At 72.6% G+C, this 57671-nt stretch carries 46 protein-coding genes and 1 pseudogene (2 of these 47 only partly in view); 15 read left to right on the top strand and 32 right to left on the bottom strand.

What is annotated here, in order from left to right:
- Positions 1–45: the beginning of a (2Fe-2S)-binding protein gene (locus tag ACFYZB_RS21955; RefSeq protein ID WP_388761087.1), read on the bottom strand. Its footprint begins 540 nt before the window's first position; the window shows 45 of its 585 coding nt (coding positions 1–45); the start codon lies at positions 43–45; its stop codon lies beyond the left edge, outside the window.
- Positions 45–938 (bottom strand): xanthine dehydrogenase family protein subunit M, encoded by an 894-nt coding sequence (locus tag ACFYZB_RS21960; protein WP_351204151.1) that lies wholly within the window; start codon positions 936–938, stop codon positions 45–47. The genes ACFYZB_RS21955 and ACFYZB_RS21960 overlap by 1 nt, the downstream gene beginning before the upstream one ends.
- Positions 939–1282: 344 nt before the next feature.
- On the opposite strand from ACFYZB_RS21960, the gene ACFYZB_RS21965 reads away from it, so the two are divergent.
- Positions 1283–2956 carry a PucR family transcriptional regulator gene (locus ACFYZB_RS21965; protein ID WP_388761090.1) on the top strand — a complete coding sequence of 558 codons (1674 nt, stop codon included), beginning with the start codon at positions 1283–1285 and terminating at the stop codon, positions 2954–2956.
- A gap of 166 nt (positions 2957–3122) precedes the next feature.
- Positions 3123–3890, top strand: a complete 768-nt coding sequence (locus tag ACFYZB_RS21970; RefSeq protein WP_388761092.1) for a hypothetical protein — start codon at positions 3123–3125, stop codon at positions 3888–3890.
- A gap of 178 nt (positions 3891–4068) precedes the next feature.
- On the opposite strand, the gene ACFYZB_RS21975 is transcribed toward ACFYZB_RS21970, so the two are convergent.
- Complete coding sequence (locus ACFYZB_RS21975; RefSeq protein WP_388761095.1) at positions 4069–4836, bottom strand: GntR family transcriptional regulator; 768 nt, start codon at positions 4834–4836, stop codon at positions 4069–4071.
- A gap of 418 nt (positions 4837–5254) precedes the next feature.
- On the opposite strand from ACFYZB_RS21975, the gene ACFYZB_RS21980 reads away from it, so the two are divergent.
- Positions 5255–6304: a DUF2637 domain-containing protein gene (locus ACFYZB_RS21980; protein ID WP_351204145.1), complete on the top strand. Its 1050-nt coding sequence runs from the start codon at positions 5255–5257 to the stop codon at positions 6302–6304.
- Positions 6305–6429: 125 nt separating this feature from the next.
- Here the strand turns inward: ACFYZB_RS21980 and ACFYZB_RS21985 are convergent, their stop codons facing one another.
- The 3 genes from ACFYZB_RS21985 to ACFYZB_RS21995 form a co-directional block, all read right to left on the bottom strand.
- On the bottom strand, positions 6430–6903 hold the full coding sequence (locus tag ACFYZB_RS21985; protein ID WP_351204143.1) for an ATP-binding protein: 474 nt from the start codon (positions 6901–6903) through the stop codon (positions 6430–6432).
- Between the two features lie 302 nt (positions 6904–7205).
- Positions 7206–8948 (bottom strand): pyruvate dehydrogenase, encoded by a 1743-nt coding sequence (locus ACFYZB_RS21990; protein WP_388761098.1) that lies wholly within the window; start codon positions 8946–8948, stop codon positions 7206–7208.
- A 27-nt stretch (positions 8949–8975) separates the two neighbouring features.
- Positions 8976–10832, bottom strand: a complete 1857-nt coding sequence (locus ACFYZB_RS21995) for a protein phosphatase 2C domain-containing protein (RefSeq protein ID WP_388761101.1) — start codon at positions 10830–10832, stop codon at positions 8976–8978.
- Positions 10833–10995: 163 nt separating this feature from the next.
- Here ACFYZB_RS21995 and ACFYZB_RS22000 point away from each other — a divergent pair, with 163 nt between their 5' ends.
- Positions 10996–11139, top strand: a complete 144-nt coding sequence (locus ACFYZB_RS22000) for a hypothetical protein (RefSeq protein ID WP_388761104.1) — start codon at positions 10996–10998, stop codon at positions 11137–11139.
- A 136-nt stretch (positions 11140–11275) separates the two neighbouring features.
- A pseudogene (locus ACFYZB_RS22005) lies at positions 11276–11515 on the top strand (DUF456 family protein); the annotation flags it as partial.
- A gap of 78 nt (positions 11516–11593) precedes the next feature.
- Here the strand turns inward: ACFYZB_RS22005 and ACFYZB_RS22010 are convergent.
- Entirely contained in the window at positions 11594–12781 is a 1188-nt protein-coding gene (locus ACFYZB_RS22010; RefSeq protein ID WP_388761107.1) for an SGNH/GDSL hydrolase family protein, read from the bottom strand.
- Positions 12782–13052: 271 nt separating this feature from the next.
- Here ACFYZB_RS22010 and ACFYZB_RS22015 point away from each other — a divergent pair, with 271 nt between their 5' ends.
- Positions 13053–13445, top strand: a complete 393-nt coding sequence (locus tag ACFYZB_RS22015; protein WP_388761110.1) for a PPOX class F420-dependent oxidoreductase — start codon at positions 13053–13055, stop codon at positions 13443–13445.
- A 104-nt stretch (positions 13446–13549) separates the two neighbouring features.
- Here the strand turns inward: ACFYZB_RS22015 and ACFYZB_RS22020 are convergent, their stop codons facing one another.
- The 20 genes from ACFYZB_RS22020 to ACFYZB_RS22115 all read right to left on the bottom strand — a co-directional run bounded on the left by ACFYZB_RS22020 (position 13550) and on the right by ACFYZB_RS22115 (position 41297).
- Positions 13550–14071 carry a methylated-DNA--[protein]-cysteine S-methyltransferase gene (locus ACFYZB_RS22020; protein ID WP_388761113.1) on the bottom strand — a complete coding sequence of 174 codons (522 nt, stop codon included), beginning with the start codon at positions 14069–14071 and terminating at the stop codon, positions 13550–13552.
- The gene (locus tag ACFYZB_RS22025; protein ID WP_388761456.1) at positions 14059–15471 is read right to left on the bottom strand and encodes a DNA-3-methyladenine glycosylase 2 family protein; all 1413 of its coding nucleotides are present in this window, start codon (positions 15469–15471) and stop codon (positions 14059–14061) included. Before ACFYZB_RS22025 ends, ACFYZB_RS22020 begins: the two co-directional genes overlap by 13 nt.
- A gap of 81 nt (positions 15472–15552) precedes the next feature.
- Positions 15553–16662 (bottom strand): ribosome small subunit-dependent GTPase A, encoded by a 1110-nt coding sequence (gene rsgA / locus ACFYZB_RS22030; RefSeq protein ID WP_388761116.1) that lies wholly within the window; start codon positions 16660–16662, stop codon positions 15553–15555.
- Positions 16663–17101: 439 nt separating this feature from the next.
- The gene (locus ACFYZB_RS22035) at positions 17102–18427 is read right to left on the bottom strand and encodes an alpha/beta hydrolase family protein (protein ID WP_388761121.1); all 1326 of its coding nucleotides are present in this window, start codon (positions 18425–18427) and stop codon (positions 17102–17104) included.
- 321 nt (positions 18428–18748) lie between these two features.
- Positions 18749–19600, bottom strand: coding sequence for a TauD/TfdA family dioxygenase (locus ACFYZB_RS22040; protein ID WP_351204127.1), 852 nt, complete (start codon positions 19598–19600; stop codon positions 18749–18751).
- Between the two features lie 30 nt (positions 19601–19630).
- The gene (locus ACFYZB_RS22045; protein ID WP_388761124.1) at positions 19631–24967 is read right to left on the bottom strand and encodes an amino acid adenylation domain-containing protein; all 5337 of its coding nucleotides are present in this window, start codon (positions 24965–24967) and stop codon (positions 19631–19633) included.
- Between the two features lie 56 nt (positions 24968–25023).
- Complete coding sequence (hisS, locus tag ACFYZB_RS22050; protein ID WP_388761127.1) at positions 25024–26343, bottom strand: histidine--tRNA ligase; 1320 nt, start codon at positions 26341–26343, stop codon at positions 25024–25026.
- A 103-nt stretch (positions 26344–26446) separates the two neighbouring features.
- The gene (locus ACFYZB_RS22055) at positions 26447–27670 is read right to left on the bottom strand and encodes an MFS transporter (RefSeq protein WP_388761130.1); all 1224 of its coding nucleotides are present in this window, start codon (positions 27668–27670) and stop codon (positions 26447–26449) included.
- Positions 27671–29008: a hypothetical protein gene (locus ACFYZB_RS22060; protein ID WP_388761132.1), complete on the bottom strand. Its 1338-nt coding sequence runs from the start codon at positions 29006–29008 to the stop codon at positions 27671–27673.
- 43 nt (positions 29009–29051) lie between these two features.
- Complete coding sequence (locus ACFYZB_RS22065; protein WP_388761135.1) at positions 29052–29636, bottom strand: thiamine pyrophosphate-dependent enzyme; 585 nt, start codon at positions 29634–29636, stop codon at positions 29052–29054.
- The gene (locus ACFYZB_RS22070) at positions 29633–30199 is read right to left on the bottom strand and encodes a thiamine pyrophosphate-binding protein (RefSeq protein WP_388761138.1); all 567 of its coding nucleotides are present in this window, start codon (positions 30197–30199) and stop codon (positions 29633–29635) included. Before ACFYZB_RS22070 ends, ACFYZB_RS22065 begins: the two co-directional genes overlap by 4 nt.
- Positions 30199–31095 (bottom strand): TauD/TfdA family dioxygenase, encoded by an 897-nt coding sequence (locus tag ACFYZB_RS22075; RefSeq protein ID WP_388761141.1) that lies wholly within the window; start codon positions 31093–31095, stop codon positions 30199–30201. The genes ACFYZB_RS22070 and ACFYZB_RS22075 overlap by 1 nt, the downstream gene beginning before the upstream one ends.
- Positions 31095–31835 (bottom strand): aspartate/glutamate racemase family protein, encoded by a 741-nt coding sequence (locus ACFYZB_RS22080; RefSeq protein WP_388761144.1) that lies wholly within the window; start codon positions 31833–31835, stop codon positions 31095–31097. Before ACFYZB_RS22080 ends, ACFYZB_RS22075 begins: the two co-directional genes overlap by 1 nt.
- Positions 31828–33753, bottom strand: coding sequence for a methylaspartate mutase subunit E (locus ACFYZB_RS22085; protein WP_388761147.1), 1926 nt, complete (start codon positions 33751–33753; stop codon positions 31828–31830). The genes ACFYZB_RS22080 and ACFYZB_RS22085 overlap by 8 nt, the downstream gene beginning before the upstream one ends.
- 51 nt (positions 33754–33804) lie before the next feature.
- A complete protein-coding gene (locus ACFYZB_RS22090) occupies positions 33805–34716 on the bottom strand; it encodes a kinase (protein WP_388761150.1) in 912 nt (303 codons plus the stop codon).
- Between the two features lie 35 nt (positions 34717–34751).
- Positions 34752–35939, bottom strand: a complete 1188-nt coding sequence (locus tag ACFYZB_RS22095; RefSeq protein ID WP_388761153.1) for a hypothetical protein — start codon at positions 35937–35939, stop codon at positions 34752–34754.
- A 145-nt stretch (positions 35940–36084) separates the two neighbouring features.
- Complete coding sequence (locus ACFYZB_RS22100; protein ID WP_351204104.1) at positions 36085–37440, bottom strand: DUF6002 family protein; 1356 nt, start codon at positions 37438–37440, stop codon at positions 36085–36087.
- A gap of 73 nt (positions 37441–37513) precedes the next feature.
- Entirely contained in the window at positions 37514–38983 is a 1470-nt protein-coding gene (locus ACFYZB_RS22105; RefSeq protein WP_388761156.1) for a cellulose binding domain-containing protein, read from the bottom strand.
- Between the two features lie 237 nt (positions 38984–39220).
- Complete coding sequence (locus tag ACFYZB_RS22110) at positions 39221–40564, bottom strand: radical SAM protein (RefSeq protein WP_351204100.1); 1344 nt, start codon at positions 40562–40564, stop codon at positions 39221–39223.
- A 58-nt stretch (positions 40565–40622) separates the two neighbouring features.
- The gene (locus ACFYZB_RS22115; RefSeq protein ID WP_388761159.1) at positions 40623–41297 is read right to left on the bottom strand and encodes a pyridoxamine 5'-phosphate oxidase family protein; all 675 of its coding nucleotides are present in this window, start codon (positions 41295–41297) and stop codon (positions 40623–40625) included.
- Positions 41298–41455: 158 nt separating this feature from the next.
- Here ACFYZB_RS22115 and ACFYZB_RS22120 point away from each other — a divergent pair, with 158 nt between their 5' ends.
- The 7 genes from ACFYZB_RS22120 to ACFYZB_RS22150 all read left to right on the top strand — a co-directional run bounded on the left by ACFYZB_RS22120 (position 41456) and on the right by ACFYZB_RS22150 (position 50832).
- The gene (locus tag ACFYZB_RS22120) at positions 41456–42727 is read left to right on the top strand and encodes a D-arabinono-1,4-lactone oxidase (RefSeq protein WP_388761162.1); all 1272 of its coding nucleotides are present in this window, start codon (positions 41456–41458) and stop codon (positions 42725–42727) included.
- Between the two features lie 118 nt (positions 42728–42845).
- Positions 42846–44102 (top strand): ROK family transcriptional regulator, encoded by a 1257-nt coding sequence (locus ACFYZB_RS22125; protein ID WP_388761165.1) that lies wholly within the window; start codon positions 42846–42848, stop codon positions 44100–44102.
- Positions 44103–44400: 298 nt separating this feature from the next.
- On the top strand, positions 44401–44646 hold the full coding sequence (locus ACFYZB_RS22130) for an RICIN domain-containing protein (RefSeq protein ID WP_388761167.1): 246 nt from the start codon (positions 44401–44403) through the stop codon (positions 44644–44646).
- 209 nt (positions 44647–44855) lie between these two features.
- A complete protein-coding gene (locus ACFYZB_RS22135) occupies positions 44856–46118 on the top strand; it encodes an ABC transporter substrate-binding protein (protein ID WP_388761169.1) in 1263 nt (420 codons plus the stop codon).
- Between the two features lie 20 nt (positions 46119–46138).
- Entirely contained in the window at positions 46139–47104 is a 966-nt protein-coding gene (locus ACFYZB_RS22140) for a carbohydrate ABC transporter permease (protein WP_388761172.1), read from the top strand.
- A 23-nt stretch (positions 47105–47127) separates the two neighbouring features.
- A complete protein-coding gene (locus ACFYZB_RS22145; protein WP_388761459.1) occupies positions 47128–47943 on the top strand; it encodes a carbohydrate ABC transporter permease in 816 nt (271 codons plus the stop codon).
- 18 nt (positions 47944–47961) lie between these two features.
- Positions 47962–50832, top strand: coding sequence for a glycoside hydrolase family 2 TIM barrel-domain containing protein (locus tag ACFYZB_RS22150; RefSeq protein WP_388761175.1), 2871 nt, complete (start codon positions 47962–47964; stop codon positions 50830–50832).
- A gap of 178 nt (positions 50833–51010) precedes the next feature.
- Here the strand turns inward: ACFYZB_RS22150 and ACFYZB_RS22155 are convergent, their stop codons facing one another.
- On the bottom strand, positions 51011–52270 hold the full coding sequence (locus ACFYZB_RS22155; protein ID WP_388761177.1) for an MFS transporter: 1260 nt from the start codon (positions 52268–52270) through the stop codon (positions 51011–51013).
- A gap of 430 nt (positions 52271–52700) precedes the next feature.
- Between ACFYZB_RS22155 and ACFYZB_RS22160 the strand changes: the two genes are divergently transcribed.
- A complete protein-coding gene (locus ACFYZB_RS22160; protein ID WP_388761180.1) occupies positions 52701–53297 on the top strand; it encodes a TetR/AcrR family transcriptional regulator in 597 nt (198 codons plus the stop codon).
- 2 nt (positions 53298–53299) lie between these two features.
- On the opposite strand, the gene ACFYZB_RS22165 is transcribed toward ACFYZB_RS22160, so the two are convergent.
- A complete protein-coding gene (locus tag ACFYZB_RS22165) occupies positions 53300–54388 on the bottom strand; it encodes a cellulase family glycosylhydrolase (protein ID WP_388761183.1) in 1089 nt (362 codons plus the stop codon).
- A gap of 286 nt (positions 54389–54674) precedes the next feature.
- Entirely contained in the window at positions 54675–55469 is a 795-nt protein-coding gene (locus tag ACFYZB_RS22170; RefSeq protein WP_388761185.1) for an isocitrate lyase/phosphoenolpyruvate mutase family protein, read from the bottom strand.
- Between the two features lie 138 nt (positions 55470–55607).
- On the opposite strand from ACFYZB_RS22170, the gene ACFYZB_RS22175 reads away from it, so the two are divergent.
- Entirely contained in the window at positions 55608–55775 is a 168-nt protein-coding gene (locus ACFYZB_RS22175) for a hypothetical protein (RefSeq protein WP_388761187.1), read from the top strand.
- Here the strand turns inward: ACFYZB_RS22175 and ACFYZB_RS22180 are convergent.
- Positions 55720–57435 carry a DUF2264 domain-containing protein gene (locus ACFYZB_RS22180; RefSeq protein WP_388761462.1) on the bottom strand — a complete coding sequence of 572 codons (1716 nt, stop codon included), beginning with the start codon at positions 57433–57435 and terminating at the stop codon, positions 55720–55722. The genes ACFYZB_RS22175 and ACFYZB_RS22180 overlap by 56 nt on opposite strands.
- A gap of 88 nt (positions 57436–57523) precedes the next feature.
- Positions 57524–57671: the end of a rhamnogalacturonan acetylesterase gene (locus ACFYZB_RS22185; RefSeq protein WP_388761190.1), read on the bottom strand. The gene runs 893 nt beyond the window's last position; the window shows 148 of its 1041 coding nt (coding positions 894–1041); its start codon lies beyond the right edge, outside the window; the stop codon is at positions 57524–57526.

The following is a 57671-nucleotide window of genomic DNA, read 5'->3' on the forward strand; positions in this document are numbered from 1 at the left end:
GTCGGCTTCCTGCGGGCGTCCGTTGACGGTGAAGTTGACGCGCATTACGCAGCTCCCTCGGTGGTGCGGTGGTTGCCGCGGTACGACTCCCAGGTCCAGGTGAGCGTCCGGCGGGCCATCACGCCGACCGCGTGGCGGCGGTAGCTCGCGGTGCCCCGGACGTCGTCGATCGGGTTGCAGGCGGCCGAGCACAGGTCGGCGAACTGCTTGGCGACCGACGGGGTGATGATCTTTCCGTTGTCCCAGAAGCCGCCCTCCTCCAGGGCCGCGTTCAGGAACTCCTCGGCGGCCTTGGCCCGCACGGGCGTGGGCGCGGCGGAGCCGATGCCGGTCCGGACCGTACGGGTCCCGGGGTGCAGGGCGAGGCCGAAGGCGCACACCGCGATGACCATGGCGTTGCGGGTGCCGACCTTCGAGTACTGCTGCGGGCCGTCCGCCTTCCTGATGTGCACGGCGCGGATCAGCTCGTCGGGCTGGAGCGCGTTGCGCTTGACGCCGGTGTAGAACTCGTCGATCGGGATCAGCCGGGTGCCGCGGGCCGCCGACTCCGCCTCGACCTCGGCGCCGGCCGCGAGCAGGGCGGGGTGCGCGTCACCGGCGGGCGAGGCCGTGCCGAGGTTGCCGCCGACGCCACCGCGGTTGCGGATCTGCGGGGAGGCGACCGTGTGCGAGGCGAGCGCGAGGCCCGGCAGCTCGGCACGGAGGTTCTCCATGATCCTGGTGTACGGCACGGAGGCACCGAGCCGTACGCTCTCCTCGCCGACTTCCCACTCGTAGAGGTCACCGATGCGGTTGAGATCGAGCAGGTACTCGGGCCGGCGGTGGTCGAAGTTGATCTCGACCATCACATCGGTGCCACCCGCGATCGGCACAGCGGTGGGGTGCTCGGCCTTCGCGGCGAGCGCCTCCTCCCAGCTGGCGGGGCGAAGGAAGTCCATGACCGGCTCTCTTCTTCGTCTCAATGGGTCATACAGATTGAGCCAATCCGTGTGCGGCGGGCGCGGCTCGTTCATGTGCTGTTAACGCGCTGTGGACTCAGTACACCGCCCCGTACTCCAGGGGTGTCAGTCACGGAAACCATGAAGGAGTTCGCTGGCCAGGGTGAGCATCTTGTAGATTCGTATGAACGGAGGTCATCGGTAACCTCTCCGTTTTCCCGGAGAAACGCAGGACACAGCGCCGAGGCCCCGGCGAACGCCCCCGGGCGTCCGATTCCGGGTGACTGCCCCGTCACCCGCCAAGATCCATCGTAGGTTTCGAGACAAAGAACGGCGGCGACGAGATGCGGCTGCGCGCACTTCTGGACACCGATGCGCTGGGCCTGCGGCTGCTCGGCGGCGAGGACGAACTGGACCGTTCGGTGCGCGGGGTCATGACCACCGACCTGCGCGACCCGAGCCGCTATCTCTCCGGGGGCGAGCTGGTGCTGACCGGCCTGGCCTGGCGCCGGGACGCCGCCGACTCCGAGCCGTTCGTACGCATCCTGGTGCAGGCCGGGGTGGCGGCCCTGGCGGCCGGTGAGGCCGAGCTGGGCGACATCCCGGACGACCTGGTGCTGGCCTGCGCCAAGCACCGGCTGCCGCTGTTCGCGGTGCACGAGTCGGTGGCCTTCGCGACCATCACCGAGTACGTCGTCCGGCAGGTCTCCGGCGAGCGCGCCGGGGACCTCGCGGCCGTCGTGGACCGGCACCGGCGGATGATGACCTCGGGCCCGGCGGGCGGCGGCCCGGACGTGGTCCTGGACCTGCTCGGCACCGACCTGGACCTGCGCGCCTGGGTGCTCGCCCCGACCGGCCGGCTGATCGCCGGGTCCAAGGTCGCGGGCCCCGCGCTGCCCGCCGAGACCTGCGCCAAGCTCGCCGCCGAGCACCTGGCGGCCACCCGCGGCGGCCGCCGCGGCCCGCACCGCGTGCTGCTCGGCGGCAGCACCTACTCGCTCTTCCCGATCCGCTCCTCCGGCCGCTCCCCGCAGGCCGCCCGCGATGTGCGCGAGTCGGTGCTGTCGGACTGGCTGCTGGCCGTCGAGGCGGACGCCGGCGACTGGCCCGAGGAGCGGCTGGACCTGCTCCAGGGCGTCACCCAGCTGATCGCGGTCGAGCGGGACCGCCGGGACGCGGCGCGCACGGTGCGGCGTCGGCTCGCCCAGGAGGTGCTGGAGCTGGTCCAGACGGGCGCCGCGCCGGCCGAGATCGCGGCCCGCCTGAGGGTGGCCGCCCCGGTGCTGCTGCCCGGGCTCGGCACGGCCCCGCACTGGCAGGTCGTGGTGGCCCGCGTGGAGTGGGAGGGCGGTGCGGTCGAGGGCGGCCCGGTCGCCCAGTCGCTCCTGGAGGAAGTGCTGGTCGACCCGCAGGCGACCGGCCCGGAGCCGTCCGACCGGATCGCCGTCGCGCACACCGGCGACGAGGCGATCGCCCTGGTGCCGCTCCCGGCGGTCGCCGCCGAGCACGACGGCTCGGAGACCGGGCTGCTGGCCGACTCCCTGCTGCAGTCGGTGCGGGAGACGCTCTCGGCGGGACTGAACGACGACGGGCGGCTCACCCTCGGCGTCAGCGCGGCCGTGCACTCCGCGGAGGGGCTGCGCGGCGCCCTGGAGGAGGCCCGGCACGCCCGCCGGGTCGCCGCGGCCCGCCCCGGGCGGGTCTGCGCGGCCGGACACCAGGAGCTGGCGTCGCACGTCCTGCTGCTCCCCTTCGTCCCGGACGACGTCCGCCGCGCGTTCACCGCGCGCCTGCTGGACCCGCTGACCGACTACGACCGCCGCCACCGGGCCGAGCTGATCCCGACCCTGGAGGCGTTCCTGGACTGCGACGGCTCCTGGACCCGCTGTGCGACCCGGCTCCACCTGCACGTCAACACGCTGCGCTACCGGGTCGGCCGGATCGAGCAGTTGACGGGACGGGACCTGTCGCGCCTGGAGGACAAGCTCGACTTCTTCCTCGCCCTGCGCATGAGCTGAGGCCGGCGGGGCGCGCGGCGGCCGAACCCGGTCACGCCCACGCCCCACGACTTTGTGAAATCTTTCACCCACCCTCTTGGCCCGGCCCGGCAATCGGTGCTGGAATGCCGCCACCACTCAACAGCTCGATGGCGTGCTCGGGGAGGGCAACGTGGCGCATACCGCCATGTCTGGTAACGGAACGACCGCCGGTGACGATCCGCTCCAGACCGCGGTATGGCGGTTGCGCTCGCGGGCCTGCTGGGCGGACGCCGCGGCCCTGCTGCCGCGGGACACCGCCACCGCGGCCCTGCAGCGGGCCGCGCTGCTGGTCGAACGGTGCCTGTACACCGAGCGGGGCTGGGCGGACGCGGAGGACGCCCTGCGGACGGCGGAGGCGCTCGCGCACACCGACGAGGAGCGGGGGGCCGCCGCCTGCGAACGCGGCCAACTCGCCTACACGGCAACGCTGCACGGCGTCCGCGACCGCGCGGACGAGGCGCGGGCCGCGCTGGGACGCGCGGCGGCACTGATCCCTCCGGGAGCGCCGGGCCGGGCCCTGCTCGACTTCCGCCGGGGCCTGATCGCCGAGAACCTGACCCGTTCCCCGCAGGCGGCGCGCGCCGCGTACCGCCGGGCGCACGCGGGCGCCACCGCGCACGCGGACCTGCTGCTGCTGTCCTTCACCTGGCGCCATCTCGCCGGACTCGCCCTGCGCGACGGCGAGTTGACCGAGGCGCGGCACGGGTTCGCGGAATCCCTGCGGATCCGTGAGGAGTTGGGCTACCTGGTGGGTACGGCCCCCGCGCTGGCCTCGCTGGCCGACGCGGAGTCCGAGCCGGAGGCGTCGCGGCTGCGTGAGGAGGCACGGAGGCTGTTCCGGCTGCTCGGAGGTGTGCCGACGTGGCTCGCGCGGCAGCTGACTCCGCCTGCGCCGGGGGTGGCCACGGCGTAGCGCCGGGCGTGGTGGGGGGTGGCTACGGCGTAGGGGCGGGTGGGTGCCGTCCCGTCGCCGGGTGCGGGCCGGTGGGGGCTCCTCGCGCAGTTCCCCGCGCCCCTACGGGGCGCTTGCGCAGCGGCACCTCTCGGCGAGCAGCGCCCGAACCGCCCGGCCACAGCACCGGGCACCCTCCTCAGTCGGCACCCGCGAAGTGTTCCTCCACCAACCCCCGGACCACTTCCAGGTCACGGGCGGTCAACGCGTCCAGCAACGCCATGTGCTCGGCCGCATCCGCCACCAGATACGCCCGCCCGCGCCGGACCGGCGGCCACTGGGACCGCCGATGGAGATCCGCCGCGATGCCGACCAGCTGCTCGTTGCCCGACAGGGCGAGCAGGGCGCGGTGGAAGGCGCGGTCGGACTCCGCGTACGTCGCCGGGCAGCCGGAGGCCGCCGCGCGTACCGTCTCCTCCGCGAGCGGACGCAGTTCCGCCCACCGCTCACCCGGCACGGTCCGGGCGAGCCGCAGCATCACCGGCACCTCGATGAGCGCCCGCACCTCCGCCAGCTCCGCCAGCTCCCGCGCCCCCCGCTCGACCACCCGGAACCCGCGGTTGGGCACGACCTCGACGGCGCCTTCGAGGGCGAGCTGCTGCATGGCCTCCCGCACGGGCGTGGCCGAGACACCGAACCGCTCGCCGAGCACCGGCGCCGAGTACACCTCGCCCGGTTTCAGCTCCCCGGTGACCAGCGCCGTACGCAGCGCGTCCAGGATCTGCCCGCGCACCGAGGAACGCTGCACGGCCGGGCGCGGATCCGGAATCGGCCGCTCACTGTGCGTGTGCTCCCCCCGCGCGGCGGGCGCGGAGGTGTCACGCCCCCGGAAGGCGTCGGGGGCGTCCGCCGCGCGCGGCTGCACGGGCACCCGGGCGCCGACGGAGCCCTGCGTGCGCTGCTCCACGGGTCCCTCCTGGCGGCTTGTCGGCACTTGGGTCATTAACGGCGGGTTGTCACCCGTCCGTCAAGCACCTTAGGCGCCGAAGGTGACAGTTCAAATTCGCCCCCCAGATCGATAAGGTTAGCCTTACCTATCTAAGCCGGTCCGCGTGGAGGTGACGCCGGCCCCGGTCCGCTGAGATCATCGGACAGGCAGTTCACAACTCCCTCACGCGTCACGGGAACTTTCCGAGGAACCGCTCGTCCAGGTAGTCTTATTCGAACTCAACTCTCGCCCCTCAAGCGGCAGTTCGAGCGGAACGCCGTCCTGGGCATCCCCTTGCACTTTCTTGGCGGCCTCTTGCCCCGAAACCCCCTGAGGGCCCTCGGGAGTGGGCCACTATGGCGGGCGTTACGCCCTATCCCAATGCAAGGGACCCCTGATGAGACTGACCGACATATCGCTGAACTGGCTGCTTCCGGGCGCCGTACTGCTCCTGGGAATGCTGGCGGCGGTGGCGGTGCTGGCGCGCGGCAAGCGCTCCTCCGGGGAGAACGCGAGTGCGGACGACTCCTGGGAGCGCAGCGAGGAGCGCCGCAGACGCAAGGAGGCCATCTACGGCACCGCCTCCTACGTGCTCCTGTTCTGCTGTGCGGCGGTCGCCGCCGCCCTGTCCTTCCACGGCCTCGTCGGCTTCGGCGAACAGAACCTCGGGCTGACCGACGGCTGGCAGTACCTCGTGCCGTTCGGCCTGGACGGCGCGGCGATGTTCTGCTCCGTCCTCGCGGTGCGCGAGGCCAGCCACGGCGACGCGGCCCTCGGCTCCCGGATCCTCGTGTGGCTGTTCGCCGCGGCGGCGGCCTGGTTCAACTGGGTGCACGCACCCCGGGGGGTCGGCCACGCGGGCGCGCCGCAGTTCTTCTCCGGTATGTCGCTGTCGGCGGCCGTCCTGTTCGACCGGGCACTGAAGCAGACCCGCCGGGCCGCGCTGCGCGAGCAGGGCCTGGTGCCGCGTCCGCTGCCGCAGATCCGCATCGTGCGCTGGCTTCGCGCCCCCCGCGAGACCTACCGGGCCTGGTCGCTGATGCTCCTGGAGGGCGTGCGCAGCCTGGACGAGGCGGTCGAGGAGGTCCGGGACGACCGGCGCCAGAAGGAGGAGCAGCGCCAGCGCCGGCGCGAGCAGCAGCGCATCGAGCGCGCCCAGCTGAAGGCCATCAGCCGGGGCCACCGCGGCTTCGTCAGCCGGGGCGGACGGCAGGTCGAGGTCGAGGTGCAGGCCGTGGAGCGCGGCCCCGCCACGGCGACCGCGGAGCCTGCCATATCCACCGCGGAACAGCTGCCCGTACGCACCCGTCCCTCCCTGCAGCCGGTCCGCAGCGGATCCGCTGAGCAGGTGACCGTCGACCTCACCGCCGAGGACGACACCATGGCCCTGCCGCGCCTGGACTCCCTGGAGCGCAAGCTGAAGGACCTGGAGCAGCAGTTCGGCTAGAACGCCCGCACAGGGCGGTCCGGCCGGAACCACCGCTCATGACGGGCCGGGGGCGTGACCGCACGGGTCACGCCCCCGGCCCGTTGCGCACGCTGTCCACAGCAAGCCGGCGTTCCCGCGGAGCGTCACGCCGCCTCGGCGCCCAGCTCGAACCACACCGACTTGCCCACCCCGTGCGGCCGTACGCCCCAGGCGTCCGCGAGGGACTGCACCAGCAGCAGGCCCCGCCCATGGGTGTCGTCGTCCGAGTCCGGGCCTCTCAGCTCGGGTCTGCGGGCCACGAAGTCCCGTACCTCCACGCGCAGTCCGCCCGGCTCCACGACCGCCGTGAGGACCGCGTCGTCGTCGGTGTGGACGAGCGCGTTGGTGACCAGTTCGCTGGTGAGCAGTTCGGCGATCTCCGAGCGACCCGGTTTGCCCCAGTGCCGCAGCAGTTCGCGCAACGCCCGGCGGGCCTCGGGCACCGCCCTGAGATCCGCCCGCCCCAGCCTGCGCCGGAGCCGGTGCGCGTGTTCCGTGATGGTGCCGGTCTCTTCCCCCGTCGTCGCCGAGGAGCCCCCGACGACCGCGGGACCGCCCCCTCGTGCCTGACTCTTCATGACCCCCGCCCGCACGCCGCTGGACCCTGCCCCTCCTGGTCGAACACGTTCACGGAGGATGCTTGCCCAGCACGCACACAGGCAGTCATCACGCATGAGCGATGACCGGCGGTTCGGCCACGGCCGTACGGCGTCCGGGCCGCCCGCCGGGCCCCGCCGCACCCGCCTCGCCGGCTTCCCGTACGGCGCTGGGCGCCACGGACGCCCCGCAACGGCAAGGCAGATGCGCCCGGCACCGGCCGTCGGCACACCGTCACACGCCGTGAAAGTGGCCGAAATCCGCTCCCCGGCCCCGGGTCTCCTCAGGGGCGCGGCACGTTGCGCAGGTTCGAGCGGGCCATCTGGACCATACGGCCGACACCGCCGTCGAGCACGATCTTGGAGGCGGACAGCGCGAACCCGGTGACCATCTCGGCGCTGATCCTCGGCGGGATCGACAGGGCGTTGGGGTCGGTGACGACGTCCACGAGGGCCGGTCCCTTGTGCTTGAAGGCGTCTTTGAGCGCGCCGGCGAGCTGCTTCGGTTTCTCCACCCGGATCCCGTGGGCACCGCAGGCGCGGGCGACGGCGGCGAAGTCGGGGTTGGTGTTGGTGGTGCCGTAGGAGGGCAGCCCGGAGACCAGCATCTCCAGTTCGACCATGCCGAGGGAGGAGTTGTTGAACAGCACGACCTTGACGGGCAGGTCGTACTGCACGAGCGTCAGGAAGTCGCCCATCAGCATGGCGAACCCGCCGTCCCCGGACAGGGAGACGACCTGCCGGCGCCGGTCGGTGAACTGGGCGCCGATCGCCATGGGCAGGGCGTTGGCCATCGAGCCGTGCGAGAAGGAACCGATGATCCTGCGGCGGCCGTTGGGCGAGAGGTACCGGGCGGCCCACACGTTGCACATCCCGGTGTCGACGGTGAACACCGCGTCGTCGGCGGCGACTTCGTCGAGTACGGCGGCCACGTACTCGGGGTGGATCGGGACGTGCTTGTCGACGTTGCGGGTGTACGCCTTGACCACGCCCTCCAACGCGTCGGCGTGTTTCTTCAGCATCCGGTCGAGGAAGCGCCGGTTGGTCTTCTCCTCCACCCGCGGGATGAGACAGCGCAGGGTCTCGCGTACGTCGCCCCACACGGCGAGGTCGAGCCGGGAGCGGCGGCCCAGCACCTCGGGCCGCACGTCGATCTGGGCGATCCGCACGTCGTCGGGGAGGAAGGCGTTGTACGGGAAGTCGGTGCCGAGCAGGATCAGCAGGTCGCACTCGTGGGTGGCCTCGTAGGCGGCACCGTAGCCGAGGAGCCCGCTCATGCCCACGTCGAACTTGTTGTCGTACTGGATGAACTCCTTGCCCCGCAGCGCGTGCCCCACCGGTGACTTGATCTTCTCCGCGAACTCCATGACCTCGGCGTGCGCACCGGCCGTGCCGCTGCCGCAGAACAGGGTGACCTTGCCGGCGTTGTCGATCATCTCCACGAGCGCGTCGATCTCGGCGTCGCCGGGCCGGACGGTCGGCCGGGAGGTGACGAGGGCGCTCTGCGCCGCCTTCTCCGGGGCCGGCTGGGCGGCGATGTCACCGGGCAGCGCGACCACGCTCACGCCGCTCCGCCCGACCGCGTGCTGGATGGCGGTCTGCAGCAGCCGGGGCATCTGCTTCGGGCTGGAGATGAGCTCGCTGTAGTGGCTGCACTCCTGGAAGAGCCGGTCGGGGTGGGTCTCCTGGAAGTAGCCGAGGCCGATCTCGCTCGACGGGATGTGGGAGGCCAGCGCGAGCACCGGGGCCATGGAGCGGTGCGCGTCGTACAGGCCGTTGATCAGGTGCAGGTTGCCCGGACCGCAGGAGCCGGCGCAGGCGGTGAGCTTCCCCGTGACCTGCGCCTCGGCGCCGGCCGCGAAGGCGGCGGTCTCCTCATGGCGTACGTGGATCCAGTCGATGGCGGCGTTGCGGCGGACGGCGTCCACCACCGGGTTGAGGCTGTCCCCGACCACGCCGTAGAGGCGGCGCACACCGGCGCGGACGAGGATGTCGACGAACTGCTCGGCTACGTTCTGTTTGGCCATGCACCCATGGATGCACAGCGGAAACGGTTACGCCTCCCACACGGCCGCCGCCGTACGGTCATCGGCGTAGCCTTTCACCCGCACCTGGGCGTCGGCGAGGAACGCGGCGAGCCCGGGCGGGGTGGGGGCGGACCAGCGGCGGGCCAGATAGGCGCAGAGGGCGGCCTCGCCGTGCAGCGGATCGGCCAGCCCCGCGGTGCACATGACCAGCGCATCACCCGAGCGGGCTACCGAGGCACGGAACCGGAACGGCTCGCGGGGCGGCTCGGGCGCCGGTTCGTACGGGCTCGGCGGGGTCGGAATGCCGAAGTCCATGGTGAGGCGGTCGCCCTCGGGGGTCTCGGCGAACGTCCTCACGGGCGGGGAACCGAAGCCGACGACGGAGCCGTCGGCGGTGTCGGCGGGTGACACCTGCGGCTCGATGTCCTGCCACGCGCCGTCCCGCAGCCGGAACAGGCCGCCGTCGCCGACGCCGAAGAACACGCGCGTACGGCAGTCGGGGTCGGCGGGCAGCAGCAGACAGCGCAGGCTCGCCGTGTACTCCTCCGGGTCGGCGCCCTGTTCGGCGGCGCTCGCGCGGAGCCTGCCGAGGCTGCGGTCGGTCAGCCGGTGCAGCCCCGACTTCAGGTCGCCGCGCCGGTCCGCCCGGATGTCCTCCACGAGCCGGTGATGACTGCGGCCCACGGCCCGCCCGATCCACCGGCACGCCTCGGCCGCCGCCAGATGTGCACCGGGCGTGCCCCGCACCCCGGTGGCCATCGCGACCAGCACCAGCGCCTGCTCCCCCGCCCCGAACCGGGCGGTGAGCAGCGCGTCCCGGCGCGGCTCGCCCCGGTACCGCGCCGAGTCCCCGCGCAGCGACACCGCCCGCAGCGTGCACGCCCCGTACCTGGCACCGTCCAGCACCGTGTCCGCGACCAACTCCCCCAGCCCGTCCGGCTCGGCGGCCGGCAGCGCGGTGGGCTCGGGATCGTAGGTGGGCGGACCGGAGCCGACGTAGTCGATACCGGAGGGGGGTGGGGACGTGGGTGCGAGTGAGGGGGCGGGGGCCGGGGCTGAGCCGGTTGCGGCGGGCGCGGGCAGATCGCGCGGGTCGGGGAGTGGGGCCGAGGGGGCGACCGGGGGCGCGGGCTCCGGAGCGGAAGCCGGCGCAGGATCGGGGGCTGGGCCGGTTGTGGCGGGCGCGGGCAGATCACGTGGATCAGGGGACGCGACGCGCGCCGACGGCTCCTGCGGCCCAAAAGGCGAGACCTGGTCCTGTGGCTGCCGGCGCGAGCCGGGTGCGCACGGGTCCTGCGCGCCGGGCGCACACGCGGCCGGCGGCCGCTGAGGGGAGCCGGGCGCGGGCGGCGCGGTGGGCGGGTTGGGCGTGGGGTGTTCTGGTGGAGTCCACCGGCCCTGCGGCGAGTGATCGGGGGGCGGAACCGGCGGCGAGGAGGGGGCGGCGGGGGGTTGCGGGGTGGCCGGTTCCGGCGGGGGCGGGGTGCTGCCGGCTGCGGGCGTCGGGGGCTGCTCGGTCGATGGGGGTTCCCAGGGGGACCGCTCCTGGGGCGGCGCGCCGGTCGCGGTGGTGGGTGCCGGGGGCGGGGGGACCGGCGGCGCGGTGGGCGGGTCCTGGGGCACGCGTTGCGTCGGCACCGCGGCCCCCCGTCGCTCCGTTCCGCCGCCTCCTGCCGCGCCGCCGTCGCCGTCCCGTGTTCCCGGCGCCCGATCACTGGGCGGTGCCGGGCTCGGCCGGCCCGTCACCGTGCGCTTCGCGGAGGCGAAGCGGTCGTCCAGGGAATCGGGCGCGGCCGTGGGTCCGGTGTCCTCGGTGGAGTCGTCGTACAGCTGTCCCCACCAGTCGTCCTCCGGACGCGCGGGCCTTCCCCCCTGCTGGCTCATGCCTCTGATTGTCCACCGCACGGGCCGTATGAAAACGGGGCATCAGGAAAATCCGGCGCACCCGACCCCGTCGAACGGCGTGTCGGGTGACGGAGTGAACAGCCGTACGAGAGACGGTGGATGGCCGCCCGGCGGCCCCAACCCCCCACGGGAGGAGCTCGCGATGGTGCCGCTGACCTCGCGCACGGCGGAGCCGGCCGCGCTGGTGGTGCATGCCAGCCGGCTGCTGGAGCTGCTGGCCGGGGTGACGACCCGGCTGCAACTGGGCCGGCACGCCTACGAGCGGGGCTGGGTGACGCGGACGTAGGCTCCGACCGGCCCGGCACCCACCCGCCGGCGCCCGCGCCCACCCGCACCCACCTGCCGTCGCCTGCCTTCTCCGGCACTCTGGGCAGATGGGAGTGTGGGACTCCTGCTGGTCGGGGTGGTCGTCGCGCTGGGGGATGGCGGTGTACGCGGGCTCCGGGGCCTTGCTCGGCTTCGTGCTGCTGCCGGTGCTGGGCGCCCTGCCCGGCTTCGCGGCCGGCATCCATCTGCACGAGCGGCTGCGCCTGGGCCGGCACGGCGAGGCGATGGCCGCCCTCCGCACGACGATGCGCTCGGGCGGGTCGAGCGTGCTGGCAGAACTGTTCGCCTGCCTGCTGATCGCGGGGGCGTGGCTGGGGGCGGTGCTGTGGGGCTGAACGATCACATCCACCCGTCGCACCACCGCACGGGCATCCGCCGCACCGCGGCACGAACCTGATGGCCCCGACCGGCCGTCAGCGCACCATGCCGAGGGCCGCACGCACCGTCTCGGCCACCGCTGCCATGCCGCTGTCGTTGAAGTGCAGGTGGTCGCCGGGGTCGTAGGCGGGAAGGAGGCGGGTCGGGTCGGTGGGGTCGCGGAGCGCTGCGTCGGCGTCGGCGACCGCGTCGAACGTGCCGCCGGTGCGGATGAAGGCGTTCACCTGCTGCCGTACGGCCTCGCGGGCGTCCGTGTAGGCGGAGAAGCCCCGGTACGGGGTGAGGGTGACGCCGACGACCCAGATGCGCCGGGCGTGGGCGCGGGCGACGAGGGTGCGGTAGGCGTCGGCGTAGGCGGTGACGTCGTCGGCCGTCGGTGTGCCCTTGATGTCGTTGATGCCCTCCAGGACGACCAGGACCCGCACCCCGGCCCGGTCCAGGGCGTCGGCGTCCAGGCGGGTGAGGGCGCTCGGTCCGACGCCGTCGCGCAGCAGACGGTTGCCGGAGATGCCGGCGTTGAGGACACCGAGCCGGTCCGCGCGGACCTGTTCGGCGAGCCGGTCGGGCCAGCGGTGGTTGGTGTCGGGGGTGGAACCGTTTCCGTCGGTGAGGGAGTCGCCGAACGCGACGATGCTGCCCGCGGCGGTGCCGAGGACGTCGACGCCGGTGACGTAGTACCAGCGGCTGACGGTGGTGGTGTAGGCGGCGCCGTCCTCGTCCGCGGCCCGGCCCGCACCGTCCGGGGCGACGTAGCTGGTCTGCAGGGCTGTCTGGTGGAAGGTGGCGGGGCCGCTGTCGCCGGGGGTGTACACGGTGACGAGGAGGTCGGCGGCGGCCGGGACGGGCAGCGGCACCGGGTCGGTGACCGTGTCCTGGCCGGGCGGGACGGTGACCGTCGTGGCGCCGTGGAAGGTGGCGGTGCGCACGGTGCCGGGCACCGCGTCCGGGCCGGCTCCCTGGCGCAGCGCGACGGTGACCGAGCCGAGCCGGAGGGGCGCGGTGCCGAGACGGTTGCCGAGCCGGATGCGCACGGCCGTGCCGCCGACGCTGAGGTGGACGACGTTGCGGATCGCGGCGCCGGGCAGTGCGGCGGCGGTTCCCGACGGCGCGGTCTCCCAGCTGCCCGTCCAGGGCGGCGGCGCCGGCTCCGCCACGGCCGGCGCCATCGTGCCCGGCACCATCGCCACCAGCAGCACCGCGAGGATCCGTCCGGCCCCGGCCATCTCCGCACCCGCCCTTCCCCGTTGCCCGTCGGAGCAGACCGTGCCACACGGCCGGGCCCCGCCACCGCACCCTCGACGGCGGTCCACCCACTCGGCGCAACGGACGCAGGACGGCGGGCTCGCGCGGGGCACCCCCAACGCGGCGGGCGCGAGGCCCGCTCTCCGGGCGAAGGACGGGAATGAGACGAGGGGATGAGACGAGGGGATGAGACGGCAGGACCTAGGCCGCGGGCCCGATGTGCCGGGCGGGCCCGCGTGCTTGGCTGTTGTCATGACCGAACTCAGCGAGGCGGAACGCGCCTATCTGGCGTCGCAGCGGCTGGGCCGCATGGCCACCGTCGACCCGCAGGGCCAGCCGCAGGCGAACCCCGTGAGCTTCCACGTCCAGGACGACGGCACGATCCTGATCGGCGGCTACGCGATGGGGACGACGAAGAAGTGGCGCAACCTCAGGCGGAACCCGAAGATCGCCCTGGTCGTGGACGACATCGCGAGTGTGCGGCCCTGGCGGGTGCGCGGGGTCGACATCCGTGGCGAGGCCGAACTCCTGGTCGGCCCGCATGACTTGGGCCCCCACTTCAGCGAGGAGGTGATCCGTATCCATCCCCGCAGGGTGCACAGCTGGGGCCTGGAGGAGGACCGCCCGGGGACCGGCGCGAGCTAGCGGGGCACGGACGGAAAGCCGTTCGTGGGCCGGCGCGACGAGGAGTCCGCCACCGCCGTCCCCACCTGCCACCTGGACCGCGTGGTCGGGGCCACGGGCCCGCGTCAGGAGGTGCCGGCGGCGAGCGCGCCCTCCAGGGTCAGCAGCCACACCTTCCGCTCGACTCCGCCCGCATACCCGGTCATCGATCCGTCCGCGCCGATGACCCGGTGGCACGGGCGGACGATCAGCAGGGGGTTGGCGCCGATCGCGCCCCCGACGGCGCGAACCGCCGCCCGGGAGGCGCCGATCCGCGTGGCGATCTCTCCGTAGCTGACGGTGGCGCCGTACGGCACCTCGTCCAGCGCGGCCCACACACGCTGCCGGAACTCGGTGCCCGACGGCCTCAACGGGAGCCGGAACTGCGTGAGTTCACCGGCGAAGTAGGCGCCGAGCTGGTCCGCGGCGGCCCGGAACGGCCCGGCATCGCGCCGCCGACCGTCCTGCACGCTCTGCACACTCTGCCCGCCCTTCTGCCCCGGCACGGACAGCGAGGTGAGCGCCCCGTCCGCGTCGGCGGTGAGCAGCAACCGGCCCACGGGAGCGTCGAGTTCGGTCCAGTAAACGGTTGTCGTCACTCGCTCCACTCCCCTGCCGCACACAGGTGGCGGACGGCGTACGAGCGCCAGGGCCGCCAGTCGTCCGGCACCTGGGCGCCGGGCGGGGCGACGTCCGGATCGCCGAGGGCGCGCACGCGTACGGCGGCGACGGTGGCCGGGTCCATCCCGGGCAGCGCGAGCAGGGCTTCCTGCGCGTCGTCCCGGTCGGCTCCCGGATCCAGTCGTACGGTCCCGTCGGCGAGGGCGGCGGCCAGCGCGCCCATCGGCCCGTCCGGCTCGGCCTCGGCGATGACGGCCGGCTCGGGGAAGAGATGGGTGAGGCTGCCACAGGGCGCGTCGAGCACCTTGCCGTACCGCCGCACCAGTTCCTGAGCGCCCTCCTGGCCGGCCAGGGCGCGGACGGCGGCCTCCGGTGCGTCGACGGCGCCGGGCGAGCGCAGTCCGGGCCGGGCGGCGACCAGCGGGCCGAGCCAGGGGTCGGCGCCGAGCCGCTCGTCGACGGCGTACGGGTCGGCGTCGAGGTCGAACAGGCGCCGCAGCCGCTGCACCGCGGTGGTGAGGTCCCTGGGGTCGGTGAGGTGCAGCCGCGCGTCGAGCCAGCCGCCCGGATGGGTGCCGGTGCCGGTCCTGGGCGCCCGGGTGCGCTCCTCGACGGCGACGATTCCCGTGCCGTACGGCAGCCGCAGCGTGCGCCGGTAGGTACGGCCGCCCGGAGCGCCGGAAACCTCCTCGACACCGGTTACCGCCTCCCCGGCGAGCTGGTCGAAGACGGCGGCGGCCTGGTACGGCCCGCGGTAGGCGAGCCGCAGCGGGATCCCGGCGCCCGGAGCGGCCCGGCCGGTGCCCCGGCCCCGGGAGCCACCCCGGCCGCCGGGGGCGGCGGCCCGCAGCTCGGTCGGTGTCGAGGCGTACACCTCGCGGACGGTGTCGTTGAACTGGCGCACGCTGGCGAAACCGGACGCGAACGCGATCTCGGTGACCGGCAGCTCGGTGGTCTGCAGCAGCACCCGCGCGGTGTGCGCCCGCTGGGCCCGCGCGAGCGCCACGGGTCCCGCGCCGAGCTCCGCGGTGAGCTGCCGCTGGACCTGCCGTGCGCTGTAGCCGAGCCGCGCGGCGAGCCCGGCGACGCCCTCGCGGTCCACGACACCGTCGGCGATCAGCCGCATGGCCCGCCCGACGACGTCCGCCCGCACGTTCCACTCCGCGGACCCCGGTACGGCGTCCGGCCGGCACCGCCGGCAGGCCCGGAAACCGGACCCCTGCGCGGCGGCGGCCGTCGCGAAGAACCGCACGTTCTCCCGCTTGGGCGTCACCGCCGGACAGCTGGGCCGGCAGTAGATCCCGGTGGTCTCGACGGCGAAGAAGAACACTCCGTCGAACCGCCCGTCCCTGCTCCGCACCGCCTCGTACCTGGTGTCTTCCTCCATCACGGTTCCAGTGTGGGGCGGGGCGAGGGGTGGGAGCCAGCGGAAATCGGACGTGACGGTGCTGGGCACCGCGCGGCCCACCTACGGGCGGCGCCCCCGCTTGATCTCCATCGCGGCCCGACCGGCGGCGCCCTTCCGCTTCCACTCCCGCCGAAGCTCCGCACGGACCCGCGCGTCGGTCTTGGCCACGATCCACTGGTTCTCCCGCACCAGCTTCCGGTAACTCTCCAGCCGGCGCTGAGGAAGTTCCCCGTTCTCCACGGCGGAGCGCACCGCGCAGTCCGGCTCGGTGTCGTGGGAGCAGTCCTGGAAACGGCACCGCTCGGCCAGTTCCTCGATCTCGGAGAACACCTGGCCGACCCCGCCCCCGGCGTCGTACAGGCCCACGCCCCGCAGCCCGGGTGTGTCGATGAGGACGCCGCCCGAGGGCAGGGCCAGCAGGTTGCGGGTGGTCGTGGTGTGCCGGCCCTTGCCGTCGACGTCCCGAGCGGCCCGCACGTCCATGACGTCCGCGCCGACGAGGGCATTGGCCAGCGTGGACTTGCCCGCGCCGGACTGGCCGAGCAGCACGGACGTACCGGAGCCGACGAGGGCGACGAGAACGTCGAGCCCCTCGCCGTGCAGCGCGCTGACGGTGAGCACCGGCACGCCGGGTGCACTCGTCTCCACGTCCTGCACGAGGTGGGCCAGGGTGACCGGGTCCGGCACCAGGTCGGCCTTGGTGAGGACGACGACGGGCTGGGCGCCGGACTCCCAGGCCAGCGCGAGGAACCGCTCGACCCGGCCGAGGTCGACCTCGAGGGCGAGCGACACGGCGACCACGGCGTGGTCGACGTTGGCCGCGAGGATCTGCCCGTCGGACCGCTTGGAGGAGGTGGAGCGCACGAAGGCGGTGCGGCGCGGCAGATACGCACGGACGTAACGCGGATCACCGTCGGGGTCGAAGGCGACCCAGTCCCCCGTGCACACCACCTTCATCGGGTCACGAGGCACGACGAACTCGGTGTCGGCACGGACGATCCCGCCGGCGGTGACGACGTCGCACTGACCACGGTCGACACGCACGACACGGCCGGGCAGGAGGCCCCGCTCGGCATAGGGAGCGAACTCGGCTTCCCATCCCTCGTCCCAGCCGTACGGGGCCAGAGGGTGCGACGAAGCGGAAGAAGCCGTAAGAGAGGAGAGGTTCAAGGGAAACCCTTCACAAGGGTGGCCCCGGCCGCGCGCACTCGCAGGCGCGAACAAGCAGTAAGGATCAGCCGGAGACCACGGAGGTGGAGTGGATGAACTTCTGGTCGCGGGCAGCGCCCATCACAGAGACAGCCATCGGTCACACCTCCCGTTCCTCACTCAGCCGACAGCAGCGGCCGACAGCCACTGCGTGAAGCGAACCCCACCCTAGAGGCGCCCGCGATCGGGCACCACCCATTTTCTGACAGGTCGCAGCCCGCACTGGTGAAGGAGCCGGGCGTACCGGTCAGGCGCGCATGCCGAGCAGACCGCCGGTGATGTCCGCCCGTTCCGGTGCCACCGTGCGAGCACGGCGGCACCGGAACCACCATGTCCAGATGTCCCGTGCCTCGCTTCCCCCATCCCCAGTGGCTTCAGGTCACTGTGGCCCGGTGTCCCTTCAGCGGACGAAGGAGATCTCCGGGTATTTCTTGTCGGGGCCGTCGAGCAGGGCGCTGTGCTGGTGGCGCAGTTCCTTGTCGAAGAAGGCGGCGAGGTAGACACGCTCGATCTCGATCGCGCGGTTCGGGTCGAGCGTGCCGAGTATCTGCTGGAGCTGGGCCGGGGAGAGCCCGCGCAGGCCCGCCTCCTGCGGCACCATCGCCTCCGTGTCGCCGAACGACAGGTGCGCCGCGCCGTGGAGCTGGAGGTCGACCCGGTACCCCTTCAGATGCGACCACAGCGTGCGCCACGACCCGTCGTTGTTGCGGTTGTGGGTGCCGGAGCTGAAGAGCATGAAGGGCCGGTCCAGGTCCTTGCTCGGCGCCGAGCCGAAGAACTGACCGTCCAGGTCGGCGCCGGCGGCAATCCGGTGGTCGAGCTGCATGGAGGTGTCGACCGCCCCGCCGCCCAGCGACCAGCCGAACATCCCGATGCGGGACATGTCCACGGCGTGCGACAGCCCGGTGGGGAGCCTGGCGTGGTCGACGTCCGGGTTGTGGCCCTTGCTGATCGCGCCCAGCTGGTTGATGACGAACCGGATGTCGGCCGCACGCACGTTGAGCGTGTCGGAGGAGTGCGCGCCGGCCGGCATGGTGTCGCCCTCGAGCCGTCCGCCGGGGAACTGCACCTCGTTGGCGTCGTGGGTGTGGTCGAGGGTGACGACGAGGTACCCGCGGCTGGCCAGGTCCTCGACGAGTGCCGTGCTCCCGGCGCGGTCCCCGTGCAGCCCGGCCGAGTACAGCAGGACGGGCAGCTTGCCGAGCCCGGTGTCCACCGGAGCGAGGACATGGCCCGCGGTCTTCGGCAACGTCACCTGTTGTGGCGTCAGGCCCTGAGAGGCGAGGAAGTGGGTGCCGGAGGCTGACGGCATCCACGGTGCCTCGTAGTGGCCGCGGGTGGAGGCGGCCGGGTACCAGAACGACACCATCAACTCGCGCGGCTTGTTGCCGGGCACGAACGGGTCCGTGCGGGACCTGTCGACGAGGTGCAGACTGAACGTGCCCACGCCATGGCGCCCGGTCGGTGCGGGCAGACCGAGCTGGAGAGCGGTCGTGCCCGCACGGGGCGTGACGGCCTCCGGACGGACGGCCGGGTGCTGCTTCGGCACCTCGTCGTGCTGGGGCGCCCAGGGCGCGTCGTGCTGGTCGGGCTGGTCGTGCTGGTCGGGCGAGAACCCGGTGGCGGTGGGCTTGTGGGCCGTCTTCCCGGCGGCCATCGCCGGCGTCATCCCCGCCCCCAGGGCGATGGCCAGCGTTCCCGCCGTACCGACCGCTCTGGCGATCACTCTGCGACGGTGGCGCGGGCGGCGGTGCTTCATGGGACCCCTTTGTTTGGGCAGCGATCGAGGAACCGGCGATCGGATTTCGCACCCGTACCGCCGCAGTGGCCTACGGATTTCGGACCCCCGGCGTTCACCGCGGCGGCGGGCGCGACGGAGATCCGTCCGCACCCGAACCGCTCCCCCCTCCTCCCGAACCGCCCGCCCCGAAGCCCCGCTTCCCGGGCCCGAGGTGGAAGGGAGCGCGCCTGACGGGGATCTCCTCACGTCAGGCGCGCTTTCATGCAGTCCGGGGAGCCTGCTGCGCAGATGGTCGGTCCAACGGCGTCACGCGGCGCAGGCGCTCGGGATGCCCTTGGTGCTGATGCGGTGGATCACCCGGCGCTCGCCCGGGGCGTCGCTGTAGACGGTGCGGGTGGCACTGTGGATGACCGAGTAGTTGTCCCACATGAGGATGGCGCCCTCCTCCGCCCGGGCCGCGTAGCGGAACTCGTCCCGCAGCACGTGCCGTTTGAGCTCGATCAGGAGGTCGATCGCCTCCTTCTCCTCCCAGCCGACGATGCCGACGGCCGTGGAGGAGAACGCGAAGAGCGAGATCCTGCCGGTGACGGGGTGCCGCAGCGCGAGCGGGTGGGTCACCACAGGACCGGGCTTGGTCGATCCGGCGCCGTGCACCTCGCCCTCGAAGTCGACCTTGCCGGCGCCGTCGGGGTCGTGCTGGACCCGCAGGCTGTCGATGCACCGCTTCATGTCCCCGGACAGCGCGTCGTACGCGGCGACACAGTCGGCGAAGAGCGTCTCGTTGCCGACGCGGGGGACTTCGACGCCGTAGAGGATGGTGACGCTCGCCGGAGTGGCCTCGTAGATGCTGTCCGAGTGCCAGTGCATCGCCCCGTCCCTCGACTCCGGGGGCGTCGCGGGGGAGTTGGTCATGCGGATGATCTCCTGGAACTGCGGGTGGCGGTGGCGGCTCACGGTCGCCGGCATGATCGGATCGCCCCACTCGTGCCCGAATCGCGCGAACTGCTCCGGCGTCGTGCCGCCGGGATCGCGCAGGGTCAGCACCCGGTGTTCGTAGAGCGCGTCGGCGAGCCGGTTGAGCTCGGGGCGGGACGGGGAGGTGAGGTCGAAGCCGTCCACGGTGGCGCCGAGAGGACCACTCGTCCTGGTGATCTCCATGGGAACTCCTTCGGTTGCGACAGGGGTGGGTCAGGCGGACTGCGCCCGGTTCCCGGACAGTTCGGCGGCCCTGGCCAGATAGACCGCGTCGGCCTTCCGCTGCTCCTCGTCCAGGCTCGGCGCGACCAGGGCGCCCGGTGAGACGTCGGGCAGCCGGTCCTCGAGCGGCCGGAGGCGCAGGACGGCGAGCCACCCGGCGCCCCAGCCCGCGAGGAGTACGGCTGCCGTGAGCGCGAGCGCCCTCTGACCGCCCGCCGCGACGGGCAGCGAGAGCAGCCCGCCCACCGCGAGGGACGCCGCGGTCAGCACCGTGTGCACGGCGCTCACCCGGCCGGCCAGCGTCCGGCCCGCCTTCACCGCGAGCAGCGCCGACCAGTGCGCCTGCCGCAGCGCCGCGCAGGCGCTCCAGATGACGACGCCGCACAGCAGGAGCACGGTGGACGAGGCGCCCGAGGCGATCAGCAGGCCGCCCGCGCCGGCGCCGAGCGCCGACAGCGCCATGCCCCGCGCACGCAGGCGGGCGCCGCCACCGACGACCATCGCCGCGGTTCCGCCGATGACCGCCAGGCAGGCCAGGGCGACGGTCAGCCCTGCCGAGGCCGCCGAAGTGCCGTTCAGCGCGAGGCGCAGTGCCGCGAGGCCCAGCACGGCGTCGGCGCAGTGGACGACCGCCGCCGACGCCACCAGGGCGGCGAACTGCGGCCGCCGGGCCAGGAACCGCCCGCCGCCCGCGACCGCTCGGCCGAACGGCTCGTCCCGCTTGCGGAACAGTGCCGGCGGCACCCGGACCGCCCAGCTGACCGCCAGCCCGGTCAGCGCGGCGGCCAGGCACACCGCGGGCAGTGCCCTGTCCGGGGCGCCCGACGCGTACAGAGCCGCTCCGGCCGACGCGGCGGCCAGGCCCACGAGGGCGCCGCCGGCCCGGGCGACCGTCTTCACCTGGGCGAGACAGGACTTGGGCGCCACCTGGACCGCGGCCGAGAAGCAGACGGGTTGCCGGACCGCGGCACAGACCGAGAGGGCACCCGCGAGCAGACACGCGGCCCACAGCGGCGTACTCCCCCCGGCGCCCCGGGCCAGCCACCAGGCGAAGCCCGCCGACGCACCGAGGTCACAGCACATCAGCACCGTACGCCGGTCGACCCGGTCGGCCAGCAGGCGCCCCAGCGGCCTGCGCAGGAACAGCGGCAGCACCGCGCACAGCGCCTGCCAGCCCACGCCCGCGCCTCCCGGATCGCTCCGGTACGCCTGCACCACCAGCCCGAACGCGGCCAGGGCAGTTCCGGCCAGCGCGGCGAAGTGACCTGCCGTCAGCGCCTGGTAGGCGCGGGCCCCTCGGTGCCATTTCGCGCTGTGGTCCCGGCCGGGCGCCGCGCCTGCGGCCGGGGCGGACCCGGCCGCGGGGCGGTCGCTCCGCGCGGTCCAGCCGGCGAGTCCGCGCGCGATGACGTCCGCGGTCTCCTCGGCCTGGTGGCGCTGGAAGAAGTGGTCGGCACCCGGCAGCACCGCGAGTTCCACGCGCTCCGTGAAGGCCAGCCACTCGGTGTGGCGCTCCTCGTGCAGATCGGTGACCCGGTCCGCCTCCCCGACGAGGGCCAGGACCGGCGCGCGCAGCCTGCGGCGGTCCGGTGAGGCCAGCTCACGGCTGTACCACTCGCGCGCCTCCCGGCTGTCGTGGCGGGTGCTGCCGACCGCGGTCCGCACGGTCTGCGGATCCATCTCCCCGCTGAGCGCGCCCCCGGCGCGTATCGCGTCCAGATGCAGCCGGTCCGAGGCCCACCGGTGACCGCTCAGCACGCTGCCGATCAGCCGGGGAAGCCGTCCGGGCAGCTGCGCGACGGGGAACCCGCCGGCCGCGACCACCGCGAGAACCGTACGGCCCGCGTCCTCCAGGCGGCGGGCCACGGCGATCGCGGGCGCCGTGCCCACGCAGTGCCCGTACACGACGACGGGACCCGGGACGCTCTCCATGATCTCGGTCACCAGCCGGTCGACGAGAGCGGTCATGCCGAGCAGCGGTTCTCCGGGGCGCGCCGGATCGTGGCCGGGCAGCTCCACGCCGACGCAGTCCACGTCCCGCCGGGCCAGGGCCGCCGCGAGCGGCTGGTACACGGCGGCGGAGCCACCGCCGTACGGGACGCAGACGACGGTGGCCGCGGGGCGGCGTGCCACGGCCGGGCCGCGGAACCGGAAGAGCAGGCTCTCCGCCGCGTGTTCGTCCCGAACGTCCCCGGGTCCACCGGTACCCCCCTCCCCCGCGAGGCCGCGCGAGTCCAGGAAGCGGGCCAGTTCCGCGACGGTCGGGTTGCCGAGCAGGTCGATGACCCGCAGCCGGGGGTGGATGGCACGGACCAGCTCCGCGGCGGCCAGGGAGTCGCCCTGCAGGACGAAGAAGTCGTCGTCGGCGCCTACCTGTTCCAGGCCGAAGTACTCGGCCCACACGGCCCCGATCCGCTGTTCCGTGGGGGTGAGCAGCGGTGCGCGGGAGCCCGAACCGGACGGCTGCGACGTGGCGAGCGCGGCCCGGTCGATCTTGCCGTTGGCGGTGAGGGGCAGCCGCTCCAGCACCGTGAAGGAGGCGGGCACCATGTACGGGGGCAGGTGTTCCCGCAGGGAGGCCCGGGCGCCCTCGACGTCGATCGTCTGCCCCGACCGCGGCACCAGCCAGGCGGCGAGGCGCCGTGACTGCCCTTCTCCGACGGCGAGTACGACCGCCTCGGCGACCGACGGGAGGGCGCGCAGCGCGACCGTCACCTCGCCCGGTTCGACCCGGAACCCACGGATCTTGACCTGGTCGTCGGTGCGCCCCACGAAGCGCAGCGTCCCGTCGCTGTCGTGCCGCAGCCGGTCCCCGCTGCGGTAGCAGCGCCCCTCGCCGGTCATCGGGTCGGTCACGAACCGGTCGGCCGTCAGCTCCGGACGGCCGACGTAGCCGCGTGAGACGCCGGGCCCGCGCACGACGAGCTCACCGGCCACGCCGCGTGGCAGGATCCGGCCCGCGGGATCCAGCAGATAGCCGCGGAGGTTGGCGAGCGGCGTCCCGATCGGTACGACACCGGTGCGCTCCTCGGGCGGGATCGCCGCGGTCTCGCAGACGAAGGACACCATCGTGCTCTCGGTGTGCCCGTAGTGGCTCTGCACCCGCAGGTCGGGCCGTGCCGCCTCGACCCGGTCGACCAGCGACCAGGGGCAGGGCTCACCCGACATCACGAGCAGCTTGCGGGGCAGTACCTGGGCGACGAGTCCGCGGGCCGTCAGCAGTTCGAGATGGCTGGGTACGCACTTGAGCACGTCCACGGGACGCTCGGCGAGGTACTCGGAGAACGCGCGGGGATCCATGGCGACCTCCCGGGCGATCAGATGCACCGTGCCACCGGTGGTGAGCGCACCGAACACGCAGGTCAGACCGAAGTCGGCGGCCGGGGTCGACACCACGGCGAAGGACGCCCCCCGCACATCGCCGAGCCGCTCCAGCACGGCGTGCACATAGTTGACGACGCTGCGGTGCTCGACGGCGACGCCCTTGGCCCGTCCGGTCGAACCGGACGTGTAGATGATGTGCATCAACTGGTCGCCCGCCACCGGCACTTCGGGGCGGTCCTGCGGCAGCCCGGCGAGTTCGGCGGGGTCGTCCAGGGCGATCACCCGGCGGCCGGATCCTGCCGCGGCCGGGGCGAACTCCCGGGTGGTGAGGACGGTGCGTGCCCCGGCCGACCCTGCCATGTCGTCGATCCGGGCCGCCGGGTAGGTGACGTCCAGCGGGAGGTAGACGCCGCCCGCCTTGAGGATGCCCAGCAGTGCGCAGACCAGGTCGACACTGGGCTCGAGCAGCACGGCCACCGGCTGCTCGGCCGTGACCCCGGCCCTGACCAGCAGATGCGCGATGCTGTTCGCGCGCCGCTCCAGGGCGGCGTAGCTGAGCTGCCCGTCGGGGCCGACGACGGCGAGCCGGTCGGGGACCCGGTCGGTCTGTTCCTCGATGAAGGAGTGGAGCGGCCGGTGAACGGGGTAGTCGCGCTCGGGACCCACGATCAGCGGCCCGGTCACCGGCTCCAGTGGCACGGAGCCCACGGGCGCGCCGGGACGCTCCGTCATGCCCGCCAGCAGGGCGAGGTACCAGGTGACGAGGCGCTCGGCGGTGCGCTCGGTGAACAGGTCGGCACGGTAGGAGAGATGACCGCGCAGCTCGCTGTGCTCCTCCCGCAGCGCCAGGTCCCACTCGCACACGGCGGTCCGGGCGCCCAACTCGTGGTCGGTCACGTCGAGTTCGCCGAAGCGGGGCGGCGCGGGTCGTGGCCCGTCCACCGAGAGCCGTATCTGGAAGGGCCGGCCGGCGGCGCTCGGCCCCAGGTTCTCGGCGGCGTCGCGGAGCGTGCGGCCGACCTGCCCGACGAGGTCTCGTCCCGACGGATCGCCGCCGAGACCGGCGCGCAGCACGACGTCGCTGCTCAGCGCGCCCACGGCGGAGTCGCCGCCGGGCTGGCGCCGCCCCGGGTCGGGCACCGCCACGGGCACGTCGTCGGTCGCGCACACGCGGGCGAACAGGGCCTGCCAGGCGGCGAGCAGAACGGCGAACGGCGTGGCGCCGGCCTCATCGGCCAGGGCCGCCACCCGGTCCCGCAGCGGCGCGGGCACCACGACGGGGACGTCGGCGGCCACGGGGGCGTCGGACTCGACGGGCCGCGGCCGGTCGGTGGGCAGGTCCAGCATCGGTTCCAGCCCGGCATGGTGTTCCGTCCACCAGGAGACGGCCCGCCGGGTCCGCTCCGGGTCCACCGCCGGGCGGGCGGCGGCGAGCCCCGGTGCACCGAGGGCGCCGGGACCGGCCGGCCGCTCCGGGGTGCCGGTCCTGACGCCGTAGGCGTGGGCCAGTTCGTCCAGGAGCAGCCGGACCGACGGGGCGTCGAGCACCGCCGGGTCGCAGACCACCAGCAGTACGTGGTCCCGTGGAGCGACCCCGAACACCGTGACCCTGACCGGCGGCCCGGCCGGATCGAGCGCCCGCCCCGCCTCCCGTGCCACCGCATCGGCCAGGTGCGGCGGCGACGCCCCGGGCACGGGGACGGACGCGACCAGCGCGGAGCCGTCCGGCGACGCGCCGGTGCCGGACGCCGGGTGCCCCGCGCCGTCCCCGTGGGCCGGCAGCTCCCGGCGGCCGAGTACGTCCCGTACGGCGCCTTCCAGGGCCTCCAGGTCGAGATCGCCGCTCAGCCGCAGCGCCACGGGCCGCGCCTCGCCCGGTCCGGCCCAGCCGGTCCCCGGGCGGGCGCCGTCGCCCTCGGACCGGGTGACGGCGGACGGCGGTCCTGGCCAGGGCCCGAATGCCTGACGCGGTATCACTGACTGTCGGCCGACCGTCTCTGTCATGGCCGTTTCCCTCCGTGTGTCATGTGGCGGACCGGGGCTGCTCTGACGTACGGGTGTCAGCCCGCGGGCTGCTCCTTGCCGAGTGGCCGGACAGCCGAGGCCCGCGTACCGTCCGCGTCCGCGTCGGCCGAGGCGCCCGCGGCATCGGATTTCAGGTGGACGAAGCCGGAGAAGCCCCACTGCTCCAGGCGGCGGAGCTGGGCGGCGAACTTCCCGCCCCGCGGGACGGCCGCGGCCTTCCTGCCCTCCTCGCGCAGCCGGCGGGCCGCGGCGAGCACCTCCGTGCGCGGGACGTCCGTCTCGTACAGCACCGCGACGACGTCGTCGTCGGCGGTGAGCCGCAGCAGGTCGATGATCCGCTCGAAGCCGATGGAGAAGCCGCACGCGGGTACGTCCCTGCCCAGGGAGCGGCCGATGAGGTTGTCGTAGCGCCCGCCGCCCGCGATCGACGAGGGGAAGTCCGGGTGGCCCACCTCGAAGACCTGACCGGTGTAGTAGCCGGGGCCGCGGACGAGCGTGGGGTCGAACGACCAGGACCAGGGGGCGTTCTCCGACAGGGCGCCCAGTTCGGCCACGGTGACCGTGAGGTCGTCGAGCACCTCTTCGCCCAGGGTGGGCAGTGCGTCGGCGAGGGCGTCGATGAACTTGGTCCTGGGCAGCCCCTCCAGCTGCTGCACGCAGCCGAGCGCGGCGTCCACGGCGGTCCGAGGCAGCCCCGCGTTCTCGGTCAGGTCCGTGCGGACCCGGTCCCATCCGATCTTGTCGAGCTTGTCCAGGCCGATGAAGAACTCCGGCCAGGACTGCTCGGGCAGACCGGCCTGGGCGGCGAGGGCGCTCAGGAAGCGCCGGTCGGAGATGCGGACCGTCGAACCGGTCAGCCCCACCGCCGACATGGCCTCGGTGGTGGCCTCGATCAGCTCCAGCTCGGCGAGCATCGACGGCTCGCCGACGATGTCGATGTCGCACTGGTAGAACTGCCGGTAGCGGCCCCGCTGCGGTCGCTCGGCGCGCCAGACCGGCCCGAACTGGAACGAGCGGAACGGCGAGGGCAGTTCACTGTGGTTGGCCGCGTAGAAGCGGGTCAGCGGGACGGTCAGGTCGAAGCGGAGGCCGAAGTCCGTGAGCGACCCCAGGTCGGTGCCGGCCTCGACGCGGTCCGGCAGACCGCGCCGGAGGATCTGGAAGATGAGCTTCTCGTTCTCACCGCCCTGACCGCCCGTCAGCCGGGCGAGGTCCTCCAGTGCGGGCGTCTCGATGCGCTGGTAGCCGAACCGCCGGTACACACCGGCGATGGTGGCCAGCACCTGGTCCCTGCGGGCCACCGTGCCCGGCAGCAGGTCTCGGGTGCCGCGCGGCGGAGAGTTGTCGGTCTTCATGTGGTGGTTCCTCGGTGTCTGTACGGCCCTTGGCGCCCCGGGGCGCCGGGCGAATGCGGTGTCGTACCTCTGTGGGGACCGGGTCCCGGGCGTCGGTGCGGCATCAGCGATGGCGCTCCGCCCAGCGGACGGCGGCCGGGGACAGCAGCCCGAGCAGCGCGAGAGCGCCTCCGACGACGAACCAACCCGCAACTCCCCAGCCGATACACAGAGTTACCAAGAGTACTGGCCCGATCGCGTCGGCGATTCCCATGCCGATACCGAAGACTCCGAGGTACTGACCCTGTGCCTGCGGAGCCGCGAGCTGGTACGAGATCTCGGTCCCCGCCGCAGAATGCCACAGCTCACCCACCGTGTAGACGACCACGCCGAGGGACAGCAGCCCGACGGCGTACCAGGAACCGGGACCCGCCGCGGCCGCCATCAGCCCGCACGCCACCAGGAAGGTGAGTCCGGCCCGGAGCAGCGCGGTCCCGGCCCGCGCGGGCGAGTCGACCCCACGGCTGATGGGGACCTGGCCGAGCACCACGATGGCGGTGTTGATCAGCACGCTCACCGTCACCAGGCCGACCGGCGCCGATGTGTACCTGACCAGCCACAGCGGGAAGGCCACGCTCAGTACGCGGTAGTGGATGCCCATGGACCCGACCAGGCCGGTCAGTACGAGATAGGGGCGGTCGCGCAGGGCGACCCAGCGCGGACCCTCCTCGGCGGGCCCGGGGAGCAGCGGCGGGATGAGCAGCGTCAGCGCGGCGGCCAGCAGATAGCACGCCGCCGCGACGAAGACGGCCGTCAGATACGCGGTACGGGTGTCGGCCTGCACGGCCACCCCGGCCACCAGCGCGCCGATGGACACCCCGAGGTTGAAGAACGTGCGCAGCACGGCCCGGAGCGACTGGGGCCGCTCACCGCCGTAGCGCCGTACGACGGGCCCGGTGGCCGCGGGCAGCGCCGAGCGCGCGGAGCCGGACAGGCAGGCGACGCACACGAACGGCCAGAAGCTCTCCGTGAAGGCGAACGCGGCCGTGGCCGCGCTTCCGGTCAGCAGGACCACGGCGCACACGGCGCGGGCCCCGAGCCGGTCGGCGAGGTGACCGATCAGGACGGTCGCGCCGATGGAGAAGGCCCCGGCGATGCTGAACCCGAGGCCCACCTGCTGCACCGGCAGATGCACCGAACGAGTGAAGTACAGGACGCCGGCGGTGAGCAGGATGCCGTTGCCCATCGCCGCGAAGAACATGACCGCGACCAGGACACGGCGGTACCGCTCGTCGCCTGCGCCCTGCCGGTGACGGACGGGGGCCTCGGTGTACGGCAGGGCGGACATCTAGGCGCTCCGTCCCCGTACCGCGACCGAGGGCAGCGCCCCGTACTTCTGGACGCTGATGATCCCCTGCCGTCCGCCGGGCAGGTATCTGACGCCGAGGCCGCCGGCCCGGCCGTCGAAGATGTAGGGGCCGAACACCGGGTAGACGTCCGCCTCGTACGAGCCGGGGCCGCGGTCGTCGGCGAACTCCATGCGGCAGGGGATCGTCTCCACGAACTCCTGCGCGATGTGATCGCCCCCGGCCACGGCCTCGGCGACCTTCGCCTCCCACTCGGCCCGCTCGCAGAACCGGCCGATCAGGACCTCCTCGCCCTTGATGCCGGTGCCGAGCTTGAGCACGAACCGCTCGCGCTCGCCGAGCAGCAGCGCGGGAAGCGACCACTGCCGGCCGCGCCATTCGACCTTGCGGTCGGTGACCACCCGGGTCCAGGGCAGATAGCGCTCGACCAGCGCGCGGTCGTCCGCGGTCATCCAGGGCCGCCCCTCGGACAGCCAGCCCATGACCTTCTTGTTGGCGATCATGTACGCGGTCTGGGTGGCCAGCAGCAGGCAGCCCGCGTCCAGCGCGGCCCGGATCTCGGCCAGGTCGATGCCGAGCCGGCGCCACTCCGGGACGGTGAAGTACCGCAGCCCCAGCGGGTAGGACAGCTCACCGTTGCCGTGGAGCGCCTGGAGCAGGCCCTCGGGCTCGAAGAACTCCGCCTCCAGGCCGCTTCGCCGCATGGAGTCGACCTGGAGGTCGAAGTGGCGGGTGGTCGTGGCCCGGACGTCCCGTGCGGTGCCGACCAGGGCCACCGCGGGACGCACCCCCAGCTCCCGTGCCGTACGGAGGAAGAAGGCGTCACGGACCGCCATCGCGTCGGGCGTGGTGAACGGGGCGGCGTCCCGGCCGCCGAACGCCGTGACCCAGGCGGACGTGGCGAGCGTGGTGTCCACCACCCGGCCCACGCCGCCGCCGACGTTGAACTCGACGAACTTCGGCCCGTCGGCGTCGATGACCACGTCCGGCCGGGACATGCAGGTGGCGAAGCGGTCCTCCAGAGGCCCCTCGATGCACAGCGGGTACTCGTCGGGGTCGGCGCCGAGCGCGGCGATCCGGCCCGCGGGAGTGTCCGCACGCTCCATCAGCGTCCTGCGCAGCAGCCGGAGCAGGCGGCTGCCGGCCTGGAAGATCGCGTCGTAGGCCTGCTCCGTCAGGACGACGGGACGCAGCGACGCGGGCTCCGTCGGATAGTCCAGATCGTCCATGGCACGGCCGAGCTCATGGCGGATCCGGTCGACCGGCACCCGGTGCTGCGATGTCAGGCGGCCGTCGGCGTACCACTGACGGGTACTCATGGCTTTCCCTCTCGATGAGAAACGTGAAGGCGCGTCCGGCGGGTCATGCGGCGCCGGCCCGCCCGGCCGGGAACCGCACGCTGCGGCTGAACCGCCGGGTGTGCGCCGCGAGATCGCCCTCCACCCGCGGGGGCACCGGAAGGTCGGCCTCGCCCAGTACGCAGTGCACGAGGGAGGGTCCTCGCAGGTCCGACAGCAGCGCACCCAGCACGGCGGAGAGGTCGCCCGGCTCTTCCACCCGGGTGACCGACCGGTAGCCGAAGCTCCTGGCCAGGCCGCAGAAGTCGGCGGTCGGCGCCTGGGTGGGCTGGCCCCCGGTGGAGGCGTACGCCGCGTCGTCCAGCACGATGTGCAGCAGGGGCAGTCCCGGTGTGACGGCCGCGGTGGCCAGCCCGGCCGGGTTCATCAGCAGGCTGCCGTCACCGTCCACCACGACCGTGGGGCGGCCGGTGCTGTGCGCGATCCCGGCGCCGATGGGACCGGCGAGCCCCATGGACCCCGTCATGTAGAAGTGGCTCTCCCGGTCCCGGTGGTGACGGGCGATCCGGCAGGCGTATCCGGTGGTGAAGACCACCGGCTCGGTGTCGGTGCCGTCGATGACGAGCCGGATCGCCTCGGTCTTGTTCATGGTGTCCATCCGAAGAGCGCGGGTGGGACGAGCAGGGCGGCCGTGCGCCGTTCCTCCAGGACGGTGCGGCGGGCCCGCTCGACGGGCCCTGCCGTGTCCGCGCCCGGCACCAGCCGGGTCCAGGGGATGTCCATGCCGTCGAGCAGGCTCTGGGTGATGCGGCCCATCACCGTGTTCTCCGGTGTGTGGTCGAGGTCCGTGCCCCGCAGACTCACCACCAGGAGCATCGGGACGGCGTACGGCACCACCAGCGAGGCCAGCGCGTTGACCGACTGGCCGAGACCGGAGTTCTGCATGAGGACCACGGGGGCCTCACCGGCGATGGCACACCCCGCGGCCATCCCCACGGCGTTGTCCTCGCGGCTGACCGTGATCAGCGGCCCCTCGTCCTGAAGCGCGCAGAGCAGCGGGGCGAGGATGCCGCAGGGGGTGGCCAGGAACGGGGCGAACCCGCCGCGGCGCAGTTCCCCGGCGAGGGAGACGGCCGGGGTCACCGCGCCGGTCCGGGCGTCCGGGGCGGCGGGGGCCACGGGGGCGGACGTGTTCAGGGCGACGGCGGGCATCATCGGCTCCCGTCGCCGTGGCCGGGGCGGCGGGCGGGGTCGTACGCCCCGTACAGTCTGCGCAGCCGGCGCGACGACGCCTGCTCGTGGAAGGGCCTGCGGCCGTGCAGCATACGGCGGTTGTTCCACAGCAGGGCCACCCCGCGGCGCAGCAGCACCGGCGTCTGGTTCTCCGGCAGCGAGGAGATCTTGTCGAAGGCGTCCATGGCGGCGGTGAGCCCGACGGGCAGGGGCTCACCGGCCCTGTCGTAGCCCTGCTCGATGTACATGCGCAGATAGCGCAGCTCGAAGCCGTTCCCGTCGGCGGCGGCGCGGAACACCGGCTGGCGCTTGGTGACCAGGCCGTCGATCTGGCCGTTGACGTCGAAGTGCACCGGCTCGGTCAGGGCCCGCAGATGGGCCGGGTCGAGCGCGTCCAGCTGTGCGGCGAGCTCGTTGCCGTCCATGATCAGGGTCTCGCCGCCCTCGGCCGCCGAGAGCCCGAACAGGCAGGCCACCTCGGGGGGTTCGGGCAGCAGGGTGCCGTCGGTGTGGTAGCCGCCCGCCTGGTTCGACCCCGAGTAGTGGCTGACGGCGGGCAGCCCGGGGCTGACCTCGACCGGATAGATCAGCTCACCGGTGCGGTACTGCGGGGTGGGCCGGAACACGCTGGTGAACAGATTCCAGTAGAGGGTGCACAGATCGTGGTCCGCCAGCCCGTCCACTCCGGTCTCCACGACCGCGTAGCCGGGTCCTTCGCGCAGTGCTTCGATGATGCCGGCCGCGAGGGCCGCCACCTCGGGGCCTGCCGCGCCCGGCGGGTCGGCGGGCCAGGCGTCCAGCGCGGTGTCCGGGGCGACCGCGCGTTCCCGCAGGGCCGCACCGGCGGCCGGGCTGATCGTGAAACGGTCTGCCATCAGTGCTTCTCGCTCTCTGTGTACCGGTAGTCGGCGAGACGCCCGTCGGCCGCGGCCCGGGCGAGCACGTCGAAGGGGTCGAGTACGTCTGCGTCGATGAGATGGCCCCACCGTCGGCTGAGGACGTGGATCTCGCTGCATCCGGCGATGACGGAGGACGCGCCGGTCTCCTTGAGATGACGGGTGATCCAGTCCACGGCCCGGTCGGGCCCCTTGTTGGTCTTGATGTCCTGGATGGCGTCCTGGAGCGTGCGGTACTCCGCTGCTTCGGCCATCACCACGTGCGGCTCCGCCCGCTCCCACCGGGGGTGGCGCTCGAACAGGCGCAGGGCGCGGGAGTCGGTGGAGCACAGCAGCAGATGGCGGCCGCCGCGCCGCGCGATCTCGTCCACGGCCACGTCGAGGACGGAGATGACGCGTCCGCTCAGCTCGGGGCTGATGCGCGGCAGCAGATGGTGCGAGGTCATGCAGCACATGACGATGTCCTCGCACCCGCAGTCGACCAGCCTGGTCAGGCCGGTGACCATGCGGGTCAGCACGGGCGACTCGCCGGCGTCCATGGTCGCCGGGGTCCTCGGCGAGACCGCCGGCTCCGAGTGCAGTACCAGCGCGGGGAAGTCCTGTTCCCGTGCGCCGCCGCAGTGGTCGTAGACGGAGGAGACGAACTGGGCGGAGGCCACGGGGCCCATTCCGCCGAGCACGCCGAGCCTGCGGTGGGGGGTGGTGGGCGATTCAGACATCGAACGGCCAGCTCCTGTATCGTCCGGACGGCAGTTGAAGGACATCGAGCTCCACGAGTTGCCAGTCGTCGCTCACCGGCGGGGTCGAGGACCGCTTGCGTTCGGCCATCCGCTCGCGGTGGAACTCCACGATGTCGGACGAGAACTGCAGATGGCCGGTGTCCAGGAAGCGCACCGCACCGTCCACGTCCCTCGCGGTCAGCACCGCACCCCGGTTGCAGCGGCTGGGCGCGAACGGGATATCGAGGTATCCGCGCTCGAAGGCCCTGGTCACGCCCTCGGTGAGGCTGCCGTCCCCGGCCACCAGGATGCTCTCGAAGAGCTGCTCGACCTCGGAGCGCAGCACGGTCGTCTCCTCGTCGACGCGCCGCTCGTCCAGGGGCGTCGACTCCGCCGACGCCGCGCTCAGCCGGCTCAGCGCGAGACCTTCCCTGTTGTCGGCGACCGTGGGGATGTTGGTCGCCTCCACGGGCGTCTTCACGATGAGCCGGGACGCTCCCGAGAGCCGGGCCGACGCCGCCGATCCCACGATCAGCTGCCGTGCCCGGCCGAGCTCCTGGGGGAAGGCCGCCATGTGCTGGTGGAACACCGTGTTGATCTGCACGCCGTGGTGACCGAGGTTGGCCAGGTACTTCTCGCCGAGCTCGCGCAGCACCCGGATCGCCGCCACGTCCTGGGAGCGGTTGCCCTGCTCCGCGTAGCCGAGCGACACCGAGCGCACGCCCTGGCCGGCGGCGAGGATCGCCTCGACGAGGTTGACCGTGATCGCCAGACTGGGCGGGATCAGTACGGCGGTGAGCGTCCCGAAGAACTCCCGGTCGATGACGACTCCGTACTCCTCCGCGTAGTGCCCGCACAGCCGGTCGACGTACTGCCATCGGCGCAGCGAATCGGCGAGCGGGTAGTCCTTGAAGTACGGGACGTTGTAGGTGATCGCGCCGCCCTCGTAGCCCGTGACGCCGCCCGCGCAGGAGATCTCGGCGAGCAGCCGGGGATCGCGGGTGCTGTGTCTGGTCTGCAGGGGCACCTCGACCTCGGAGATGATGCGCCGCAGCACCTCGACCCCGTGGTTGACCATGGGAAACCCGTTGAGCGTCGAGGTCCCGCGCTCCTTGCTCTCGGCGATCGCGTCGGCCGCCATCGCGTAGGCGTTGTTACGGGTGAGCGAGTCGACCTGGTAGGAGAGGACGTCGGCACCCGACCGGCGCAGCTCCACGAAGGCGGTCCGCTGATCGGCGGCGAGCGCGACGCCCGACCGGGGCTGGATCAGCATCGGCAGCGTGCGCTCGCGCGACGGCAGGTGCGCCCGGGGGAACGACGGCTGCCGGAGCAGGAACGCGGCGTTGTCCTCGAGGTCCCGTGCCCCCTGGCCGGTGTGCCAGGTCTCCAGCACCTCCTCGCGCTCGGCGAGGAAGTCGGCGACGGGCAGCCGCCGGTCCGCCGGTACCGGGACCGGCCCCGGGCCGGCGCCGACCCGGGGGGCGGGCGGCGGTGCGGCGCGGCGGGGCGGACGGCCCGCCAGGTCCTCGGTCAGACACGCCAGTACGGTGGGCAGGTCGACGTACTTGGGGAACACCCGGCGGAAGCCGATGCGCCGGGCGTCCGCCCGCAGCCGCTCGGGATCGCCGAGGGTGAGGTTGCCGCCCGCGTACCAGAGCGCCTCGGTGTGCGCGTACTTGAGGCGCAGATCCACGAACTCCCGCAGATAGTGCCGCAGATGGCCGTCCATGCAGGAGATCATCACGACGTCGGCACGGGCGGACGCCTCGAAGAAGTCCTCGAGCCGGTTCTGTGTGCCCATGAAGTGGACGTCGTAGCCGTTGCCTGTCAGGGCCTGCCGGAGAATCGTGAGGCCCACGGAGTGGGCGTCGGCCCCGATCCCGCCGATGGCGACGGCCCTCGGCGCGGTTCCTGCCATGGAGCGTCCTCTCTGGTAGCTGGTAGCCGGTGGCTGCGGGTCGGTGCGGCGTCAGGACGGCGTCACGGGTGTCCTGCCGCGGAGGAACGAGATCTGCGCGGTGGGTGCGAGCGCAGCCGCCTCCCGCGCCGCTTCGTGGGCGCGCCGGGTGTCGTGCGGATCGAAGAGCATCGCGAGGGTCGTGCCGCTGTGGGCGACGGAGACCCCGTGGCCGCCGTGGCCGAGCGCGACGGGAAGCAGCTGCTCCAGGGCCTTCTTGGGGTGGCGCCGCTGGTTGACCCGGGCGCTGATGGTGGCGGCGGCCCCGACCGCCGACAGGTCCTGCGTCAGCAGCCCGCCGACCGCCATGTCATGGGCCCGTCCGATGAGTTCGCGTTCCTCCGCGTCGTACGGGAGCCGGCGGAAGTTGACGGTGTCCACGCTGCCGCCGGGGTCGACGACGACCGCCAGGACCGGAAGCGGCCGCCCGGGATCGCGCAGCACCCGGCCGCGCAGGAAGTCGAAGACCACGGGGTGCTCGATCATCACCGCGTCGCTCGGCTCCACGCCGCACGCCAGTGCCGCGAGCACCTCGTCCGTGAGCTCGACGCCGTGGAGGTCGGCCACCGCCCGGCAGGCCGCGACGATGTCGGCCGAGCTGCTGGCCATGCCCTTGCCGTCCGGTATCGGCGAGGAGATCTGGACCCGTACCCCCTCACCGGGGCCGGGCCGCTTGCCCAGCATGCGCAGCAGGGAGAGCACGGCGGACCGTGCCTTCACCTTGTGCTGGGGCCACACCTCGAGCCCGGGGGCGGGCGAGGTCCGTGCCTCGGCGTGCACCTCCAGGTCGATCGGGAAGGTGACCATGAAGTCGCCCTCCGGGATTACTCCCTGGACCAGTTCCCCCGACGTCCCGCACGCGGACCCGGTGCCGGACACCGGGCGGGCGGCCGTGAGAACGGGATGCCCCGCCGTCTTCGTCATCGTGATGTTCCTTTCCTGACCGGCCGCGACGCCGTTCACTCCGGCACCAGCTCTGGTGCCCGGACCCGGGGGGACGTGCCGAAGAATGTCGTCATGTCGATCAGCTGCTCGAACTCGAAACCGTCGCACCGGTACGGCACGTCGAGCCGCGGCCGGTGTTCGTCGTCGTGGAAGTAGCCGGCGCCGAGACGCCCTTCCGCGTCGATGAGCATCACCGGGTTGGCGGCGAGGAAGCGCCGCAGCTGCGGGGAGTCGGCACCCGCGCGCAGGCGCATCCGCACGAAGCGGTAGTGGTTCGGCGGGAGTTCGGCGCGGGTGGCGAAGCGCTTCTTGTACTGGAAGGTCCCCTTGCGCAGAAACGGCTCGCACCCCTGGTAGTCGACCCGGTCGTAGCCGTTCTCGCAGGCCCACCGCAGGATGAAGTGGTACAGGGCGTTCTGGGCACCGTATTTGCGCAGGTCCTGGTCGCCGTCCCGGACGCCGATGAGCCGCGCGTTGATGAGCCTGCGCCTGGAGTCCAGTTCACTGGTGCTTCCCGCCACCCGGCCGGTGCGGGAGTCCACCATGAAGAGAATCCCGTGCCGGAAGATCATGTGGTAGCCCTGCTCCTTTCCCAGGCTGCGGTCGCGCTTTCCGTACCGGACCTCCATGCTGGGCACGACCATGCGGTCGTAGAACCAGAAGTAGTCGTCGGCCGAGCGGGTGGGCGCGCTGGTGTATCCGTACTCCTCGCACCACTGGCCGTGGCGCTTGACCTCGCGCCGCGACATCTTCTGCTGGACCGCGGGCCATCCTTGCGACGTGTCGACCACCTGGTGGATGCGGAACGGCATGGTGATCGAACGCTCGGCCGGGGTGCTTTCCACGAACCGGGAGCCACCGGCCACGATCGACAGGTCGGGCTGCTCCGCGTCGATCTTCCGCAGCAGTTCCCGGCGGGTGAGCATCTCCTTCCGTACGTCGACCGGGCCCTGGCCGAAGAGGCAGTCCTGGATGTACGGCTGGATGTACCGCAGCCCGTCCTCGAAGCCGCCGTACACGAACGACATGCGGCGGCCGTCCACCTCGGCGGACGCGCTGACCACGGGGATCCGGCGACGGCACGACTCGTGGACCGCGAGCCGCAGCCGGTTCCAGAGCGGGGACCGGATGGACTTGACGACATGGGGGGCGCGCCAGCGCGTCCAGCCAAGGAGCACGTCGACGCGTGACCGGAGGTTCAAGGCACGACTCGATTCATCAGGAGAGGTCCGCACCGGCAGCCGGGCGACGTGGCCCTCGTACTGGACGTACGTGGGCCCGGGCCCGGTGCGGCGAGTGGGGGCACCTCCCGGCCGAAGGCTGGGGGAGGGAACGTGACGGCAGGGCCTAGGCCTTGGCGGCCGCCAGCAGGACCTCGGCGACGTCCTGGGCGGTGGTGACCTCGTGCAGGACACTGCGGTCGGGGGACTCGAACTCGCCCTCGGAGTAGGCACCGGAACCGTGTACCAGCACGTCCACGTCCTCGGGCAGGATGCCCCGGTCGATGGCGGTGAGCGAGCCGACGACGGCCATGACCATGGCCCACTCGCGCAGCTTGCGGGGGTCCTCGGGCAGCCGGGTCATGCCGGCGCTCGCGAGGAGGCCGCGGACCTCCTGGTAGCGCTGGAGGCACTCGGGCAGCGAGACGACGATGCCGTCGCCGCCCTGGCGCCGCAGCAGTTCGGTGACCGCGGGCGTGGTCGGGGGCAGCCGGGTGTAGAAGGTGCGCTCCAGACGCTCGTTCGTCGAGTAGCACACGGCGGGGAACCGCGGGTCGGCCGGCTCCGGCTGGCGCAGCAGCCCGGTGGCCGCGTCGCGTTCGTAGGCGGGAAGCTCCTGCCGCCCGGTGACGGCCATCACCAGGTCCGGGGTCTCCAGATGCTGCACCAGGAGGTACTTGGCCGGATTCGCGGCGCCCTGCGGTTCCCCGCCGGAGAGCTGCGTGCCCAGGTTGTGCCCGAGGAACCCGTAGGCGCTGGAGACGGCGTGCGCGTGCCAGCGGGTGCGCTCGCCCGGCGCGAAGAACTCCCGCTCGAACGAGGCCCGCACCACGTCCGCCGCCTTGTAGTTGTCCGGGTCGAGGGTGTACCAGGCGCGGAATCCGGTGGCCGCCCTGATCTCGTCGGCCACCGTGCGGTACGCCGCGGTGAGGAGCCGCTTCACATCCTCCCGCTCGGCGCCCCGGTAGACGCCCAGGGGGTTGGCCGCCGCGAGCGCGGGGTCGGTGGCCAGGGGGGAGTCCCACAGCTTGATGAGGGAGGAGTACGGCACGATCGCCGTGACGCGGAGGGTCTCGGGGGTGGCGAGACCGGCCTCGTACGCGCGCAGCACGGCGTCGCGCAGGGCGACGGCCTTGTTGGCGGCGGACGGCGTCACGAGGAGGACCGGCTCGTCGTGCGTCTCGATGTGCCGCAGTGCCCGGGCGACGATGACCTGCGAACCGAAGGTCTTCGTGGTGTGGGTACGGGGGTTGCCGGTGAGGTTCATGAAAAGGAGCCGACGGCCGTGGTACTCACCCATCGAGCCGCCGGAGAGGCCCGAGGCGGAGAAGTACCTCTCCAGGGATTCCGACAGCTCGGGGATCTCCCAGGCGGGCTCGAAGAACTCGCCGGCTTCCGGCTTGGACGCCGCCAGCGATCGCATGGCCCGGCGCACATCGCCGTAGTAGTGGCTCAGCGCGTTGCCTATCTTCGCAGTCTCCATGCCGCAGGAGGCTAGGCAGGCGACCTAGAGCGCGGCTTGATCGCCGATCATCCGGCGCGCGCGGAGGCCCGGCTCAGCCGGTCGTGCAGGCGGCCCCGTTGAGCGTGAAACCGTACGGTGACCGGTTTCTGCCCTGCCAGGTGCCGATGAACCCCAGGGACAGCGTGCCGTGCGCGGCGACGGCCTTGTTGTAGTCGGCGGCGGTCGCGGTGACCCGGGAGCCGCTCTGGTGGACGGTGGCGTCCCACATCTGGCCGACCTGCTGGCCGTCGCGGAAGGCCCAGGACAGGCTCCAGCCGTCGAGGGGCCGGTCGGTGGTGACGGTGACGGTGGCCTGGAAGCCGTCGGGCCACTGGTCGACGAGATCGTAGGCGACCCGGCAGCCGGCCGCGGGGGCGCTGGAGCGGACGGGGGTGGGCTGGTGGGCGGCCGCGGAGGTGCTGCCCTGGGGTTCGGGGTCGGGCTGCGCACGGCCGGCGCCGGCGGTGGTGGGCGGCGGCGAGGGCGTGGCGGCGGGTGCGGTCGGCGGGCCGGGCGGGGTGGTGGTCCGGGAGACGCTGGGGTCGGCGACCGGCTGCCGGTCGTCGCGCGCGGCGCTGTCTTCGCCGGAGCCGCCGAACGGCATCATCGACACGCCGAGCGCCAGTGCCGACAGCAGCACGGCGGCGGCGAGCAGGCCGCGGCGCAGGACCTTGCTGCGGCCCGCGTCCTCCTCGGGGTCGCCGGTGCCGGGATCGGCCGGGCGGCCCGCGCCGAGGCGGACCTCGGCGGCGCGGCGGCGGCGTTCCAGGTAGGCGAGGCCGCCCCAGCCGACGACCCCGCCGGCCAGCGCGGCGGGCAGCCCGCCGCCGTGCAGGCGCAGGCACGCGGCGGCCTCGGCGCAGCCGACGCAGGTCGCGAGGTGCCGGGAGAGGTCGTCGGGGGTGTCGGAGCTCGGCGAGCGGGTGACCGCGTCCAGCAGACGGGCGTAGGAACGGCACTGCGCGTCCATCGGGGTGTCGAGGTGGGCGCGGTGGCAGCGGTCGCGGAACAGGGTGCGCACCTGGTCGAGTTCCTCGGCGACCGTGGCCGGGTCCAGGCCGAGCCGACGGGCGACGGCGGGCAGGGGCAGCGCCTCCACCTCGGCCAGCCACAGCAGCGACGCGTCGGCCTCCTGCATGTCCCTGAGGCCGCGCAGCGCGACCGGGCGCTGCAGCGGCGGGCCCGTGTAGCGGGCGGCCTGGCCGGAGTTGAGCCACAGCCTCAGGTCGGGGTCGAGTCTGTGGCCCTGTCCGTCGGCCTCCCAGGCGGCGGCGGTGTCGCGTACGGCGGTGAGCAGTGCCGGGATCGTGGGCAGCCGTGCGGTGCGGCGGCCCGCGCCGCGCACATGGGTGCGCGCGGCGGCGCGGAGCTCGCGCATGCCGAGCGTGAAGGCCTCGGTCGCCAGTTGATGGGCCGTCAGCGAGCCGGAGGTGCACAGGTCCGCGTAACTGAGCACCGCGTCCCAGCCCTCCGAGAACAGCGCGGACTCGGTGGCGTCCTGGGGGGTCGGCAGGTCGGGCATGGGACTCCTGCATCCACGAGCGAGGGCAACTCACCACAGAAGGAAGGGAGTTGCGAGGTACCTCGCGGCAGGACACAGAGCCTTTCACGTCCTCGACACAACTGACAAGCGGCCTGTTCACATCCGGTTACCGATGGTGTCGGGGCGGATGCGCGACGCGACGAGCCCGCAACTCCGGCCTCCAGTACGGATGCCGGCGCCGTTGCGCTCACCGCCCCGTCGGTCCGGTGCGCGGCATCACACCTCGGCCGGGGCCTGGGTGGCGTCGGCCGCCGGGTCCTCCGCGGGCAGGCTGTCCATGAAGGAGCTGACGGAGAAGACGGCGCGGCCGGGTCCGGGCGGGCCGTAGCCGGGCGGGGAGGACAGCCCGAAGTCCTCCATCGTCTGACGGTAGGCCTGGAGCAGCCGGATGTGGTACTCCAGCGGCGCGCCCTGCGGGTTGGCCTTGCCGAGCGGGGTGGTGGGCTCCGGGCACCAGGTGGTGAAGCGGGGCGTGATGCCGTGCGACATGAAGAAGCGCAGGCCCTCGGTGGTCGACGCGATCGCCTCGTCCACCGTCGTGAACCCGAACGGCTCGGCCATCTCCACGCCGGCCACGAAGTTGGGGATCACGTTGCGCGCGCCGAACACCTCGGCGGAGTCCAGGATGCGCTTGTGCCACTCGTCGCGGCCGACGTAACGCTCCTTGCCGGGGCAGTACAGCTCGAAGAGCCGGCGGTCCCACACCTCGAAGTTGGGGTGGTAGATCTGCACGCCGTAGTCCTTGAACCGCTGCACGTCGGCCTTGGGCAGCGCCTGGGCGACGACCTTGCCGATCCAGCGGCCCGGGAAGCGCTCCTCGATGGCCTTGGCGTAGTGGCCGTAGAAGTCGGCCTCGTCCCGCCCGGCAACCGTTTTCGTGATGGCGCCGCCGGTCAGCGTGTAGGCGGTGGAGGCCTTCTGGGTGTCGTACCGGTCGATGATCTCGAGGGCCTCCAGCACCTCCTCGACGTCCTTGACTCCGGTGTACGGCCGCCCGGCGGCCTTGTGCTGGCGCCAGTTGTGGTTGATGTCGCAGTACTGGCACTCCTCCTTGGCGCCGAAGTACTGGCAGACCCGGAAGACGGTGAGGTAGATCAGGTAGCCCCACTGGATGGTCGGGGCCACCTCCATCACGGACTTCCCGTTGGAGAGGGTGTGCCGGTAGTACTCCGGCATGGGCGGCACACCGACGTCCGCGATCCGCTTCCCGTCGAGGTAGAGCCCGAGCTGCCCCTCGTCGTCGGCCGCCACCCGGTACGGCGAGGCAGGGTTCACCCGTACGGAGACCACCGTACGGCGCAGGTCGTACGGGCCGCCGGTGAGGATGATCTCCTCAGGCGGACGCCTGAGCGCGGCCTCGCCGAGCTCGGGCAGGGTGCCGTGGTCGAAGGAGAAGATGAAGTACGACTTGGGTTTGACCTCGCCGCTCTCGTTGTCGCTGAGGGCGGACGGGTCGAAGGCGACGCCGCCGCGGAGCAGATCCTCCTTGAAGACGGCTTCGCGTGGCACGTGCGGGAACCGTTCCATCAGATCCTCGACCAGCGCGGTACGACTGCCCATCCGTCTGTCTCCTCCCGGCTCAGGCGTACGAGTTACACCGTATGCCCCCGCCTGTGGCTCAGCCGTGCCGGGTCCCCGCACGGCGCGCGATGTGGTCCGGTACGGCGGTCCGGGCGGGCAGCGCCGGGTCGGGCTCGGGAGTGCCCCAGACCGTGGTCAGCGGCAGGACCCCGGCCCACAGACCGAGGGCGGCGTCGGGGCTGTCGCCGTCGTCCGGGGCACCGGTGCGGATCTTGACGGAGGCCTCCTGGAGGGAGAGGGCGAGGAGGGTGGTGGCGGCCAGTTCCTTGCGGTTGGGGCGGCGGGCGTACGACCACTGGCCCGGTGCGGAGTGCTCGGTGAGCCGGCGCAGCCCCTCCACCTTCTCCTTGGGGTCGGTGACCTTGCGGGCCATGCCGTGGATCATGGCGCTGCGGTAGTTCACGCCGTGCTCGAAGACGGACCGGGCGAGCACGAGCCCGTCCACGTGGGTGACGGTGACGCACACCGGCGTGTCCCCGGCGAGGCTGCGGCTGGCCACGGATCCGTGCAGATACAGCCACCGCTCGTCCCGCCCGTACACCGTGGGCACGACGACCGGCCGCCCCTCGACCAGCACCCCCAGATGACAGACGAAGGCGGCGTCGAGGATCGCCTCCAGCTCCGCCCGCTCCAGGCTGCCCTGCTCGCGCAGCCGGCGGTGGCGGGTGCGGTCGGTGACGGGCAGGCGGTCGGGAAGCTGTTCCTGGGTCATGCAGCAGAACCGTACTGATATCGCAGCAGAGGAGCCAGTGATATTTCAGAGACGTCAATCGACGCGACTCAAACAACGAAATCCGCAGCACGCCTCCCTCTCCGGCCGTTCCGGATGAGAGGGTCGGCACACAGGCACTCTCCGGGAGGGACGCAACCGTGGCAGGGACGGCCGAGACCGGCGGGACGGTCACCAACTGGGCGCGGACCATCAGCTACACCCCGCGGCAGATCCACCGTCCGCGCACCGTGGACGCACTCGCGGCGCTGGTGGCGAGGAGTGAGCGGGTGCGCGTGCTGGGCAGCGGGCACTCCTTCAACCGGATCGCCGACCCCGGTCCGGACGGCGTGCTGCTGTCCACCGCCGGTCTGCCGCGGGAGATCGACGTCGACACGGCGGCGCGCACGGTCCGGGTGTCGGGCTGGGCCCGCTACGCCGAACTGGCCCGCACGGTCCACGCGCACGGCCTCGCCCTGCCCAACATGGCCTCCCTGCCGCACATCTCGGTGGCCGGTTCACTGGCGACCGGTACGCACGGCTCGGGCGTGGAGAACGCCCCGCTGGCGTCGGCGGTGCGGGAGGTGGAGATGATCGTCGCGAGCGGCGACAGCGGGACCACGGGCCGGGACGACCGGCGGTTCGACGGCGCCGTGACCTCGCTCGGCGCGCTCGGTGTCGTCACCGCGCTCACGCTCGACCTGGAACCGGCGTTCGAGGTGGAGCAGCGGGTCTACACCGAACTCCCGCTGGAGGGGCTGGACTTCGATGCCGTGGCGGCCGCGGGGTACAGCGTGAGCCTGTTCACGGACTGGCGCGAGCCGGGCTTCAGGCAGGTGTGGGTCAAGCGGCGCACGGACCGCCCGGCGGTGGACTTCCCGTGGGCGGCGCCCGCACAGGTGCCGCTGCACCCGGTGCCGGGCATGCCCGCGCGGAACTGCACCGGGCAACTGGGCGTGCCGGGGCCGTGGCACGAGCGACTGCCGCACTTCCGGGCGGAGTTCACGCCGAGCAGCGGGGAGGAGATCCAGTCGGAGTACCTGCTGCCGCGGTCGGCGGCGATGGACGCCCTGCATGCGATCGACGGTGTCCGGGAGACCGTCGCCGGCGTCCTGCAGACCTGCGAGGTGCGTACGGTCGCCGCCGACACGCAGTGGCTGAGCCCGGCCCACGGACGGGATTCGGTCGCGCTGCACTTCACCTGGGTGCGGGACGAGGCGGCGGTGCTGCCGGTGGTGCGCCGGCTGGAGGAGGTGCTGGACCCGTTCGACCCGCGCCCGCACTGGGGGAAGGTCTTCCGGATCCCCTCGGCCGTACTGCGCGGGCGGTATCCGCGGTTCCACGACTTCGCGTCCCTGGCCCGCCAGATGGACGCGTCCGGCACGTTCGCCAACGCCTTCCTGCGGGACCTCCTCGGACTCTCCGACCGGTGAGGGTCGGCGGACTTTCTCCAGCCCCTTTCCTAACCCCTTGTCGAAACTCCCTCCCAGCCCATAGCCTGGCGCTCGCGCCGGTGCCGAGTGTCGCCCCGGCCCGGTCCGGCTGGACGGGATGGGAGGGGCAGCCGCGTTGAAGCGCACATCACGTGACATCCGCACCGCGAACCGCTACGAGGTGCTGCGCCAGATCATCGCCGAGTCTCCCACCTCCCGGCAGGAACTCGCCGCCGCCACCGGACTGAGCCTGGCCACGGTCGCCACGCTGGTCGGCGAGCTGCTGGACCTCCGCATGATCACCGAGGTGGGGTTCGAGGACTCCGCCGGCGGCCGGCCCCGGGGCCTGGTGGCCGTCAACGCGTCGGGGGGCGCGTTGATCGGCGTCGACATCGCGGAGACGTACGTCCATGTCGAGCTGTTCGACCTGGCGCTGAACGTGCTGGCCCGCGCCGACGAGGACATGCGGCCCGGCGAGAGCCGCCCGGAGCAGGTGGTCGGCCACGTGGCCGCGGCCGTCGGCTCGGTGGTGGCGCAGGCCGGTATCGGGGCGGCCCGGGTGCTCGGCGTCGGCGTGAGCGTGCCGGGCCAGGTGGACCGGGACACCGGCGTCGCCGAGTACGCGCCCAACTGGGACTGGCACGACGTACCGTTGCTGGACCTGCTCGCCGAACACATCGCGTACCCCCTGTACCTGGACAACCCGTTGCGCGCCTGTGCGGTGGCCGAGCTGTGGTTCGGGGCCGCGCGGGGCCGCGGCGACGCGGTCGTGGTCAATCTGGGCACCGGCGTCGGCGCCGGCCTCGCCCTCGGCGGCGGGCCGCACCGGGGGGTGAGCAACAGCGCAGGCGAGTGGGGCCACACCACGCTCGTGCTGGACGGCCGGCTGTGCCACTGCGGCAACCACGGCTGTGTGGAGACGTATGTCGGCGCGCCCGGCATCATGCAGAACCTGCGCGAACTCAGCCCGCAGTCCGCGCTGTTGCACCCCGAGGACCAGACGGCCACCATCGACGCGCTGGCCGACGCGGTGGCCGCAGGTGATCCGGTGGCCCTCAAGGTCGTCCGGGACACCGCCCGTTACCTGGGCGCCGGCATCTCCGACCTGATCAACCTGCTCAACCCCGAAGTGGTCGTGCTCAGCAGCTGGGTCGCCGCCCGGCTGGGCGAGCCACTGCTCGACGAGGTCCGCCAGGCCGTCGCCCGGCACGCGCTGCGCCGGCCCCTGGCCGCCACCGAGATCGTCCTCTCCCCGATCCCCACCGACCCGGTGTCCCTGGGCGCGGCCACGTTCGCGCTGGAGGGGGCGCTGCAGTCCGTGGGGCGGGGCGCGCCGGTGTCGAGGGCGCGACCGCGCGGAGGCCCGCAGGGCTGAGCACGGTCGCGTCCTCGACACCGGCTTGGGCGCCCCGCAAAAGGAATGAGCACGACAGTCGGCAACACGCAGCAACGCAAGGAGCCGTACCGCACCGCCTTCATGACGACGGAAGGGATGCACGTGCCTCGCCCCCGCACCGGCAGATCCCGTCCGCCGCTGAGGTCTCCGCCGCACTGGCCGTCACCGCAGCCCTCCTCACCTCCCCGCCCGCGAGCGCCGACGCCGCCCCGGCCGCCGCCGAGGTCTCCCCGCACGCCGCCCAGACCATCGACAACATCGGCGCGTCCGCCGCCTGGTGGGTCGACGCCTCCAGCACTTCGACCCGAGGGTCCAGGCACGTGTCGCCCGACTCCGCCTCGCGGCCACCGCCACGGCCACGGGCGACGGAACCCAGCGATGGCTGCCGAACGCCGACGGGCAGATCGTGAACGAGGCGTCGGGCAGGTGCCTCGACGTCGGCGGACAGGCCACGGCCGACGGCAGCAAGGTGATCCTCTACAGCTGCAACGGCGGCGCGAACAAGGCCTGGACCCGGCGGTGACCACCGCTTCCCCCTGACCGAGGGCCTCCGGCCGCCTCCCTGACCCGGCGGCCCTCATCTTCCTTTCCCCACCGAGCCGTTCGGGATACCGACCCGAACGCAACGCTTCGAACAGACTTCGTCCAACCCCTTGCCGAAGCCTTAGCCGAAGGTTAACGTCCCGCTCCGGCCTTAGCCGCACCCGCACTTCCACAGACAAGGACGTCACCATGTCGGCACCGAGCAACAGCACTTGGGACCGCCGTTCGATACTCCGCGCCGCCGCCGGTCTGGCCGTCGCCGCACCGCTCGCCGCGTGCGGCAGCAACAACGGCCGTGGCGGCAGCGGGTCGGGCAAGCAGCTCACCCAGATGTTCCACGCCTACGGCGAGCCGGGCGTGGAGCAGGCCGTCAAGCGGTACGCCGCCGCGTACAAGAAGGCGAACGTGACCACGCAGTGGATCACCAGTGCCGACTACGAGAGCAAGCTCTTCGCCACCCTGCTCACCAAGAGCGCGCCCGACGTCTTCGAGTTCCACCCGCAGATCCAGATGGTCAAGAGCGGTCAGGTGGCGGACCTGACCGACCTCATCGCTCCGGTCAAGAGCGACTTCAACCAGGCCGACATCACCTCGCACACCGTGGACGGCAAGATCTACGGCATCCGGATGATCGACGATCCGCAGTTCTTCTTCTACCGGCCCTCCCTCTTCGAGAAGGCCGGCGTCAAGGTCCCCGAGACCCTCGACGAGCTGATCGAGGCCGCCGCCAAGCTCACCACCGACAAGGTCAAGGGCCTGTACCTCGGCAACGACCTGCACGCGATCATCAACCCGCTGATCTGGTCCGCGGGCGCCGACACCCTCGACGACAAGAACCGGATCGCCTACCACACGCCCGGCGTCATCGAGGGCCTGAAGAAGCTGCGCAAGCTCTTCACCAGCGGCGATCTGCTCCTCGGCGCCCCGACCGACTTCTGGGACCCCTCCTCGCTCAGCCAGGGCCTGTGCGCCATCCAGTTCTGCGGCATGTGGGCCATGCCGCAGTTCCAGAAGGCGCTCGGCGACGACCTCGGGATCTTCCCCTTCCCGAAGACCGTCGACTCCGGCAAGCCCTCGGTCTACAACGGCGGCTGGTCCATGTTCGTCAACGCCAAGGGCGCCGACGTCGACGCGGCCAAGGAGTACGTCAAGTGGCTGTGGATCGACCAGAAGCAGTACCAGGAGGACTTCGCGACCTCGTACGGCTTCCACATCCCGCCGCGCTCCTCGATCGCCGCCACGGCCACCAGGCTCAAGTCCGGTCTCCCGACGCAGGGCGTCAAGCTCTTCAACGACTACGGGCACTTCGACAACATCGGCTGGACCCAGGCGATGATCCAGGCGACATGGGATCTCCTCGCCAACTGCGTCCGCAAGGACGGTGACCCGGAGAAGGCTCTCCAGGAGTGCGACAGGACCGTCAACCGCGAGCTGAAGAAGCTCTTCGGATAGGCCGGCGGACGGACCACGACATGTCGACGACCACCGAGCGCGGCCTCGCGAGCCCCGCCCCGGCCAAGGCCGCACCGGCCGGGACGCGGCGGGGTCTGCGGGGCAGCCGCACCGTCAACTTCTGGCTCTTCATCGGCCCCTTCCTCGCGGGGCTGATGGTCTTCATCTACGTGCCGATCGGCTGGAGCGTCTACCTGAGCTTCTTCGACGCACGCTTCACCGTCACCCCGTCGAAGTTCATCGGCCTCGACAACTACACGTACATGCTGACGGACCCCAAGTTCGTCCACTCGCTCGGCACCTTCACCGTCTTCGCCGCGTTCATCGTGCCGATCACCTGGGCGGTGTCGCTGGGCCTCGCCCTGCTGGTGAACCGGCTGCGGTTCATGCGGGCGTTCTTCCGGTCGGTGTTCTTCCTGCCGACCGCGTGCTCCTACGTCGCCGCCTCGCTGATCTGGAAGATGTCCCTCTTCAGCGGGGTGCGCTTCGGCCTGATGAACACGGTCCTCGGCTGGTTCGGAATCGACAACATCGCCTGGCTGGCGAGCCCCAGCCCGCCCTGGTACTGGCTGGTCATCGTCACGGCACGGCTGTGGCTGCAGTCCGGTTTCTACATGATCCTGTTCCTGGCCGCGCTGCAGAACATCCCGGCCGAGCTGTACGAGGCCGCCGCCATCGACGGCGCCACGCCGGGCTGGCAGACCTTCCGGCACATCACCCTGCCCCAGCTGCGCGCCACGTCGACCGCGGTGATCCTGCTGCTGCTCATCGCCGCCTACCAGGCCTTCGACGAGTTCTTCAACCTGCTCGACAAGACGACCTGGGGCCGGCCGCCGCTGGTCGAGCTCTACTACACCGCGCTGGGCACGGAACAGGACTACGGCGCCGGCAGCGCGGGCGCCGTCATCCTGACCGCGCTGATCGTCGTCGTGACCCTGTTCCAGGGCAAGATCATGGGCTTCGGAAGGGGGGACGACTCCAAGTGACCACGAAACGCAGGGGCGGGGTCATGGGCAACACCGGCCTCTACATCGCGAGCGGTGTCGCCGCCTTCCTCTTCCTGATCCCGTTCTACGTGCTGCTGCGCAACTCCCTGTCCACCGACCCCCAGATCACCGGGCAGCACTGGGAGTTCTTCCCCACACACCTGCAGTGGGGCAACATCGGCGAGCTGTTCGACGACCCGTCGGTGCCGTTCGGCAGGTCGCTGGTGAACTCCATGGTGGTCGCCGTCTCCATGACCGTCGGCATCCTGCTGGTGTGCTCCCTCGCGGGCTACGCCCTGGCGCGGATCCCGTACCGGCACGCCAACAAGATCTTCTACGTCGTGCTGGGCACCCTGATGGTCCCGACCTCGGTGACCTTCGTGCCGAGCTTCGTGCTGGTGTCGTCCCTCGGCTGGGTGGACACCTACCGGGGTCTGATCATTCCGGGTCTGTTCAGCGGTTTCACCTGCTTCCTCTTCCGGCAGTACTTCCTCGGGTTCCCCAAGGAACTGGAGGAGGCGGCGCGCGTGGACGGGCTCGGTTACTGGGGCGCGTACTGGCGGGTCGTCGTCCCCAACTCCCTGAACTTCTTCGCGGCGATCGCGACGATCACGTTCATCAACGGCTGGAACGCCTTCCTGTGGCCGCTGGTCATCGGGCAGGACCCGAACTCGTGGACCGTGCAGGTGGCGCTCTCCTCGTACATGACCAACCAGACCGTCGTCTTCCACCAGATCTTCATGGCGACCGCGATTTCTATCCTGCCGCTGCTGTTCGTGTTCCTCTTCCTCCAGCGCTGGCTGGTGCAGGGAATCGCGCAGACCGGCATCAAGGGCTGAGCTAGGAGACCGATGCCTGTGAGCACCCACACCGTCACCGACTACGTCGAGGACGTCTCGCCGGGCTCCGGGGCGCTGCCGCCCCGCGCCTGGTACGCGTCCTCGGACGCCACCTCCCTGTCGCTGAACGGCAGTTGGCGCTTCCGGCTGTCGCAGACGGCCGACGCCGAGGACGACTCCTTCGCCGAGGAGGGGTACGACGCCGGTGACTGGGCGGAGGTCCCGGTCCCCGGCCACTGGGTCCTCCAGGGGCACGGCGCCCCCATCTACACCAACCACCTCTACCCCTTCCCGGTGGACCCGCCGCGCGTGCCGACGGAGAACCCGACCGGCGACCACCTGCGGCTCTTCGACCTGCCGGACGACTGGCCGTCGGACGGGGGCGCGGTGCTGCGCTTCGACGGGGTGGAGTCCTGCGCCCGGGTGTGGCTGAACGGCACGGACCTCGGCGAGTTCAAGGGGTCCCGGCTGCCCCACGAGTTCGCCGTCGGCCATCTGCTGAAGCCCGCGGGCAACGTGCTGGCGGTCCGCGTCCACCAGTGGTCGGCGGGCTCCTATCTGGAGGACCAGGACCAGTGGTGGCTGCCGGGCATCTTCCGTGACGTCACCCTGCTGCACCGCCCGGCGGGCGCCGCCCTCGACTTCTTCGTGCACGCCTCCTACGACCACCGCGCCGGCACCGGCACCCTGCGCGTCGACTCCGACGTGGACGGCCGGGTGACCGTTCCCGAGCTCGGTGTCGACCTCGCGACCGGTGAGAGCGTCACCGTGCCGGTCGAGCCGTGGTCGGCGGAGGCACCGAGGCTGTACGAGGGCACGCTCGCCACCGAGGGCGAGCGGGTGCCGCTGCGCATCGGTTTCCGTACCGTTGAGCGGGCGGACGGCCTGATCAAGGTCAACGGCAGGCCGGTGCTGTTCAAGGGCGTCAACCGGCACGAGTGGCACCCCGAGAAGGGACGCGCGCTGGACCTCGCCACCATGCGCGAGGACGTCCTGCTGATGAAGCGGCACAACGTCAACGCCGTCCGCACCTCCCACTACCCGCCGCACCCCGCCTTCCTCGACCTGTGCGACGAGTACGGGCTGTGGGTGATCGACGAGTGCGACCTGGAGACCCACGGCTTCACCGAGCAGGGCTGGCGGGACAACCCCGTCGACGACGACCGCTGGACCCCGGCCCTGCTGGACCGGGCGGCCCGCATGGTCGAACGGGACAAGAACCACCCGTCGGTGGTCATCTGGTCGCTCGGCAACGAGGCCGGCACCGGCCGGGGCCTGACCGCGATGGCCGAGTGGATGAAGGGCCGGGACCCCTCCCGGCTGCTCCACTACGAGGGTGACATCAACTGCCATGACACGGATGTGTACTCACGGATGTACGCCGACCACGCCGAGGTCGAGAAGATCGGCCGGGGCCTGGACGGCGGCACCCCCAAGCGGCGCGGGCTGCCCTTCGTCCTCTGCGAGTACGCGCACGCCATGGGCAACGGTCCCGGCGGACTCGCCGACTACCAGCGGCTGTTCGAGTCGTACGACCGGCTGCAGGGTGCCTTCGTCTGGGAGTGGATCGACCACGGCATCGCCCATCCGGAGCTGGGCCACGCCTACGGCGGTGACTTCGGCGAGGAGCTGCACGACGGCAACTTCGTCTGCGACGGCCTGCTCTTCCCGGACCGGCAGCCCTCCCCCGGCCTGGTCGAGTTCAAGAAGGTGATCGAACCGGTCGGCATCGCCGGCGACATCGGCGACGGCACGGTCCGGGTCACCAACAAGCAGGACTTCGCCGGCCTGTCGGCGCTGGTGTTCTCCTGGTCGTACGAGGTCGACGGGGAGACGGTGGAGTCCGGCACGCTGTCGGTGCCGGCCCTGGCACCCGGCGAGTGCGCCGACGTCAAGCTGCCCGCGCCGCCGGCCGGGGCGCCGGCCGGCGAGGCCCTCTGGACGGTCCGGGCCGCGCTCGCGGCGGACACCGCCTGGGCGCCGAGGGGCCATGTCGTGGCCTGGGGCCAGGTCCCGGTGTCGGAGCGCCGGGCACCCACGGTCCCGGCGACCGCCCGGCCGGCGCCCGGCGACGGGGTGATCACCCTCGGCCCGGGCACCTTCGACGCCCGCACCGGCGCCCTGACGGCCGTGGGCGGCGTGCCGGTCTCCGATCTGCGGCTGGACGTGTGGCGCGCCACCACCGACAACGACGACGGCGCCCCCTGGCAGTCCGACCTGCGGTACGGCCTGCTGTGGCGACAGCTCGGCCTGCACCGGATGCGGCACCGGCTCGACGCGGTGGAGGCCGGTGAGCACACCCTGACGGTCCGCACCCGCGTGGCGCCGGCCGCACGGGAGCTGGGGCTGTCGACCGTATACCGCTGGACATCGGACGGAGACCGCCTGCGGTTGACCGTATGCACCACCCCCGAGGGCGACTGGGCCGTCCCCCTCCCCCGGCTCGGCATCCGCTTCGCACTGTCCGCGGCCGACCGTGTGCAGTGGTACGGCGGCGGTCCCGGCGAGGCGTATCCGGACACCAGGTCGGCGGCGGCGGTCGGCCGTTGGCAGTCCACCGTCGACGGCATGCAGACGCCGTACGTCCGCCCCCAGGAGAACGGCGCCCGCGTCGACGTCCGCTGGGCCGAGCTCGGCGGCCTGCGCATCGAGGGCGACCCCGCCTTCTGGCTCACCGCCCGCCGCTGGACCACCGAGCAGCTGGACGCCGCCGCGCACCGCACCGACCTCACCCCCGGCGACACGGTGTGGGTCAACCTCGACCACGGCCAGCACGGCATCGGCTCGCAGTCCTGCGGCCCGGGCCCGCTGCCCCAGTACCACCTGCGGGCCGAACCCGCGGAGTTCTCCTTCGTGTTCTCCACCGCCCCCGACCCGGAGTCCAGTTGACCGACACGGTCCTGAGGTCCACCACGGCCGGCCGGCTCTTCTCCCGGCCGGCCGCGGTCGCGTCCTGTGTGGGTTTCGTCCTCATCGGCATGCTCGGGGGCGACGCTGCCGGCGGGGCGTACGAGGGTGCCCTCCCGAGGGCGGCCCGGGATGCATGGCGAACGGCGCGGACCGCGGTTCAGGCCGTGCGTATCGGGGTGAGGAGGGCGGTGAGGGCGAGCAGGACACACATGGTGCCCGCGGTCAGGGCAGCCGGTGTGGTGCCCCAGCGTCCGGCGGCCCAGGTGAGGAGGGCTGCGCCGGCGGGGGCGGCGGAGTACTGCAGGGTCCAGTAGACGGAGGTGACCCGGCCCAGCAGGTGCTCGGGGGTGACCTCTTGGCGCAGGGACATCGAGCAGGTGCCCGCGATACCCACGCCGGCCAGGAAGACGGCGGCGAGGACGGCGACCGCGGGCACGCTGCCGACCCAGCCGAGGCCGGCGCAGGCGAGTCCGCACAGCGCGATCGCGCCGATCCAGGCGGTGCCGAAGCCGAACAGGCGGCGGAGGCCGGCGACGAGCAGGGACCCGGCGATGGCGCCGAGCGCGCCGGCGGCCATGACGGTGCCGACGGTGCCGTCGTCGTGGCCGAGGTCGTGCTTGAGGTGGTAGATGACCAGGTCGTTCAGGCCGAGGGTGAGAAAGCTGAAGCCGAAGAGCAGGGCCGTCAGCGAGCGCAGCAGGGCGTGGCGGTACAGGAAGGCGACGCCGGTGCGCAGGTCCTGCCGTACGGTGCTGCGGCCGGGGGCGGGAGTGTCGTCGCCGGCCCGGGGGCGCAGTCGTACCCAGCGCATGCACGCGGCGGAGGCGGCGAAGCTGGCCGCGTCGACGGCGACGGCGGCGACCGGCCCGGCCCAGGCGGCGACCAGCCCCGCGCCCGCCGGTCCGAGCACTCCGGCCGCCGCGGCGGTGGCGTTCAGCCGGCCGTTGGCCTCGGTGAGCCGGGCGGTGCCGACGAGCCCGCGGACCACGGTGACATAGCCGACGGCGAAGAACATGCCGACGGCCTCGCAGACCGGCAGCACCGCGTACAGCAGCCAGATGCGGGGGCCGAAGGCCCACACCAGCGGGATCAGGCCGTACAGGGCCATACGGACGAGGTCGCACGTGATGAGGAGCCGGCACCGGTCCACGCGGTCGGCCACGGTGCCCGCGAACACGGCGGCGAGTACGGCGGCGGCCCCGCCCACAGCGGTGAGCAGTCCCATCCTCGCCACGGATCCGGTGGCCTCGAGCACCAGCAGGGGCAGCGCGATCAGGGCGAAGGAGTCGCCGAGGACGGAGAGGGTCTGGGCACCCCAGAAGACGGCGAAGTCCCGCTGCCGCCACAGGGGTCGGGCGCCGTCCTCGCGGTCGCCCTCGGTACTGCGGCCGCTCCCCTTGCGTGTCTCGTGTCCCACCGTTCCCCCCTTTCGGCGTCTGCCCAGCCTAGGCCGCCGCACCTGGGCGGGCCGGTACGGAATCAGCCGTTCGCAGGGTGCGGGTGACCGGGACCGGTGACCGCAGCAGGTAGTTGACGGTGGCGGCGCAGCCGAGCGCGGCCCGCAGCACGGGATGCCGCAGCAGACGGGCGAGCCCCTCGCGGGCGCTGTGCAGCAGCCGGGGCGGAGTTCCACACCCATCCGAAGACGATCAGTGTGGTCCCCATGCGGTATGCAAAACTTCGCTCACGGGTTCTGGCCCCGGAAGATTCCCGGAGCCTGCTGGAGCGGATGCGAGGAGCGCCATGAGCACCACCGAACTGGTCCGGTTCACCACCGGCGCGCAGTTCACCCTCTCCCCGGTCTCCGGGACGGAGTTCGTGGCGTTCGCCGCCGACGGCGCGCGCTGATGGCCCGTGCCGGACTCACCGTCGAACGGCTGGTCGCGGCGGCGGCCGAAGTGGCCGACGAGGCGGGCTTCGCGAACGTCACCCTGTCCGCGCTGGCCCGCCGTTTCGGCGTGAAGGATGCGAGCCTGTACTCGCATGTGCGGGGCCTGGAAGACCTGCGCACCCGGCTCGCGCTGTACGCCGGCGGCGAGTTGATCGACCGGATCGCACCGGCCGTGGCGGGCCGCGCGGGCAAGGAGGCGCTGGCCGCCTTCGCCGGCGCCTACCGGGCCTACGCGCTGGAGCACCCCGGCCGGTACGCGGCCACCCAGATCCGTATCGACCAGTCGCTGGTCGCCGACTCTCCGGCGATGCGCCGCACCGCCGAGATCACCTACGGCATGCTGCGCGCCTACGGCCTGGACGAGCCCGACCTGACCGACGCCGTACGCCTGCTGCGCAGCACCTTCCACGGCTACTGCGCCCTGGAGTCCTCCGGCGGCTTCGGCGCCGACCGGGACGTACAGGCCTCCTGGGACAAGGCGGTGGAAGCCCTGCACCTGGCCCTGGAGCACTGGCCGCGCCAGACGGCCCGGGAGGACGCCGGCACCGGCTGAACTCACCCCTCGGTCGCGGGGTGTCCCTGGCCCCAGGCCCAGGCGAGGCGGTCCGCGCCGGAGGCGTTGGTGGTGGCCAGGCCCAGGTGGGTGCCGCTGCCGGTGAGGGTCTGGATGCTGTAGGTGTCGCCGGTGCGCAGGCCAGGCCAGTAGACCGCGCCCATGTGCAGGGCCCGGAACGTGTCGGTGTCGGCCTGGACGAAGGCGACCGAGTTGGGGTCGCTGGAGGCCGACGCGGGCTGGTCGTAGTTCAGCCCGGTCGTCATGGGGGCGCCGAACTCGTCGGCGACGGTGCGGGAGGAGCAGTTGCCGATGCGGGCCTTGAGGTCGGTGACCCACTCGTCGTACGTGGCGCTCTGCTTCCAGAAGCCGTAGTGGTGCAGGGACAGGTAGGTGCCGTCGAGCCGGTGGTCCGCGCAGACGCCGACGACGCTGTCGTTGTAGCCGGAGCCGCTGACGAAGATCCGGTTCCGGGGCACGGAGGGGTAGGTGCCGATCCACTGCGCCGCCAGGTCGGCCCACGCCTGCGCGGTGTAACCGTGCGGCTCGTTCATCGGCTCGAAGTAGACCAGCGGGTTGCGCTGGTAGGCGTGGGTGACGGTGCCCCACATGCGCCAGAAGTCGGGCAGGTTGTCGACGAGGCCGTCCTTCTGGGCGCCGGTGCCCTCCCAGTAGCCGAGGACGACCTTGAAGCCGTGTGCGGTGGCGGCGTCGATGACGGCGCGGTAGGAGCGCCAGTAGGTGCCGTTGACGGTGTACGGGTTGACCGGCAGCCGGACCGTGTTCGCCCGGAGGTTCTCGCGGAATCCCGCGATGACGCGGCTCGCCTTGGCGTACGTGGTGGCGTAGTCGTCGGAGAGGCTGAGGCCGGACAGGACCACCGGGTCGTCGGCGTAGTTGTCGCGCGGGTCGGCCCAGTTGACACCGTGGAACCGCGCGGGCACGAGGGAGGCGGCCGCGCCGTCCGCACCCGATGCGGGGACGGAGGCCAGCCCGATGAGGGCGCTGCTGCTCAGAGCCACGGCCGCGGCGAGCACGGTGCGGGTGAGTCCGGTGGCGCGTCGTGCGGCTCTGCGTGCGGAGCGGAACATGTGCGGGGACCTTCCTGTCGCGGGTCTGGGGCGGCGGGCCGGGGGCGGCGTGCGGAGGCGAGCGTCCGGCGAGATCTCCGCGGACGCCGACGGGGTCTCCGCGGGCGCCGGCGGGGCCGGTTCTCGTGCCGGGCCGTGGGCATGGGCGGCTCAGGGCTGCTCGCCCGGGCAGAGCGCACCATGTGCCTCCGACGTGCTGTCACGTCGGGACGATCACCTTTCGGGCGAGAGCCTCGCCGCAGCCGCCCGGCACTGTCAAGACATCCGACAGCACTTCGTCAAACCCTTACTGGAAGTCCGCGCCGCCCAGGTGGGTCAGCGCCTGCACCTCCCCGTACGACGGGGTCGTACCCTCCGGCGCACGTCGCGCCGCCACGGCGGCCATCGCCTCCACGGCCGCACCCAACGCCCGCCGGTAGAGCAGCGAGCCGAGGCTGACGCGTTGGACGCCGAGGTCGGCGAGGTGGGCGACGCCGGGTCCGGTGGGCGAGAAGAGGATGTTGAGGGGGACCTCCAGGTGCCGGACGAGGGCCGCGATCCGCCGGGTGTCGGTCAGTCCGGGGACGAACACCCCGTCGGCACCGGCCTGTTGGTAGGCGTCGAGCCTCCGCAGCGTCTCCCGCTCGTCGCCATCACCGGACCAGTACGTGTCGGTACGGGCATTGACGAACATGCCGGGTACGGCGGCCTTCACGGCGGCGATCTTCGCCGCGTGCCGATCGGTCGGCCCCAGCCCGTCCTCCAGATTGACCCCGACCGCCCCCACGGCCCACAACTCCTGTGCCAGCCGGGCCACTTCGCCGGGATCGGGGCTGAACCCGTCCTCGGCGTCGACCGAGAGCAGCCAGGGCCCCGAGCCGAGGATCAGGGCGAGCGCCAGGGTCTGCTCCCGGCTCGCGCCCTCGCCGTCGGGCAGTCCGGCGGCCGCCGCCACGGCCAGGCTACTGATGCCGATCGCCGGGAAACCCCGGGCGGCGAGCGCGGCCGCCGAGGCGTGGTCCCAGGCGCCCGGCAGCAGCAGCGGCGCGCCGGGCCGGTGGTGGAGTGCGGCGAACGTCGTCACGGTGGGCTCCGCAGTCATACGGCCACGCTAGGCGCGGGTCGTTTCGGTGCCCGCCGAACCGTGGCAACCCATTCCTCCCCGGCGGCAACCCCAGGGCATGACACACGCACGAGGCACCTCGGGTCACCGCCGCGTCCGCGCGGCAACGGGCGGTTCGTGGGTGCCGACAAGATGATGAGCGCGCGGATCACCGGTGACCTCGCCGTGCTCTGGGACCCCACCCCCACCTGGGCCTACGCGCCCGTCACCCCGGCCCGCGCCGGACCGCTCACCGGGGCGCCACCGACCACGACGAGCCTGCGGATCGCCCGCCTGAAGCCCTGAACACGAAACGCTTCGTGGAGCCGGACACCCATCGGACGTCCACCTCGTGCTCCTCCCCCACCCGCACCGACACCAACTCGGTGAGGGGCTGGGGGTCCGGCTCGCCGGTGAGCCGGGCGAGGGCCACGAACAGCGCGGCCCCGCCCGGCCCGGTCTCCCCCGTCAGCTCCTCCGACAGGCCGGAGACCGGCAGGAGTTCGGCGCGCAGCCCGTCGGGGGCCGGCCATCCCGTGATCCGCACCGGTGTGCCCGGCTCGGCCCCGGCGACGAGATGGGCGCGTACCTCCACCGCGCCCTCGGCCAGCACCAGGCTGGTGACGGTGATCCCGCCCGCCACGGTGTGCCGGGAGGCGATCCACCCCTCACCCGTGCCGAGCGGCTCGATCCCGGTGCGGCTCGGATCGCCGCCGACGATCACACTGTTGTCGTACGACACGTGGTCGGGCACGGTCGCGGTCGAGTAGGCGAGCCGGGTGTAGTAGGGGTCGTAGCGGACGTCCTCGCTGCCGTGGTTGTGCAGCCGGACCACCCCGTCCGAACGGGTGCTCTGCAGCAGCCAGTTGGGGGCGGGAACGGGCCGTACCTCGTCGGCGCGGTCGGCCGGGCCCGGCTCTTCCCTCGCCGTCCACGCCTCGTGCTCCGCAGGCAGCAACAGACCGAGAAACCCCTTGCCGGCCCAGTACGGAGAGGCCGGTCCCGAGTAGCTCTGCACGAGCGACTCGTCGGGGCCGAGCCAGCCCAGCGGGAGCAGGCCGCGCTCGTCGACCGCGCCGCCGTCGAGGAAGTACCGCAGCGCGCCGGAGGCCAGACGCCGTGTCTCGCCGGGGGTCAGCGGGGACTGCCCGATCAGTGCGCCGAGCCAGAGCGGGGCGGTCGTCGCGAAGCGGTAGGTGAGGGAGCGGCCCTGGCGGAGGGGGGCGCCGTCGCCGCCGAACAGGCGGGAGTAGTCGGCCAGGTGGCGCGACAACCGTCGACCGTACACAGAGAGCAGTTCACCGTCGTCCGCCAGCCAGGCGTGCAGGACCGGGTACAGGTGCATGGCCCAGCCGTTGTAGTAGTCGAACTTCCGGCCGTCGCCGTCGGTGTACCAGCCGTCGCCGAGGTACCAGCCCTCGATCCGTTCCAGGCCGCGGTCGATCGCCTTGCGCGCCGCCTCCGGCCGGTGGCCGATCTCCGCCAGGAAGCCGCCGACGGTGACGGGGAACAACTCCCAGTTGCACGGCCAGGGTTCGGCGCCGAGCGCGTCCGCCAGCCAGTCGGCGGTGCGCTGCCGTACGGAGTCGTCGAGCCGGTCCCACAGCAGCGGCCGGGTCAGCCGCAGGGCGAGCGCCACGGAAGCGGCCTCGACGAGTGGCTGGCTGTGGTCCTCGATGCGCGGCCAGACCCCGCCGGGACCCGTGGCGAGACCGTCGGCATAGCGGCCGAGGGCGGCCTCGTCGCGGCGGAAGGCGGCCAGCAGCAGGGTCCGGGCGAATCCCTCCAGGCCGTCGGACAGGTGCCCGGCATGGCTCACGTGGTCGCCGGGGAGGTGGTAGAGGGCGCGGTCGGGGGTGGCGCAGGGCTCGACGGCGGCCAGCAGGGCGTCGGCGGCGGCCTCCCAGTGGGCGCGGGTGTATCCGGTGTACGGGCTCGACACGCGGTCGTCGGCGGGCAGTTCGATCACGGGGCCTTTCCTTCCTGGCGGGGCAGGCGGGAGTGTGGCGACAGGGCCTGGGGCGCCCCGGTTCCGGTCGGGGCGCCCCAGGGATTCATCCCACCCGCACGGCGCCCTCGGGCACCAGATGCAGGGCGAGGAGTCCGTCGCGGACCAGGCCGGCGTAGGCGGTGGCGCCGTGCACGGAGGTGTGCGTGTTGTCGTGCTTCTCGTTGTAGAGGTAGATCGCCTTGGAGCCCTCC

Source organism: Streptomyces sp. NPDC001852 (genome assembly GCF_042891825.1).
Classification (GTDB): domain Bacteria; phylum Actinomycetota; class Actinomycetes; order Streptomycetales; family Streptomycetaceae; genus Streptomyces.

What these genes read in the sequence shown, in the direction of transcription:
- ACFYZB_RS21995 (WP_388761101.1), bottom strand. Translation starts at nt 10,832, where the DNA reads ATGAGCCAGCAGGGGGGAAGGCCCGCGCGTCCGGAGGACGACTGGTGG.
- ACFYZB_RS22165 (WP_388761183.1), bottom strand. Translation starts at nt 54,388, where the DNA reads ATGTTCCGCTCCGCACGCAGAGCCGCACGACGCGCCACCGGACTCACC.
- ACFYZB_RS22045 (WP_388761124.1), bottom strand. Translation starts at nt 24,967, where the DNA reads ATGACAGAGACGGTCGGCCGACAGTCAGTGATACCGCGTCAGGCATTC.
- ACFYZB_RS22065 (WP_388761135.1), bottom strand. Translation starts at nt 29,636, where the DNA reads ATGAACAAGACCGAGGCGATCCGGCTCGTCATCGACGGCACCGACACC.
- ACFYZB_RS21960 (WP_351204151.1), bottom strand. Translation starts at nt 938, where the DNA reads ATGGACTTCCTTCGCCCCGCCAGCTGGGAGGAGGCGCTCGCCGCGAAG.
- ACFYZB_RS22010 (WP_388761107.1), bottom strand. Translation starts at nt 12,781, where the DNA reads ATGGCCGGGGCCGGACGGATCCTCGCGGTGCTGCTGGTGGCGATGGTG.
- ACFYZB_RS22080 (WP_388761144.1), bottom strand. Translation starts at nt 31,835, where the DNA reads ATGTCTGAATCGCCCACCACCCCCCACCGCAGGCTCGGCGTGCTCGGC.
- ACFYZB_RS22000 (WP_388761104.1), top strand. Translation starts at nt 10,996, where the DNA reads ATGGTGCCGCTGACCTCGCGCACGGCGGAGCCGGCCGCGCTGGTGGTG.
- ACFYZB_RS22085 (WP_388761147.1), bottom strand. Translation starts at nt 33,753, where the DNA reads ATGGCAGGAACCGCGCCGAGGGCCGTCGCCATCGGCGGGATCGGGGCC.
- ACFYZB_RS22075 (WP_388761141.1), bottom strand. Translation starts at nt 31,095, where the DNA reads ATGGCAGACCGTTTCACGATCAGCCCGGCCGCCGGTGCGGCCCTGCGG.
- ACFYZB_RS22135 (WP_388761169.1), top strand. Translation starts at nt 44,856, where the DNA reads ATGTCGGCACCGAGCAACAGCACTTGGGACCGCCGTTCGATACTCCGC.
- ACFYZB_RS22115 (WP_388761159.1), bottom strand. Translation starts at nt 41,297, where the DNA reads ATGACCCAGGAACAGCTTCCCGACCGCCTGCCCGTCACCGACCGCACC.
- ACFYZB_RS22070 (WP_388761138.1), bottom strand. Translation starts at nt 30,199, where the DNA reads ATGCCCGCCGTCGCCCTGAACACGTCCGCCCCCGTGGCCCCCGCCGCC.
- ACFYZB_RS22025 (WP_388761456.1), bottom strand. Translation starts at nt 15,471, where the DNA reads ATGGAGGAAGACACCAGGTACGAGGCGGTGCGGAGCAGGGACGGGCGG.
- ACFYZB_RS22110 (WP_351204100.1), bottom strand. Translation starts at nt 40,564, where the DNA reads ATGGGCAGTCGTACCGCGCTGGTCGAGGATCTGATGGAACGGTTCCCG.
- ACFYZB_RS22055 (WP_388761130.1), bottom strand. Translation starts at nt 27,670, where the DNA reads ATGTCCGCCCTGCCGTACACCGAGGCCCCCGTCCGTCACCGGCAGGGC.
- ACFYZB_RS21980 (WP_351204145.1), top strand. Translation starts at nt 5,255, where the DNA reads ATGAGACTGACCGACATATCGCTGAACTGGCTGCTTCCGGGCGCCGTA.
- ACFYZB_RS22145 (WP_388761459.1), top strand. Translation starts at nt 47,128, where the DNA reads ATGGGCAACACCGGCCTCTACATCGCGAGCGGTGTCGCCGCCTTCCTC.
- hisS (WP_388761127.1), bottom strand. Translation starts at nt 26,343, where the DNA reads ATGAAGACCGACAACTCTCCGCCGCGCGGCACCCGAGACCTGCTGCCG.
- ACFYZB_RS21985 (WP_351204143.1), bottom strand. Translation starts at nt 6,903, where the DNA reads ATGAAGAGTCAGGCACGAGGGGGCGGTCCCGCGGTCGTCGGGGGCTCC.
- ACFYZB_RS21970 (WP_388761092.1), top strand. Translation starts at nt 3,123, where the DNA reads ATGTCTGGTAACGGAACGACCGCCGGTGACGATCCGCTCCAGACCGCG.
- ACFYZB_RS22125 (WP_388761165.1), top strand. Translation starts at nt 42,846, where the DNA reads ATGGGAGGGGCAGCCGCGTTGAAGCGCACATCACGTGACATCCGCACC.
- ACFYZB_RS22040 (WP_351204127.1), bottom strand. Translation starts at nt 19,600, where the DNA reads ATGGAGATCACCAGGACGAGTGGTCCTCTCGGCGCCACCGTGGACGGC.
- ACFYZB_RS22160 (WP_388761180.1), top strand. Translation starts at nt 52,701, where the DNA reads ATGGCCCGTGCCGGACTCACCGTCGAACGGCTGGTCGCGGCGGCGGCC.
- ACFYZB_RS21965 (WP_388761090.1), top strand. Translation starts at nt 1,283, where the DNA reads ATGCGGCTGCGCGCACTTCTGGACACCGATGCGCTGGGCCTGCGGCTG.
- ACFYZB_RS22170 (WP_388761185.1), bottom strand. Translation starts at nt 55,469, where the DNA reads ATGACTGCGGAGCCCACCGTGACGACGTTCGCCGCACTCCACCACCGG.
- ACFYZB_RS22090 (WP_388761150.1), bottom strand. Translation starts at nt 34,716, where the DNA reads ATGACGAAGACGGCGGGGCATCCCGTTCTCACGGCCGCCCGCCCGGTG.
- ACFYZB_RS22100 (WP_351204104.1), bottom strand. Translation starts at nt 37,440, where the DNA reads ATGGAGACTGCGAAGATAGGCAACGCGCTGAGCCACTACTACGGCGAT.
- ACFYZB_RS22015 (WP_388761110.1), top strand. Translation starts at nt 13,053, where the DNA reads ATGACCGAACTCAGCGAGGCGGAACGCGCCTATCTGGCGTCGCAGCGG.
- ACFYZB_RS22105 (WP_388761156.1), bottom strand. Translation starts at nt 38,983, where the DNA reads ATGCCCGACCTGCCGACCCCCCAGGACGCCACCGAGTCCGCGCTGTTC.
- ACFYZB_RS22060 (WP_388761132.1), bottom strand. Translation starts at nt 29,008, where the DNA reads ATGAGTACCCGTCAGTGGTACGCCGACGGCCGCCTGACATCGCAGCAC.
- ACFYZB_RS22140 (WP_388761172.1), top strand. Translation starts at nt 46,139, where the DNA reads ATGTCGACGACCACCGAGCGCGGCCTCGCGAGCCCCGCCCCGGCCAAG.
- ACFYZB_RS21990 (WP_388761098.1), bottom strand. Translation starts at nt 8,948, where the DNA reads ATGGCCAAACAGAACGTAGCCGAGCAGTTCGTCGACATCCTCGTCCGC.